Annotated in this window: 68 protein-coding genes and 1 tRNA gene (1 of these 69 only partly in view); 59 read left to right on the top strand and 10 right to left on the bottom strand. The window is 70.7% G+C overall.

Going from position 1 to position 54385, the window contains the following annotated elements; genetic code table 11:
* Positions 1-62: 62 nt before the first annotated feature.
* The 18 genes from IRQ30_RS12245 to IRQ30_RS12325 all read left to right on the top strand — a co-directional run bounded on the left by IRQ30_RS12245 (position 63) and on the right by IRQ30_RS12325 (position 12060).
* Positions 63-437, top strand: coding sequence for a hypothetical protein (locus IRQ30_RS12245; protein ID WP_193613122.1), 375 nt, complete (start codon positions 63-65; stop codon positions 435-437).
* Positions 434-733 carry a hypothetical protein gene (locus IRQ30_RS12250; protein ID WP_193613123.1) on the top strand — a complete coding sequence of 100 codons (300 nt, stop codon included), beginning with the start codon at positions 434-436 and terminating at the stop codon, positions 731-733. The genes IRQ30_RS12245 and IRQ30_RS12250 overlap by 4 nt, the downstream gene beginning before the upstream one ends.
* Before the next feature lie 127 nt (positions 734-860).
* Positions 861-1763, top strand: a complete 903-nt coding sequence (locus IRQ30_RS12255; RefSeq protein ID WP_193613124.1) for a hypothetical protein — start codon at positions 861-863, stop codon at positions 1761-1763.
* A gap of 1 nt (position 1764) precedes the next feature.
* Positions 1765-2928 carry a recombination directionality factor gene (locus IRQ30_RS12260; protein ID WP_193613125.1) on the top strand — a complete coding sequence of 388 codons (1164 nt, stop codon included), beginning with the start codon at positions 1765-1767 and terminating at the stop codon, positions 2926-2928.
* Complete coding sequence (locus IRQ30_RS12265; protein WP_193613126.1) at positions 2925-3356, top strand: hypothetical protein; 432 nt, start codon at positions 2925-2927, stop codon at positions 3354-3356. Before IRQ30_RS12260 ends, IRQ30_RS12265 begins: the two co-directional genes overlap by 4 nt.
* Positions 3353-4243 (top strand): 3'-5' exonuclease family protein, encoded by an 891-nt coding sequence (locus IRQ30_RS12270; RefSeq protein ID WP_193613127.1) that lies wholly within the window; start codon positions 3353-3355, stop codon positions 4241-4243. Before IRQ30_RS12265 ends, IRQ30_RS12270 begins: the two co-directional genes overlap by 4 nt.
* Positions 4240-4446, top strand: a complete 207-nt coding sequence (locus IRQ30_RS12275) for a hypothetical protein (RefSeq protein WP_193613128.1) — start codon at positions 4240-4242, stop codon at positions 4444-4446. Before IRQ30_RS12270 ends, IRQ30_RS12275 begins: the two co-directional genes overlap by 4 nt.
* Positions 4443-5069 carry a molecular chaperone DnaJ gene (locus tag IRQ30_RS12280; RefSeq protein WP_193613129.1) on the top strand — a complete coding sequence of 209 codons (627 nt, stop codon included), beginning with the start codon at positions 4443-4445 and terminating at the stop codon, positions 5067-5069. The genes IRQ30_RS12275 and IRQ30_RS12280 overlap by 4 nt, the downstream gene beginning before the upstream one ends.
* Positions 5066-5200, top strand: coding sequence for a hypothetical protein (locus IRQ30_RS23800; protein WP_264674600.1), 135 nt, complete (start codon positions 5066-5068; stop codon positions 5198-5200). The genes IRQ30_RS12280 and IRQ30_RS23800 overlap by 4 nt, the downstream gene beginning before the upstream one ends.
* Positions 5197-5517 carry a hypothetical protein gene (locus IRQ30_RS12285; protein WP_193613130.1) on the top strand — a complete coding sequence of 107 codons (321 nt, stop codon included), beginning with the start codon at positions 5197-5199 and terminating at the stop codon, positions 5515-5517. The genes IRQ30_RS23800 and IRQ30_RS12285 overlap by 4 nt, the downstream gene beginning before the upstream one ends.
* 502 nt (positions 5518-6019) lie before the next feature.
* Entirely contained in the window at positions 6020-6583 is a 564-nt protein-coding gene (locus IRQ30_RS12290) for a crossover junction endodeoxyribonuclease RuvC (protein ID WP_193613131.1), read from the top strand.
* Complete coding sequence (locus IRQ30_RS12295) at positions 6583-6837, top strand: WhiB family transcriptional regulator (RefSeq protein WP_193613132.1); 255 nt, start codon at positions 6583-6585, stop codon at positions 6835-6837. Before IRQ30_RS12290 ends, IRQ30_RS12295 begins: the two co-directional genes overlap by 1 nt.
* Complete coding sequence (locus tag IRQ30_RS12300) at positions 6834-7865, top strand: DUF6551 family protein (protein ID WP_193613133.1); 1032 nt, start codon at positions 6834-6836, stop codon at positions 7863-7865. Before IRQ30_RS12295 ends, IRQ30_RS12300 begins: the two co-directional genes overlap by 4 nt.
* Positions 7862-8497 (top strand): helix-turn-helix domain-containing protein, encoded by a 636-nt coding sequence (locus IRQ30_RS12305; RefSeq protein ID WP_193613134.1) that lies wholly within the window; start codon positions 7862-7864, stop codon positions 8495-8497. The genes IRQ30_RS12300 and IRQ30_RS12305 overlap by 4 nt, the downstream gene beginning before the upstream one ends.
* Positions 8494-8865 carry a MerR family transcriptional regulator gene (locus tag IRQ30_RS12310; RefSeq protein WP_193613135.1) on the top strand — a complete coding sequence of 124 codons (372 nt, stop codon included), beginning with the start codon at positions 8494-8496 and terminating at the stop codon, positions 8863-8865. Before IRQ30_RS12305 ends, IRQ30_RS12310 begins: the two co-directional genes overlap by 4 nt.
* Positions 8862-9479 (top strand): hypothetical protein, encoded by a 618-nt coding sequence (locus IRQ30_RS12315; protein WP_193613136.1) that lies wholly within the window; start codon positions 8862-8864, stop codon positions 9477-9479. The genes IRQ30_RS12310 and IRQ30_RS12315 overlap by 4 nt, the downstream gene beginning before the upstream one ends.
* A gap of 181 nt (positions 9480-9660) precedes the next feature.
* Entirely contained in the window at positions 9661-11253 is a 1593-nt protein-coding gene (locus IRQ30_RS12320) for a DnaB-like helicase N-terminal domain-containing protein (protein WP_264674601.1), read from the top strand.
* Positions 11254-11457: 204 nt separating this feature from the next.
* Entirely contained in the window at positions 11458-12060 is a 603-nt protein-coding gene (locus IRQ30_RS12325) for a hypothetical protein (RefSeq protein ID WP_193613138.1), read from the top strand.
* 14 nt (positions 12061-12074) lie between these two features.
* Here the strand turns inward: IRQ30_RS12325 and IRQ30_RS12330 are convergent, their stop codons facing one another.
* Positions 12075-12431 (bottom strand): hypothetical protein, encoded by a 357-nt coding sequence (locus tag IRQ30_RS12330; protein WP_193613139.1) that lies wholly within the window; start codon positions 12429-12431, stop codon positions 12075-12077.
* A gap of 157 nt (positions 12432-12588) precedes the next feature.
* Here IRQ30_RS12330 and IRQ30_RS12335 point away from each other — a divergent pair, with 157 nt between their 5' ends.
* Together IRQ30_RS12335 and IRQ30_RS12340 are read left to right on the top strand one after the other, a co-directional pair.
* Complete coding sequence (locus tag IRQ30_RS12335) at positions 12589-12738, top strand: hypothetical protein (RefSeq protein ID WP_193613140.1); 150 nt, start codon at positions 12589-12591, stop codon at positions 12736-12738.
* 14 nt (positions 12739-12752) lie between these two features.
* Positions 12753-13019 carry a hypothetical protein gene (locus IRQ30_RS12340; protein WP_193613141.1) on the top strand — a complete coding sequence of 89 codons (267 nt, stop codon included), beginning with the start codon at positions 12753-12755 and terminating at the stop codon, positions 13017-13019.
* Between the two features lie 12 nt (positions 13020-13031).
* Here IRQ30_RS12340 and IRQ30_RS23805 read toward each other — a convergent pair whose 3' ends face one another.
* The gene (locus IRQ30_RS23805) at positions 13032-13154 is read right to left on the bottom strand and encodes a hypothetical protein (RefSeq protein WP_264674602.1); all 123 of its coding nucleotides are present in this window, start codon (positions 13152-13154) and stop codon (positions 13032-13034) included.
* A gap of 55 nt (positions 13155-13209) precedes the next feature.
* Between IRQ30_RS23805 and IRQ30_RS12345 the strand changes: the two genes are divergently transcribed.
* The 4 genes from IRQ30_RS12345 to IRQ30_RS12360 are packed head-to-tail and all read left to right on the top strand — an operon-like array spanning position 13210 to position 14889.
* On the top strand, positions 13210-13692 hold the full coding sequence (locus tag IRQ30_RS12345) for an ASCH domain-containing protein (RefSeq protein WP_193613142.1): 483 nt from the start codon (positions 13210-13212) through the stop codon (positions 13690-13692).
* Positions 13692-13937, top strand: coding sequence for a hypothetical protein (locus tag IRQ30_RS12350; protein WP_193613143.1), 246 nt, complete (start codon positions 13692-13694; stop codon positions 13935-13937). The genes IRQ30_RS12345 and IRQ30_RS12350 overlap by 1 nt, the downstream gene beginning before the upstream one ends.
* Positions 13934-14500: a hypothetical protein gene (locus IRQ30_RS12355; protein WP_193613144.1), complete on the top strand. Its 567-nt coding sequence runs from the start codon at positions 13934-13936 to the stop codon at positions 14498-14500. The genes IRQ30_RS12350 and IRQ30_RS12355 overlap by 4 nt, the downstream gene beginning before the upstream one ends.
* Positions 14497-14889, top strand: a complete 393-nt coding sequence (locus IRQ30_RS12360; protein WP_193613145.1) for a hypothetical protein — start codon at positions 14497-14499, stop codon at positions 14887-14889. Before IRQ30_RS12355 ends, IRQ30_RS12360 begins: the two co-directional genes overlap by 4 nt.
* Positions 14890-15160: 271 nt before the next feature.
* On the opposite strand, the gene IRQ30_RS12365 is transcribed toward IRQ30_RS12360, so the two are convergent.
* Positions 15161-15571 carry a hypothetical protein gene (locus IRQ30_RS12365; RefSeq protein ID WP_193613146.1) on the bottom strand — a complete coding sequence of 137 codons (411 nt, stop codon included), beginning with the start codon at positions 15569-15571 and terminating at the stop codon, positions 15161-15163.
* 45 nt (positions 15572-15616) lie between these two features.
* Between IRQ30_RS12365 and IRQ30_RS12370 the strand changes: the two genes are divergently transcribed.
* The 23 genes from IRQ30_RS12370 (at position 15617) to IRQ30_RS12480 (ending at position 39356) form a co-directional block, all read left to right on the top strand.
* On the top strand, positions 15617-16924 hold the full coding sequence (locus IRQ30_RS12370; protein ID WP_193613147.1) for a hypothetical protein: 1308 nt from the start codon (positions 15617-15619) through the stop codon (positions 16922-16924).
* Positions 16925-16928: 4 nt separating this feature from the next.
* Positions 16929-17591, top strand: a complete 663-nt coding sequence (locus IRQ30_RS12375) for a hypothetical protein (protein WP_193613148.1) — start codon at positions 16929-16931, stop codon at positions 17589-17591.
* Positions 17592-17782: 191 nt separating this feature from the next.
* On the top strand, positions 17783-18220 hold the full coding sequence (locus IRQ30_RS12380) for a hypothetical protein (protein WP_193613149.1): 438 nt from the start codon (positions 17783-17785) through the stop codon (positions 18218-18220).
* 372 nt (positions 18221-18592) lie between these two features.
* On the top strand, positions 18593-20125 hold the full coding sequence (terL, locus tag IRQ30_RS12385; protein ID WP_193613150.1) for a phage terminase large subunit: 1533 nt from the start codon (positions 18593-18595) through the stop codon (positions 20123-20125).
* A gap of 44 nt (positions 20126-20169) precedes the next feature.
* Positions 20170-21768 carry a hypothetical protein gene (locus tag IRQ30_RS12390; protein ID WP_193613151.1) on the top strand — a complete coding sequence of 533 codons (1599 nt, stop codon included), beginning with the start codon at positions 20170-20172 and terminating at the stop codon, positions 21766-21768.
* Between the two features lie 2 nt (positions 21769-21770).
* Entirely contained in the window at positions 21771-22835 is a 1065-nt protein-coding gene (locus tag IRQ30_RS12395; RefSeq protein ID WP_193613152.1) for a phage minor head protein, read from the top strand.
* 525 nt (positions 22836-23360) lie between these two features.
* The gene (locus IRQ30_RS12400) at positions 23361-24659 is read left to right on the top strand and encodes a hypothetical protein (protein WP_193613153.1); all 1299 of its coding nucleotides are present in this window, start codon (positions 23361-23363) and stop codon (positions 24657-24659) included.
* Positions 24660-24661: 2 nt separating this feature from the next.
* Complete coding sequence (locus tag IRQ30_RS12405) at positions 24662-25069, top strand: DUF2190 family protein (protein WP_193613154.1); 408 nt, start codon at positions 24662-24664, stop codon at positions 25067-25069.
* Between the two features lie 11 nt (positions 25070-25080).
* The gene (locus tag IRQ30_RS12410) at positions 25081-26211 is read left to right on the top strand and encodes a phage major capsid protein (protein ID WP_193613155.1); all 1131 of its coding nucleotides are present in this window, start codon (positions 25081-25083) and stop codon (positions 26209-26211) included.
* 10 nt (positions 26212-26221) lie between these two features.
* Positions 26222-26584: a hypothetical protein gene (locus tag IRQ30_RS12415; RefSeq protein ID WP_193613156.1), complete on the top strand. Its 363-nt coding sequence runs from the start codon at positions 26222-26224 to the stop codon at positions 26582-26584.
* A gap of 70 nt (positions 26585-26654) precedes the next feature.
* Entirely contained in the window at positions 26655-27026 is a 372-nt protein-coding gene (locus IRQ30_RS12420) for a hypothetical protein (RefSeq protein WP_193613157.1), read from the top strand.
* Positions 27026-27469, top strand: a complete 444-nt coding sequence (locus tag IRQ30_RS12425; protein ID WP_193613158.1) for a DUF6093 family protein — start codon at positions 27026-27028, stop codon at positions 27467-27469. Before IRQ30_RS12420 ends, IRQ30_RS12425 begins: the two co-directional genes overlap by 1 nt.
* Before the next feature lie 40 nt (positions 27470-27509).
* Positions 27510-27863, top strand: a complete 354-nt coding sequence (locus IRQ30_RS12430) for an HK97-gp10 family putative phage morphogenesis protein (RefSeq protein ID WP_193613159.1) — start codon at positions 27510-27512, stop codon at positions 27861-27863.
* Entirely contained in the window at positions 27860-28315 is a 456-nt protein-coding gene (locus tag IRQ30_RS12435; RefSeq protein ID WP_193613160.1) for a hypothetical protein, read from the top strand. The genes IRQ30_RS12430 and IRQ30_RS12435 overlap by 4 nt, the downstream gene beginning before the upstream one ends.
* A gap of 25 nt (positions 28316-28340) precedes the next feature.
* A complete protein-coding gene (locus IRQ30_RS12440) occupies positions 28341-28661 on the top strand; it encodes a hypothetical protein (RefSeq protein ID WP_193613161.1) in 321 nt (106 codons plus the stop codon).
* Between the two features lie 3 nt (positions 28662-28664).
* Positions 28665-29171: a phage tail tube protein gene (locus IRQ30_RS12445; protein WP_193613162.1), complete on the top strand. Its 507-nt coding sequence runs from the start codon at positions 28665-28667 to the stop codon at positions 29169-29171.
* 108 nt (positions 29172-29279) lie between these two features.
* Positions 29280-29915 carry a hypothetical protein gene (locus IRQ30_RS12450; RefSeq protein WP_193613163.1) on the top strand — a complete coding sequence of 212 codons (636 nt, stop codon included), beginning with the start codon at positions 29280-29282 and terminating at the stop codon, positions 29913-29915.
* Positions 29916-30052: 137 nt separating this feature from the next.
* Positions 30053-30358: a hypothetical protein gene (locus IRQ30_RS12455; protein ID WP_193613164.1), complete on the top strand. Its 306-nt coding sequence runs from the start codon at positions 30053-30055 to the stop codon at positions 30356-30358.
* A complete protein-coding gene (locus tag IRQ30_RS12460) occupies positions 30355-33741 on the top strand; it encodes a hypothetical protein (RefSeq protein WP_193613165.1) in 3387 nt (1128 codons plus the stop codon). Before IRQ30_RS12455 ends, IRQ30_RS12460 begins: the two co-directional genes overlap by 4 nt.
* On the top strand, positions 33741-35186 hold the full coding sequence (locus tag IRQ30_RS12465; protein ID WP_193613166.1) for a hypothetical protein: 1446 nt from the start codon (positions 33741-33743) through the stop codon (positions 35184-35186). Before IRQ30_RS12460 ends, IRQ30_RS12465 begins: the two co-directional genes overlap by 1 nt.
* The gene (locus tag IRQ30_RS12470) at positions 35186-36760 is read left to right on the top strand and encodes a hypothetical protein (RefSeq protein ID WP_193613167.1); all 1575 of its coding nucleotides are present in this window, start codon (positions 35186-35188) and stop codon (positions 36758-36760) included. Before IRQ30_RS12465 ends, IRQ30_RS12470 begins: the two co-directional genes overlap by 1 nt.
* A 2-nt stretch (positions 36761-36762) precedes the next feature.
* Positions 36763-37068, top strand: a complete 306-nt coding sequence (locus IRQ30_RS12475) for a hypothetical protein (RefSeq protein ID WP_193613168.1) — start codon at positions 36763-36765, stop codon at positions 37066-37068.
* A gap of 2 nt (positions 37069-37070) precedes the next feature.
* Positions 37071-39356, top strand: a complete 2286-nt coding sequence (locus IRQ30_RS12480; RefSeq protein WP_193613169.1) for an SGNH/GDSL hydrolase family protein — start codon at positions 37071-37073, stop codon at positions 39354-39356.
* Between the two features lies 1 nt (position 39357).
* On the opposite strand, the gene IRQ30_RS12485 is transcribed toward IRQ30_RS12480, so the two are convergent.
* Positions 39358-40113, bottom strand: coding sequence for an SGNH/GDSL hydrolase family protein (locus IRQ30_RS12485; RefSeq protein ID WP_193613170.1), 756 nt, complete (start codon positions 40111-40113; stop codon positions 39358-39360).
* A gap of 1030 nt (positions 40114-41143) precedes the next feature.
* Between IRQ30_RS12485 and IRQ30_RS12490 the strand changes: the two genes are divergently transcribed.
* The 10 genes from IRQ30_RS12490 to IRQ30_RS12530 all read left to right on the top strand — a co-directional run bounded on the left by IRQ30_RS12490 (position 41144) and on the right by IRQ30_RS12530 (position 46013).
* Complete coding sequence (locus tag IRQ30_RS12490; protein ID WP_193613171.1) at positions 41144-41560, top strand: hypothetical protein; 417 nt, start codon at positions 41144-41146, stop codon at positions 41558-41560.
* Complete coding sequence (locus tag IRQ30_RS12495; RefSeq protein ID WP_193613172.1) at positions 41557-42051, top strand: hypothetical protein; 495 nt, start codon at positions 41557-41559, stop codon at positions 42049-42051. The genes IRQ30_RS12490 and IRQ30_RS12495 overlap by 4 nt, the downstream gene beginning before the upstream one ends.
* Before the next feature lie 68 nt (positions 42052-42119).
* Positions 42120-42734, top strand: coding sequence for a peptidoglycan recognition protein family protein (locus IRQ30_RS12500; protein ID WP_193613173.1), 615 nt, complete (start codon positions 42120-42122; stop codon positions 42732-42734).
* Positions 42735-42856: 122 nt separating this feature from the next.
* A complete protein-coding gene (locus tag IRQ30_RS12505; RefSeq protein WP_193613174.1) occupies positions 42857-43564 on the top strand; it encodes a hypothetical protein in 708 nt (235 codons plus the stop codon).
* Positions 43561-43965, top strand: coding sequence for a hypothetical protein (locus tag IRQ30_RS12510; RefSeq protein ID WP_193613175.1), 405 nt, complete (start codon positions 43561-43563; stop codon positions 43963-43965). The genes IRQ30_RS12505 and IRQ30_RS12510 overlap by 4 nt, the downstream gene beginning before the upstream one ends.
* Before the next feature lie 2 nt (positions 43966-43967).
* Positions 43968-44099, top strand: a complete 132-nt coding sequence (locus IRQ30_RS23810; RefSeq protein ID WP_264674603.1) for a hypothetical protein — start codon at positions 43968-43970, stop codon at positions 44097-44099.
* A gap of 399 nt (positions 44100-44498) precedes the next feature.
* Complete coding sequence (locus IRQ30_RS12515) at positions 44499-44657, top strand: hypothetical protein (protein ID WP_193613176.1); 159 nt, start codon at positions 44499-44501, stop codon at positions 44655-44657.
* Positions 44654-44899, top strand: a complete 246-nt coding sequence (locus tag IRQ30_RS12520; RefSeq protein WP_193613177.1) for an SH3 domain-containing protein — start codon at positions 44654-44656, stop codon at positions 44897-44899. Before IRQ30_RS12515 ends, IRQ30_RS12520 begins: the two co-directional genes overlap by 4 nt.
* A 66-nt stretch (positions 44900-44965) precedes the next feature.
* On the top strand, positions 44966-45667 hold the full coding sequence (locus tag IRQ30_RS12525) for a thermonuclease family protein (protein ID WP_193613178.1): 702 nt from the start codon (positions 44966-44968) through the stop codon (positions 45665-45667).
* An 88-nt stretch (positions 45668-45755) separates the two neighbouring features.
* The gene (locus IRQ30_RS12530) at positions 45756-46013 is read left to right on the top strand and encodes a DUF3263 domain-containing protein (RefSeq protein ID WP_193613179.1); all 258 of its coding nucleotides are present in this window, start codon (positions 45756-45758) and stop codon (positions 46011-46013) included.
* Here the strand turns inward: IRQ30_RS12530 and IRQ30_RS12535 are convergent.
* From IRQ30_RS12535 to IRQ30_RS12555, 5 genes are all read right to left on the bottom strand, one after another.
* A complete protein-coding gene (locus tag IRQ30_RS12535) occupies positions 46010-46915 on the bottom strand; it encodes a tyrosine-type recombinase/integrase (protein ID WP_193613180.1) in 906 nt (301 codons plus the stop codon). The two genes, IRQ30_RS12530 and IRQ30_RS12535, sit on opposite strands and share 4 nt — an antisense overlap.
* Positions 46916-47005: 90 nt before the next feature.
* Positions 47006-47080 (bottom strand) — tRNA-Val (locus IRQ30_RS12540).
* Between the two features lie 165 nt (positions 47081-47245).
* Entirely contained in the window at positions 47246-47710 is a 465-nt protein-coding gene (locus tag IRQ30_RS12545) for a peroxiredoxin (protein ID WP_193609889.1), read from the bottom strand.
* Complete coding sequence (locus IRQ30_RS12550; protein ID WP_193613181.1) at positions 47707-49326, bottom strand: AMP-binding protein; 1620 nt, start codon at positions 49324-49326, stop codon at positions 47707-47709. The genes IRQ30_RS12545 and IRQ30_RS12550 overlap by 4 nt, the downstream gene beginning before the upstream one ends.
* Positions 49327-49398: 72 nt before the next feature.
* Positions 49399-49839, bottom strand: coding sequence for a DUF3052 domain-containing protein (locus tag IRQ30_RS12555; RefSeq protein WP_134742453.1), 441 nt, complete (start codon positions 49837-49839; stop codon positions 49399-49401).
* A 278-nt stretch (positions 49840-50117) separates the two neighbouring features.
* Between IRQ30_RS12555 and aceE the strand changes: the two genes are divergently transcribed.
* Positions 50118-52841: a pyruvate dehydrogenase (acetyl-transferring), homodimeric type gene (aceE, locus tag IRQ30_RS12560; protein ID WP_338089682.1), complete on the top strand. Its 2724-nt coding sequence runs from the start codon at positions 50118-50120 to the stop codon at positions 52839-52841.
* Between the two features lie 220 nt (positions 52842-53061).
* Here aceE and IRQ30_RS12565 read toward each other — a convergent pair whose 3' ends face one another.
* Positions 53062-54024, bottom strand: coding sequence for an alpha/beta fold hydrolase (locus tag IRQ30_RS12565; protein WP_193613182.1), 963 nt, complete (start codon positions 54022-54024; stop codon positions 53062-53064).
* A gap of 176 nt (positions 54025-54200) precedes the next feature.
* Here IRQ30_RS12565 and IRQ30_RS12570 point away from each other — a divergent pair, with 176 nt between their 5' ends.
* Positions 54201-54385: the start of a PucR family transcriptional regulator gene (locus tag IRQ30_RS12570; RefSeq protein ID WP_338089683.1), read on the top strand. 1033 nt of this gene lie beyond the right edge of the window; only the first 185 of its 1218 coding nucleotides appear in the window; the start codon lies at positions 54201-54203; its stop codon lies beyond the right edge, outside the window.

Consider the following 54385-nt stretch of genomic DNA (forward strand, 5'->3'; position numbering starts at 1 on the left):
TGCCGCGGGGCCCGGCTCATCGCCTGGCAGCGACCGGACCCCACGAACGAAAGAAGGATCCCATGAGCACCACCGCCACACCGAGCAACGTCGAGCGACAGGCGCCGACGGCGCTCCTCGCCGTCGTCCAGCACATCCACGACCACGACCTCGGCGTCCCGCTCTCCATCGCACCGCCCTCGACCGCCTCCCCCTTCTTCACGATCGGGATCGTCGCCGACTCCATCGACGCCTGGGTGGGGTCCGGGCTCGCCGTGGACGTCGACGCCATCGAGAGCCGCCCCATCGGCGGCCGGATCAGCGGCCGCCTCTGGGAGCGCATCACCACCCCCGGGCGGCTCCTGCCCTACGGCATCCGCGTGAACCTCATGTACTCGAGGCCCCTCGTCGAGGCCCCCCGCCACCTGGCCGCTGTCGCCGATGGGGGTGCCGCATGAGCGCCTCGCCGGTCCCCGAGCGGGACGACTGGATGGATGTCGCCGAGGCCGTGAACGTCACCCCGATGCGCGCCGAGTCGATCCGGGTCGACTACTCCGACGCCGAGTTCGCGCACGTCATGGCGAACTTCACGCGCCTCGAGGCACTGGCCAACGAGCCGATCCCCTACGAGCTGACCAACGAGGCCCTCGGGTACTGCGGTCACTGCGGGGGCAGCGGTCTGGCTGAGCACCGTTCGGCGCTGACCGGCGCGCCGGCGCTCATCACGTGCCCGGTCTGCAAGGGCGAGTCGTGATGGCCGGGTGGGCCGGCGCGGCCGTGGTCGTGTCCTCGGACCCGTGGCTCGGCGCGCCGACGGATGCCGACCGGGCGCTCGTCGAGGCCGTCGGGCACCTTGTCGACGACACCGTGGCAGGTGCGGCATGACCGCCCCGAAGCACGCCCGCGACGTCAAGGGCAAGGGCCGCTACTACGGCTCCTGCGGGGACGACTGCCCCTTCGGTGACGACCTCTTCATCTCCGTCACCAACGCCCAAGGCGTCGTCGCCAAGCCCGCGCTCGTCCCGGCCGCCGTCAAGGTCACCGCAGAGACCGCCTGGAACCAGCTGCCCGCCATGGTCGCCATGTCCCGCCAGACCCCGACCGGCCCCAACGGGTGCGAGAAGAAGCGCGTCGCCGAACGCTGCGGCTCCTGCCGGTTCTGCCTCACCGCCGCCATCAAACGCGAGCACCAGAACCAGTGGGACACCGCCGCCGACTTCGGCTCCCTCGTCCACTCCTACGCGTTCTCCCACGTCGTCGGCGAGCCCCGCCCCTACGACCCCGACGTCGAGCCCTTCGTCCAGCAGTACATCCAGTTCCTGTCCCTGTGGGGCGTCGACCTCGACCGCCACGTCGAGGCCGCCGAGACCACCGTCCTGAACCGGCCGAAGAAGTACGCCGGCACCGGGGACATCTGGCTGCACCTCCCCACCGGCCCCGCCGGGCGGCGACAGCTGTGGCTCGTCGACATCAAGACCTCCCTCAAGGCCCCGGTCAACCGGGTCTACGCCGACCAGGAGCTGCAGCTCGCCGGGCTCCGCTTCGCGCCCACCGCGCTCCTGGCCGACGACACCGAGATCGCGGTCCCGAAGTTCGCCGGCGCCGCGCTGCTCAACCTCCGCGCCGGCGCCCACCAGCTCATCCCGTTGCCCGCCGACAAGGCCGCCTACAAGGCGTTCCTCGGCGCGGTCGACCTCCAGCTCCACTTCCACGCCCAGGACACCAAGGCCTGGGTCGCCCTCGACGCGCCGGCACTGCCGGCACCTGCCCGGAAGGCCTCCTGACATGCCCATCTCACCCATCGTGCTGCAGCGCCGGCACGCCGAGCTCGGACGGATCCGCCTCGGCGCCAAGCAGGGCGGCAACGGCCGCCCCATGAAGCTCGAGTGCTTCCGCTTCACCAGCCCCTCCGAGGGCTACGTCAAGGACCTCGCGCAGCTCTACGGTGGCGCGGCCCGCCCCTGGGACAACAACGGCAAGGCCGAGTTCGAGGTCTTCACCGAGGCCCGCTCGATCGACGTCATCGCCGTCAAGGGCGGCCTCTCGCAGTGGCTCGAGACCTGGTCCGGCGGCGGCTGCACCCACCGCTGCGACGGCGAGGTCAACACCCTGACCAACGAGGCCTGCAACCCCAACGACCCGGCCCACAAGAACGCGAAGCCCACCACCCGGCTCTCGCTGATGCTGCCCGAGCTCGACGCGATGGGCGTGTGGCGCATGGAGTCCCACGGCTGGAACGCGGCCGCGGAGATCCCGGCCGTCGCCGAGCTCGCGCAGTACGTCGGGGACCTCGTGCCCGCGGTGCTGCACCTCGTCGAGCGCCGCTCGGTCCGCGACGGCAAGACCTCGCGGTTCGTGGTCCCGGTCCTGGACCTGCGCATCGGGGTCGCGCGGCTGCGCGAGCTGGTCGCGGAGAAGTCGGGCACCGCGCCCGAGCTCGCCACGGCCGGCCCGCAGCGCCCGGCCCTCGCCGCTGGGCCGTCCGCGCCGTCCGCTCCTGCCGAGCCGGACGCCTACGCGCCGTTCTTCGCCCGGGTCGCGGACGCCCTGCAGCGCACCGACCTGATCGGGATCTGGGACGACGCGAAGGCGCAGCAGCTCGTCGGCCCGCAGGCCCAGGCCACCGAGCGGGCCGCGGAGTTCGTGGCCGCGTGGAAGGCCCGCGCGCACGACCTGCCCGAGACCGCCCCCGCGGCAGCCTCCACGGTCGACGAGCCGGACGCGGACGGTGTCGTCGACGCCGAGATCGTGCCCGACCCGCCGGCCGCCGCCGGTGACGCCGACGCGGTGTGGCAGCAGGTCCTCGCGGCGTGCGGTGAGCGCGGCATGTCGATGCCCGACGTCGAGGACGACTTCGCGCAGCGCATGGGCGGGCTGTCGTCCGCCGAGGCGTCCGCCGAGGAGCTCGCCACGTACCTGCAACTCGTCCAGGCCGAGGTGGCGGCATGAGCACACGCCTCCGCCACGTCGCGGAGTTCTCCTACCCCGGCGCGCTCTTCCCCGAGAGCGTCACCCGCGAGGTCGACCAGCCGACGCTGGACGCCGCCCTCGCCGTCGCGCCGACCGAGACGGACGGCTTCTTCCGCAAGGACGGCTGGTACGCCGTCAAGATCACCGCCTTCCACGAGAAGCGGTACGTCGCCGACGACGGCGCGGAGACCTGGGTGCGCACCGCCCGGCCGGTGAAGGTCCGCTCCTGGGTCGTCGGCGAGAAGATCCACGCCGACGACATCGAGCCCACCGACCGCAACCGCATCCTGATCGCCAACATCCGCGGCAACAGCACCGACGGGTACGGCGTGCGCACACGGATCGGCAACTGGCAGATGGCCTCGGACTACGACGAGGTCCTCCCGGCGTCGGCGGTGACGCGATGAGCACCCCGAAGTGGCACGACGGCACGATTGTCGCCTTCGACACCGAGACGACATCGGTCGAGCCAACCACGGCCCGCATCGTCACAGCCGCGGTTGTCTACCTCACCCCCGGCGAGCGCCCCCGCCCGATCCGCTACCTCATCGACCCCCAGGTCGAGATCCCCACCGAGGCGGCCGCAGTGCACGGGTGGACCAACGACCGGCTCGAGCAGACCATCGGCCGGCCCGGGTTCGCCCAGCGCACCCTCAACGGCGTCGTCTCGACCATCGCGGCCGAGGCCGCAGTGTTCGAGATCGCCGCCCACCTCGCCGCGACCATCGGCCGCGACCAGGCCGTGGTCGTGCACAACGCGCCGTACGACCTCACCCTCCTCGAGCACGAGTGCGGCCGCCACGACATCGCCCCCCTGTCGGCCCGCCCTCGCGGGCTGGCCGGCGTGGTCGACCCGATGGTCATCGAGAAGCAGTACGACCCCTTCCGCAAGATCTGCCTCAAGGCGCCCGGGTGCCGGCGCGATGAGGGTCACCACGAGTGCGGGGGTTGCCGTGGCGGGAAGGTCCGGTGCGGCGGCTGCGGTGCGACCGACAAGAAGCTCGAGTCGCTCTGCACCCACTACGGGGTTCGGCACGGCGGCGCGCACGACGCGGCCGCCGACGCGATCGCCTCGGCGCGGCTGCTCCGCAAGCTGCTGACCGCGTGGCCGCAGATGGCGTCGTGGCGGCTCCCGACCCTGCACGAGCACCAGGTGACCTGGCGGCGCGAGCAGATGGACGGGCTGCGGTCGTTCTTCGACAAGGCCGGCACCGCCCACGACGGGTGCTGCGGAGTGTGGCCCGTCCACACGTCGGCGTGCGCCGGCGCTCACCGGGTCGAGGTGGCGGCATGACGACCCCCAAGCCGCCGCGGTGCGACCGGCCCTACGCCCACGGCCCGCACACCTTCGTGTCCGACCCGGCCTCCGACGTCGACGTCGCCTGCGTCGGCCGCCGCGGCCCCCGGCACCTGTCCCTGCTCCTCGCCGAGCGTCCCCAGCTCGACGGCGTCGGCGTCGCGCCGGCGCTCTACCAACTCGAGGTGATGTCCGCATGAGGTACACCGTCCGCCCGCTCTCTGACCGCACCTGGCTCGGGACCATGGGCAAGGAGGCCACCCGCTTCGGCGCGAAGTGGGGCTCCACCCTCGAGCTGCTCGACCGCGAGGTCGGCGCGCTGCAAGGCCGCGACGTCGTCCTCGAGATCGACGTCGCCGAGACCGACCTCAAGCTCAACGGCGAGCTCCGCGCCAACGCCCGCCTGACGAGCTCGGCCGTCGTGCTCGCCTTCGAGTCCAAGCACGGCCCGATGCAGTACCGCTGCGACCGCTTCTACACGAACTGGGCTCACCAGGGACCTGAGTGGCAGCACAACGTCCGCGCGATCGCGCTCACGCTCGAGGCCCTCCGCGCGGTCGACCGCTACGGCGCCACCGAGACCGGCCAGCAGTACGCCGGCTTCAAGGCGCTCCCGGCCGGCCACGCCATGCCCGCCAGCCACATGACCCGTGACGAGGCGCTGCTGACATTGCACCGGCACTCGAACGCCTACGACACGGACCCCATTGAAGTGCACCACAAGCGAGCCCGCGCCGCTGTGCACCCAGACCGGCTCGGCGGCGACCGCACCCTCTGGGACCAGGTCGAGCAAGCCGCAGGAGTGCTGGGGGTGCGGTCATGACCGCCGCCCTGGTCGTCATCGTCGTGGTCGCCTTCGTCCTGGCCGCCGTGTGCGTGCTCGTCGAGGCGAACCGTGAGCTGCAGGTCGACGTCGACCTGGTCCTCGGCGAGCCCGGGGGTGGTGCGCGATGACCGCCGCCGACGCGGCCCAGCGCCTGGCCGACCTCACCGACCCGCACGCCGGCTGCATCCCGCGCTTCTGCCGTGCGGGCAACAACTCGGGCGTCGCGAGGTGCGACGACCCTGCGGACAGAACAGCTACTCCGCCCGCCGAGCGTGCGCTGACCGACGCCGAGCGTGAGTCGCTCGCGAAGGACATCCAGCGTCGATTCCACCGCGGCGGGATCCAGACCAACGAGACCGGGCTCACGGCCACGATCCGCTGCGCCCTCGATGCCTTCGACTCCCTCCTCGCTGCCCATGACACCGAGGCAGGTGAGCAGCCGTGATGGCCGACCTCGCGCGCCCGCTCGAGGTGCTCGCCGCCCTGGTCATCGCATTCGGCGTCCTCGACGGCGGCACCGACACCTTCGCCAACGCCCTGGCGGTGCTCCGATGACCAACCTCCGCGAGCTCCTCGCCCCCATCCCCCGCCCGCCGGCGCCGTCTCGACTGGCGCGCCTCACCCACCGCATCCGCTGCAACGACCGCATCCGCGTCCGCGGGTCCGTGCGCGCCTGCTCGGTCTGCGGCCAACTCAGGACCGTCCGATGAACCCCGGGCTGCTCTACCTCGTCTGCGCCGCCGTCTGGGTCCTCGCCGTGGTCGCGCTCGGCTGCGCGCTGGCCCGCATCCGGCAGGGACGAGGCGACCGATGAGCCAGTGCCCCTCCGCCACTGGCCCGGGCCCCTGCATGAACCCAGCCCCGCACACCCCGCCCAAGAACTGCGTCCACCACTCCACCTCCGGCGTCCCCGACCGCCACGACCGACCAGGAAGAGGCGACTCAGAGTGAAGATCATCGGCCTCGACCTCTCCCTGACCTCCACCGGCGTCGCCGTCGTCGACGACCACGTCGAGGTCGGCCGCCGCGTCACCGTCCAACGGATCCGGTCCAACGGCAAGAAAGACGCCACCATCGCGGACCGCACCGACCGTCTCCGGCGCCTCGCCGCGAAGATCCTCATCCCCGCGCGCGACGCCGACCTCGTCGTCATCGAGGGCCCCGCCTACCACCAGTCCAACCCCGGGATGCACGACCGCTCCGGACTCTGGTGGCTCGTCACCGAGCGCCTCCACGCCTACGACTGGCCCGTCGCCGAGGTGTCGCCGTCGGTGGTGAAGAAGTACGCCACCGGCAAGGGCAACGCCGGCAAGGACCAGGTCCTCGCCGCCGTCGTACGCCGCTACCCCGACGTCGAGGTCGGCGGCAACGACGAAGCCGATGCCCTGATCCTTGCCGCCCTCGGCGCCCGCTTCCTCGGGCAGCCGATCGACGACATGCCCGCCCTGCAGAGCGCAGTCGTCGCGTCCGTGCGCTGGCCGGCGCACCTCACTGAGGAGGCGCCGTTCTGATGCTCATCGAACTCGACCCAGCCGGCATCCCCGACGTTCCTGGCGCCGCCTGCCGCGACATCGAGACGCCGGAGATCTTCTTCGCCTTCGAGGAGCACTGCATCGAGCAGGCCCGCGAGGTCTGCCGCCGCTGCCCCGGGATCCGCGCCTGCCTCGCCTGGGCGCTCGCGCACAAGGAGCACGGCGTCTGGGCCGCCACGACCGAGGAGCAGCGCACCGAGCTGCTCGACCGCCATCGAAAGGAAGCCTCATGACCACCGACACGATCGACGTCGACGCCGCCCTGGACGACATCCTCGACCACGAGCTTCCAGACGCTGCGACCGCCGGCGAGAAGCCCGACCCCTACATCGCGGCCCTGCCCGTCGACCAGCTCTTCGCCGACCACACCTACCAGCGCGAGCTCGACGAGCACCGCGTCCAGAAGATGGCCGCCAACTACAAGATCGCGCTCGTCGGGATCGTCGAGGTCTCCCAGCGCGGTGAGGACTCCTTCGCCATCCTCGACGGGCAGCACCGCTGGGCCACCGTCCGCGACGTCCACTTCCTCAACCCCCGCACCCAGCACCTCGCCTGCCGCGTCCACGTCGGCCTCACCATCGCCGAAGAGGCCGCGCTCTACCACCAGCTCAACACCACCCGCCGCCAGCTGACCGGCTGGGACCGGTGGCTCGCCCGCCGCGGTGCCGGCGACCCCCTAGTCGCACAGATCGAGGACCTCGCCGCCCAGCACGGCTTCACCGTCGGGATGCGCGAGGCCCCCGGAGTACTCCGCGCGACCAAGGCCGCCGAGAACGTCGTCACCCTCGGCGCGACCGCGCTCCTCGACCAGGTCCTCGGCGTCGTACGAGCCGCCTACGGCGACGACCAGTCCGGCCTCGACGCCGCGATCGTCTACGGCCTCGGCCACGTCCTGCACGCCTACTCCCGCGACGAGCTCGACACCGCCCGCCTCATCGAGGTCCTCTCCGGGATCGTGCCCCGCCAGCTCACCGCCCGCGCGGCCGCGGTCCGCGAGATCCACAAGGGCACCAACGACCGCCTCACCGCCCACGTCATCGTCGAGCGCTACAACGGCTCGAAGGGACCGAAGCTGCAGCCGTTCCTCGAGCGCGTGAAGCCGACCACCAAGAGCAAGCCCGACGCCTCGGCACGCCGCAACCTCGCCATCCGCGAGTGGGCGGTGCGTCAAGGCCTCATGAACGAAGGCGCGAGCGGTCGGATCCGCAAGACGGTCCGCGAGGCCTACGAGGCTGCGCACCCGGAGACGACCGCCTCATGATCCTCAACCACGCCCACGGCGTCGTCACCACCAAATGCAAGCACCCCGAGTGCGTTAAGTCCTGGTCTCGCTACCTCAAGCGGTGGCGCTACGACCGCTCCCACGGACTCCTCCGCCTCACCGACCCCACCACCGTGCGCCTCCACATCGCGACCCTCCAGGGCGCCGGCTGGTCGATGCGGGCGATCGCGGCCGAGGCAGGGACCTCCCCCACCACGATCAGCCGCTACATGTCCAACAGCGCCGCCAAGGTCAGCAAGCTCATCGTGGAGCGGGTCATGTCCGTCGACCCCTCCCTGGTCCCCTCGAAGGCCTCGACGCAGACCACCGAGCCGTTCGTCCCCCGCACCGGCACCGTCCGCCGCATCCAGGCCCTCATGGCCATGGGCTACAGCCACACCGATCTTGCCGCCCGCGGCATCGACTCCCGCAACCTCCTCAACCAGCAAGGCCGCTGGGTAACCCGCACCACCCACGACCAGGTCGCCCAGAAGTACCGCCAACTCTGCCGCCGCCCCGGCCCGACCGAGAGGTCCATCCGTGAGGCAGCCAAGCGCGGCTACCTCGGCCCAGCCGCCTGGGACGACATCGACCGCGACCCGGAACCCGACACCACCGAGGAGGCCGCGTGATCCACGACCCCGAGACCCAGTACGACGCCGACCCCGACTGGGTCCGCGTCGGCGAAGCAGCCGACCGCGCCGGCGCCAGCCACCGCCAGCTGGACCACTGGATCACCCACGGCTACCTCACCTGCCACAGAACCGGCCACGGCCAGGGCTACCCCCGCTACTTCACCCTCGCCGAGGCCGAGGTCCTCAAGTACATGACCCTCCTCGTCCGACACGGCGTGCTCCCCAAGAACGCCGGCGACCTCGCCCACCAGTTGCAGGCCACAGGCCGAGCCCGCCTGGGCCTGTTCGTCATCACCACCGCCCACTTCGCCGAACACCCCGACCTCCAGCAGCACACCACCACCTCGACAGGAGCAACCGCATGACCGAGAAGAACGACTACAACGCCAAGGTCCGAGGCAAGGGCCTCGAGAACACCGGCGTCACCGAGGACCTCGCCCGCGAGATGTTCAACACCCTCGGCCGCTCCACCATGGCCATCGTCCGCCTCACCCACAAGCGCCAGATCAACGACGACGACACCGGCCGCACCGTCGAGCTCACCATCGACCTCCTCGAGCCATCGACCTCCGCCGAGCTCGACGAGCACCTCCGCGAGCTCACCCGCACCCTCCACCAGAACCGCGCCCTCAAGGCCGACGACCAGCAGCTCCAGATCGACACCCCCGGCGACCTCGAGCCCACCGTCGAGGGCGTCATCGCCGCCGGCCGGGCCCACATCGCCCAGACCGACGACCCGCTCCCCGAGGGCGACGACGACGAGCCGCTCGGTGACCCGCCCGTCGAGGGCGCCACCTACGACCACGACCTCAAGGTCTGGATCGACACCGACGGCAACACCGTCCCCTCCGAGCCGGCCGAGCCCACCGACGACCTCACCGGCGACGAGCCCCCGTGGGAGTACTCCCAGCCCGAAGGCACCGGCACCGCCGACGCCGACCGGCCCGTCAACGACCCCTTCGCCGTCACCACCACCTGAGCCACGCCCGGGGAGTCAACGTCACGGCCCGCAGCCGAGCACCCACTGCGACGCCGAGCGAAGGCCGCCCCCACCGGAACGCCCGCTTCTTTCGACGGGCGAGCGGACCTGCTCCCCGGGCGCGCACCACCCCTGACCCACGCGACCGCTTCCCCACAGAGGACCGAGGGACACCAACCCGTTGACCCACACGGACGATCGACCAGTCAGGCTCGTTGCTCCCGACGAGCCTCCCTTCGACCCTGACTACGACCGACCCCGCGAGCACCGCCAGCCGCCCCAGGACATGGGCGCCGAGCAGGCCGTCCTCGGCGCGCTGATCCTCGAGCCCAACCTCGCCGCCGACCTCGCCACCCACCTCGACGGCCCCGACTTCTACCGGCCCGCCCACGAGACCATTTGGAACGCGATCCACCACGTCGCCACCGCCACCACCGGCGACATCAAGGTCGACGCCGTCACCCTCGCCTCCCACCTCGCGCGCACCGGCGAACTCGAGCGCATCGGCGGAGCCCCCTACCTCCACACCCTCATGGAGGCCTGCCAACTCCCCGAGAACGCCCCGGCCTACGCGAAGATCATCCGCGACAACGCCCGGCTCCGCACCGCGATCGACACCGGCTCCCGCCTCGTCCAGCTCGGCCAGAAGGGCACCGTCGACGAGGTCGACACCTACCTCGCCGAAGCGCTCCAGGTCCTCGACGACACCGTCACCCGCTGGGGCCCCCGCGACACCGTCTCCACCTCCGGATTCCGAGACCTCTCCTGGATCCTCACCGGCCAGGCTCCCGAGATCCCCCCGCCCCGGTGGCTCCAGCACGAAGCCGGCCACGCCCTCTTCTACGCCGGCAAGGTCAACGGCGTCTTCGGAGACCCCGAGACCGCCAAGACCTGGCTCGCCCAGTGCGCCATCGTCGAAGCCCTCAACGACGGCGGCACCGCCGCCATGATCGACGTCGACCACAACGGCGAGAACCACACCGCCGCCCGACTCCTCCTCCTCGGCGCCCACCCCAACGCCCTCGCCGACCCCACCCGCTTCCGCTACTACGACCCCCAAGAAGGCGCCGAGCTCCGCCACGCCATCGCCGACATCACCACCCACAAGTCCGACGTCGTCCTCATCGACTCCCTCGGCGAGATCTTCCCCATGCTCGGCCTCAACACCAACGACGGCGACGAGATCACCGGCGGCCTCCGCCTCATCTCCCAGCCCGCCGACACCGGCTCCTGCGTCATCTTCATCGACCACCTCCCCAAGGCCACCGAAGCTCGCGCCACCGGCTTCGCGATCGGCTCCATCGCCAAGAAGCGCGCCATCCGCGGGTCCTACATCCGCGCCGAAGAAGCCGTGAAGCCCGCCCCCGGCCAGATCGGCAAGATCAACCTCTTCATCGAGAAGGACACCGCCGGCGAGCTCCGCCGCGCCACCCCCGGCGGCAAGTACCTCGGCAAGTTCATCCTCGACTCCACCCAGCCCCACGTCACAAGCTGGAAGGTCGCCCGCGACACCGCCGTCACCACCGACGGCCGGTTCCGGCCCACCCGCCTCATGGAGCGCATCTCCCGCCACGTCGAAGACAACGACCAGTGCACCGGCCGCGACATCCGTGAGGCCGTCGGAGGCAAGCCCGAGAACGTCGTGAAGGCGCTCAAGGTCCTCATCGAAGAGGGCTTCGTCAGCGTCCACAAGGGAGCCCGCAACGCGCTCCTCCACCACTCCATCTCCCTGTACCGAGAGGCCGAGGATGACAACGCCCAGCCCGACGACTAACCCCCACCTGAGTGGTTCCCTCAGTGGTTCCCTGAGTGGTTCCCTACAGGCCCCCAGGGCCCAAGCGAGTCGAGTGGTTCCCCGGGTCCCCTCTCCTTCGGAGGGGAACCACTCGGCGAGCCCTCCGCCGACTGGCACCCCGAGTGGTTCCAGAACCCGGGAACCACTCCTCGCCGACGTGCTCGACCGCAAGGACGTGGCGGCATGAGCATCGACCCCACGGACGCCTCCTCGACGCCCCGGTGCACGGCGACCGCGAAGGGCACGGGGCAGCGCTGCAAGCGCCGTCCGATCCCGGGCGGGACGGTGTGCGTGAAGCACGGCGGCGGGGCGCCGGCGGTGCGTGCTGCTGCTGAGCGTCGTCAGCTGGAGGCGGCTGCGGGCGCGGTGCTGGCGGGCATGGTGTGGAACCCGGCCGCTGCCCCGGTCACGGACAACGTGTTGGAGATGCAGCGGCTGGCTGGGTCGATGCGTCAGGCCGTCGACGTGCTCGGTGGTCGGCTGGAGGACGGGGATCCGTGCGAGGAGTGCGGCCGCGGTGCCGGCGCTGACCTGGACTCGGTGACGGGGACGGCGTGGTTGCGGGTGCTGCGTGAGCTGCGTCAGCTGCTGGCGGACATGCAGCGGCTCGGGATCGCGGAGCGTGCGGTCGAGCTGGAGGCGGACCGTGTGCGGCTGATCGCGGTGGCGCTGGGGCGGGTGTTCGACGTGCTCGGCCTGGATGTGGAGCAGCGGGGTGTGGGGACGCGGGTGCTGCTTGAGGAGCTGCGGGCGGCTGCGGTGGCTGGGGAGGTGGCCGAGTCGTGAAAGCAGTCGCCTACTCAGCAGAAGGTTTCGGCCCAACCGAGGGTGACGACTTCGGCTGCAAGATCCATCAGGCCACCGCACCCGACGACGATGACCGAGGCCTTGGCCCACATCCCAGTGCGATTCTCGATCTTGGCGTCCACGTCCTTGTGCTCCCCTCGCTCGAGGATTCGATGCTGCTGCCAGTCGCGGATCGTGAGGAATGCGAGAAGGGCGCCGACAGCGAGCAACGTCGACCCAGCCACGTCAAGCAGCTGCACCCAGAAGTCGTCGGCGGCGGATTGTCTGATGCACATGGCCGGCACGGTAGTGCGGACTCGTCTCGCACCGCCGCCAATCCCGGCGATCCGCGCGAGTTCCTCGTCCAGCACATCTCGTGTCGACCGTTCTCCCCGTCAACACCGGCGAGGCCCTCGTGAACTGTCGCCCCGACTGCGTCTGCCAGTGCCACCAGCACGGCTGCGGCTGCCACGAGCGCCCCAAGCCCTACGTCCCCGCACGACCCACCTCGACACCCACGGAGACCCGATGACCGACACCACCCCCAAGCCCAAGCCCGACGAGACCCCCGAGCCGACGACCGACTCATGGAACGTGTCCGACTCCGCCAACGAGCTCGGCGTCGACGCCTTCGAGGCTGTCGAGGACGAGCGCAACGGCGTGAGGTTCGGCCGGTGAGGAGCCGAGGCACCATGGCTGGCCGTTGCCCGGCACCGGCCCGCACCGAGTGGGGCACGCTGCGGTGCGTCGTCACCGTCGACGGGTGCAACGACCGCGGTCACGCGCGGTGGAGGCGCGTCGCCTGGCTCATGGCGCTGGTGTGGCGGCTGCGCCCGTGGTGGCCGAACGCGAAGGGCCGGGCCGCGGACCGTGCCGGTCGTGGCCCCGCCGACCGCGCGGGCCGCGCCCGGGCGCTCAGCACCGAGCTCTACCGCACCGACCGCGGGCGCGCGGCATGACGGCGCTGGTGGTCAGCCTTCGTCCGCGTCGAGAGCCTGCTCTTCGGCCCACCACTCGGCGTCGCGTTCCTCCAGGACGTCCTGGAGGTCGCGCCACGACTCGTAGTCGTCGTGCTCGGGTGCGGGCTGGCTCACCCCTCCATGGTGCGACCGGTCCCGCGCAGCCGCAACACCCTTCGGGGCGTGCGGCGTGAAGGCGCTGACGGTGCAGCAGCCGTGGGCGTGGGCGATCGTGCACGGCGGGAAGGACGTCGAGAACCGGACCCAGGCGTGGACCTACCGCGGTGCGCTCGCCATCCACGCCGGCGCCCGGCTCAGCGAGCGCGGGCTCAGGGCCGTGCCGGACATCGCGGCCGCCGAGCAGCTCGTCGACCCCGACATGATCCGCGCCGAGATGCGCGACCAGCTCGTCACGGGGACGATCATCGGCGTCGTCGACCTGGTCGACGTGCACTACTCCGCCGGCTCGAGCCCGGACGCGATCGACTGCTGCGACTCCTGGTGGGCGGAGGCGTCGTACGACGAGCACGGTGGCCGCACCCGGCGCGACGTCGTGCACCTGGTCCTCGAGCACCCCCGCCCCGTGCCGGAGCCGATCGCGTGCAAAGGGCGCCTCGGTCTGTGGACGCCGCCGGTCGAGGTGCTGGAGCAGCTGCAGGCGGTGACCCGCTGATGGCGACGTCGCTGGGCCGCACCGTCGAGCACGCCGACGGCAGCCGCTCGGTCGCGCTCGACATCACCTTCGACGTCTCGGGCTTCGTCGACGCGATGAACCGGCTGGCCAAGGCCATGCAGCACTGGACCGTCACCGTGGACGGCCGGCTCCGCCGTGTCGACGCCCACCACCCGCGGCCGCTGGGCATCGACGGCCGCGCCTACCGCCGGCGGACGCTGGCCCGACGCAGGAGGAACCGATGACTCCCGAGCAGGCCATCCTCAGCGCCTACCGCCCACACGACCGCCGCACCGAGAACCGTCTCCTCGGCCCCGACGGGCTCACCCGGATGGAGATCCTCCAGGCGTTCTACGGCGTCGAGGGCGGCCGGGAGTTCCTGGTGAACTTCCTCGCCGAGCACGCCACCCCAGGCGAGAGCGCGCCGCTCGAGTGCATCGATCGGACCAAGTGCATGGCCGACGAGCACGCCCTGTGCTGCCCTTCGGTGAAGCGCCGTACGGAGGCTGAGGAGTCCTCGGTCCCGCGCGGTGCCGAGAACTGCGCCAGTCGCCTGGACTGTCCTTCGGCGTCACACCTTCGTGACTGCCCGTGGTGGACCGACCCACACCACGAGGTGCCAGTCGAGGTGGGAACCGAGCACGAATCCAACGCCTCGGAGGCACAGGTCTGGGAGCGGCGGGTGCCCGGCACCGACGTCGCCGAGGTCCGTGTCCACCTGGCCGTCGACGACCAGGGCCGCGTCGAGCTGCACGAGGCCGTAGTCGCGCAGCTCCTGGCCGACGCCGGCTGGGAGCGTGCATCGTGAGCGCCCCGCGGCGGGACCCGTCCCGCCCGCTGCGCGACGTCGCCGTGGCGTTGGCCGGTGCGGGGAGGGTCCTCGAGCAAGCGATCGCGAGGGCGCTGTGGGATCTCGACCTGTCCCTCCAACGCGCGCGGCTGCGCCAGCTCCACGCTGCGCGGGCCGCGGCCGTCCTGCAGATCACCCTGCACGCGGACACCGGGCCGTACGTCGACGCCATGACCGGGATCGCTCGCTCGGTAGAAAAGCTCCGGTGGCAGGTGACCATCCGCCGCGAGCAGGCGCTCGCCCGGCAGTTCCTCGACGACCTGGTCGACGAGGCGTGGGCGTCGTACGGCTGGGCGCGCCCGCGCGTGGGCTGCGGCGACCCCGACTGCGAGGAGGCGCACCCGTGATCGCAGCGACCTCAGCGAGTGGCTCGCTTCGCTCGGCGCGCCTCTTCCTCAGCGTCCTTCACCCGCTTGTCCATGTTGCTGTGCCACGTGCGGTGGCGGCCGGTGTAGCTCGGATCGATCAGGGCCCCGCAGGTCATGCAGGCGCGAGCGTCACTCATGAGATTCCTTCCGTCGTCGGGAGTCCTGACGGTAGGGACCACCACCGACACCGCCCCCATCGCCGTCCGCTCAGCCAGCCAGGAGCACGCGTGAACGACACCCGCCGACCAGATCAGGCGATGGCCCGCGCTCGTCTCTCTTCCAGCACAATGCTGGTGACGCCGAGCACGATGCCGATCGCGCCAGCGCCAATGCTCGCGACCGGGAACGAGACGTCGTTGGCGACAACGACCGCGGCGTACGTCGCAATCAGCCCTAGCGCGATGGCATTGGCGACCCGATCCGAGCGCTTGTGCCGAGAGATGACGGTGGCAGGCGCGTACTCACCCAGTAGCCCGTTGACTCTGACCCGCAGACGGTCCTTGTGCACTCCGTCTGGCAACTTCTCGATCAGTTCGAGCTCCTCGCGGATCTCCCGGCGGAGGCGGCGACGCTTTCCGCCCTGCTGCACGAGGAAGAGCGTCACACCCACTGTCAGCGTGACAAGACCTGTAGCCACTGCTTTCAGGATGTCGTCGCCCATAGCAACGGACCGTAGTCGCCGCGCCCGATACCCGCTGGAGAACGCATGACCGACACCCGCCGCCCGCCCGCCTGCCACCACGACCGCACCCTCGACGCCCGCGTCACCCGCGAGCACCGCGACGACTGCACCGACCCCGAAACCCACAACGGCTGCGTCCCCTGCACCGCACCCCACTGCGTCCTCTGCGGACGCAACCACACCAACAACGACCACCCCCTCACCTGCCCCGACTGCATCAGCCGCGTCCGCACCGACCTCGACGACATCCGCTGGTCCTGCCGCCACCTCCGCTGGCAAGCCACCCGCGCCGGCCGCGACGGCCGCCTCGTCGCCGCCGCCCCCATCCCCGGCGGCGACGCCATGGTCATGCTCGCCCGCGCCGGCGCCGACGCCGAAGACCTCGTCTGGTCCCGACACCTCGACGACGACCACCACGCCCAGGACGTCGTCCCCCCGCTGCTGCCCCTCCTCGGCTGGGACCACCAGTGGCGCCGCTACTTCGGGCACCAGCCCCCGGCCAAGCCGTCGGTCACCGGCATCACCCACTACCTCGCCGACCACCTCACCCAGATGGCCCAGACCAGCACCGGCCCCGACTGGCCAGGCTTCGCCCGCGACATCGCAGCCCTCCGCCGCCAGCTCGAGGCGGTCCTTCACGACGAGCGCGACCCCGAGCGCGGGGTGTCGTGCTTCGAGTGCGGCGACCGCCTCGTCCGGAAGTTCAGCGCGCCGAAGCCCTGCCGCCATGTCGCCCAGGCCCGCCGTGCCGGGGTCACCGTCACCCAGTGGGTCTACACCCTCTCGACCTACCCCGAGCTCGACGACGACCACACCCAGTGCACCGACCAGGGCGGCATCGCCGACCCCTCGGTCGGCCAGTCGTGGGAGTGCATCGGGTGCCGTAAGCACTACACGCCCGGTGAGTACGCCAACGCCGTACGCTCCGACCTCCTGCGGGCCGGCCCGGATGGTGACGGGTGGACGCACGTCGCGATGGCGGCCGAGGCTGCGTCGACGCAGACGGGGATCGTGTTCCCGGCCAACACGGTGCGGCGGTGGATGGACCGCGGGAAGGTCGCGTCGCTGTGCCGGTGGGTGGCCGGTGCGTCGTGGGGTCAGCGGTTGGTGTTCTGGCCCGACGTTGCCGAGGAGGCGGCCGCCGCGGTGGAGCGGGCGTACGTCGCCGAGCAGAAGCGCGCCGAGCGGGCGCGGCAGAAGCAGCAGCTCGCGGCCGCGGTCGCGTCCGGGCTCGACGTCGACGAGGCGGGCCGGCGGCTCGGGATCCACCCGGCGCGAGTCGAGGTGTTCGTCGAAGAGTGGGCCGCCGAGCAGCGCCAGACGGCATCATGACCCCGTGACCAACGACAACGAGATCCCTCTCGGCCGGAGTTTCTTCATCGAGGTCATCTTCGCTGGGCTGGTGGTCTTCTCGATTGCCGTCACCATCGGGCTCGTGACCGGTGCCGAGACCGGATCGGTCGCAGACTGGGTCGCGGCGATCGGGACCCTCGCGGCCTTCATCGCGGCGATCATCGCTGCCCGCTACGCCGCCAACGTTGTGCAGATCGAGCGTCGACGAGATCGGCTCCGGGACGAAGCTCTTGAGAGCGCGCAGGCCGAGATGGTCGCCGTTTGGGGGGAGATCCAACAGGACTTTGCCGAGAGCGAGCGTCACTGGCTTGCGGGCGTGTCGAGCGCCAGGATGGTCATCTGGAACACGTCGCAGCTGCCGATCTACAACGTCGACATCTCCTCCACTGTCAGGTTGAAAGTGAAGGGCCAGCCAGAGCGGTCAGAGTCGATGCACGCGACTCCGCGGGTCATCGCACCAGGGGACAACTTCCATCTCAAGATCGTCGACCCGTTCGTCCCGATGTCGCGGGTCGGTTTCAAACTCGAACCGCACACGCCGTACACGGTCGAGTTCGAGATCACGGCGCTGTTTGACGACAACGCCGCACGTCGTTGGCGCCGCAAGGCCGAGGAGCCACTGGAGCGATACACGCCGCCTAGTTGACACCGGTTCTCAAATCGTGTGTCATGTCCTCAAGACCTCGCGACCCCAAAACCTGGCGGAGCGGGGTCTTCGTGCGTCCAGAGGGATGCACTGAAGACCCCCGGGGGCGACCACTGAGCCCCTGACGAGTTCGCAGCGCATGACTTCGCGAAAGACCTGCGGGCCCCGCGCTACTGCCCCATCATGTGACGGTGATCAGCCTCACCAGCATCGCCACCATCTCGACGATCCTCGGGGGCGCTGCCACCACGTACGCCGGTGTCCGCCGTGTGACGCAGAAGAACGAGCGACTCCGTGAGCGCATTATCCGAGACGTCGAACTCCTCAGCACGCTCCCGCCCGCGGCCGCGAGTAGGTCAGGCCTCGAGTCTCACATCGATGACTCCGTGCGGGCGCTCGTCACCCTCCAGGACACGCGAGCCGGCGCCAAAACTGACCCGTTCATCTTGATCTGGGCTGCGATCTTTCTCGGTCTCGGGGTCGGAGCCGGGTTCCTAGCAGTTCAGACCGAACTGCCCCTTGTCGTTGAGGTCGGCCTCTGGGGGTTCGCCGGGTTCGCTGGACTCATGTCGCTGGCCGCAACTGCTACAGCGCGAAAGTCGGAGAAGGACGACGACTCGAAGGACTAGGTGGGACAGGACGCGGCTGCCACCCAGCAGCGCCCGCGTCAGTGGCACCTCCAAGCCCAAGACCTCGCGACGCCAACGGCGGAATCCGCGGTGTCTTAGTCTGTCCGCGTTGGGTACGGGAAGAACCGCTCGCCGCCGACCCTGGGGCCGCTCCCTGGCGCTGAGACAGTCGAGTTCGGGATCTCAACGGTCCGCTCTGCGTGTCCCTCCCTCGCATGCCGTTCGCAGTAGCCGGTTCCCCTCACCAGCACGACGGCCGGTGAGGTGCTGGTGTTGTTGTCGACAAGGCACGTCAAGCACGCGCCGAGCTGTGCGTTTTCGGTCATGACCTGAGCGTGGCACCCGCCACCGACAGTCCGCCGGGAGGTAGTCATGGTCGCTTCCCCACGGTCCTGGGTCGACGACCTCGAGCGCGAGCTCACCGGCATCGTCACCGCTGACCCCGCCGCCGAGGAAGGGCGCTGGGCCACGCCCGGCACGCTGGCCGCCGAGCTCAACCCCAAGACCGTCCAGACCCCCGCGCTCGACAAGATCGACGCCGCGCTCGCCGAGCTGCTCGACACCCCCGACGGCCGGCTGATCATCACCATCGGCCCCCAGGAGGGCAAGAGCACCCGGGTCGCCAAGGACTTCCCCACCTGGGTCCTCAAGCACCGCCCCTGGACGAGGATCGTCACCGGCTCCTACGGCCAGACCCTCGCGAACCGCAACGGCCTCGCGATCCGCCGCACCATCACCTCCAACCCCCAGCTCGGGATGCGCATCGCCGCCGACAACGGCTCCGCCTCCGACTGGCAGCTCGCCGGGCAAGAGGGCGGCGTGGTGTCCGTCGGCATCGGCGCCGGCCTCACCGGCCGCCCGGCGGACCTGATGGTCATCGACGACCCGATCAAGGACCGCAAGGAAGCCGACTCCGAGAAGTTCCGCCAGAACGTCTGGGACTGGTGGACCGACGTCGCCTCGACGCGACTCGCGCCCGGTGCCCCGGTCGTGCTGATCCTGACCAGGTGGCACGAGGACGACCTCGCCGGCAGGCTCCTCGCCGCCGAGGACGGGCACCTGTGGAAGGTCCTGAACATCCCGGCCCAGGCCGACCACGACCCCGACAAGGGCGAGACTGACCCGCTCGGTCGGAAGCCCGGCGAATTCCTCGAGTCCGCCCGCCGCCGCACCCGCGAGCAGTGGGAAGCGATCAAGACCCGCGTCGGGTCCCGCACCTGGAACTCGCTCTACCAAGGCCGCCCCTCAGCCGTCGAGGGCAACATCGTGCTCCGCGACTGGTGGAAGTACTACCCGCGGCCGCTGTGGATCGTGCGCGACGACGGCGTGCGGGTCATCACCGAGTACGACGAGATGCTCGCGTCCTGGGACATGACGTTCAAGGACAAGGAGACCTCGGACTACGTCGTCGGCCAGGTGTGGATGCGCCGCGGCGCGCGCGCCTACCTCCTCGACCAGGTCCGCGGCCGCTGGGCGTTCGCGCAGACCCGCCGCGAGGTGAAGGCCTTCGCCGCGAGGTGGCCGCAGGCGGTCATGAAGCTCATCGAGGACAAGGCCAACGGGTCCGCGATCATCTCCTCGCTCGGACAGACCGTGCCCGGGATCATCCCCGAGGAGCCGTCCGGGTCGAAGTCCGCGCGGCTCGAGGCGGTGTCGCCGTTCATCGAGGCCGGCAACGTGTGGCTGCCCGACCCGACCATCGAGGGATGCGCGTGGGTGGGCGACCTGGTCGAGGAGTACGCCGGGTTCCCCCACGCCACCCACGACGACATGGTCGACACCGGCTCGCAGGCGCTGAACCGGCTCCTGCTGCAGCCGCTGCTCGCCGGCGGCGGTGAGGTCTTCGACGAAGAGGACTTCGACGACGAGCTGGCCGACTACACGATCGCGCCGTACGCCTCCTGACCAGCAGCGGTTCACGATTCTCGACCAGGAATGAGGCGGTGACCATGACGCTCGAGCTCACCGAGTCCCAGCCCGACGTCGGCCACCTCCTCGTCGAGCTCGGCGCCGAGCGCGAGATGAACGACCTCCTCGTCGAGGCGCTCTCCGACCTCGAGCTCGCCGCCGAGGACAAGGGCTGGCGCGTCGCATCCATGGAGCTCGACCGCGAGTTCTCCCGCGAGGGCCTCGACTCCGTCATCCGCAACTGCTCGGTCATGGCGATCGCGTCCCCGCTGATCAAGCGCGGCCTGCAGCTGCGCACCGGATACGTCTGGGGCCAGGGCGTCACCGTCGCCGCCAGGGCCGGCGAGGGCGCCGACCAGAACGTCAACGCCGTGGTCCAGGCGTTCTGGGACGACGACTCGAACAAGAAGGCCCTGACCAGCCCCGAGGCGCAGGAGCGGCTCGAGCGGAAGCTCGGCACCCAGGGGCAGGTCATCTTCACGTTCTTCCCCGACCCCCTGACCGGGCGTGTGCAGGTGCGCACCACCCCGCTCAGCGAGGTCCGCGACAGCGTCTCCAACCCCGACGACCGCGACGACGTGTGGTTCTACTTCCGCACCTACGAGGTCTTCATCATCGAGGCCGGCTACGCCATGGGCAGCACGCGACGCCGCAAGGAGACGCGCCGCGTCCTGCACCCGGCGATCGGTCACTGGCCGACGTCGCGGCCGCGCTCCATCGACGGGATCCCCGTGTTGTGGGACCAGCCGATGCTCCACGTGAAGGTCAACGAGCCCGACCACGGCAAGTGGGGCATCCCCGACGCGTACGCCGCGCTGCCCTGGGCCCGCGCCTACGAGGGGTTCCTCACCGACTGGGCCCGCCTGGTGAAGGCGCTGTCGAAGTTCGCCTGGCGCCTGTCCGGGGACAAGTCGTCGAAGGCACGCCGGGCCGCGGAGACCATGCGAGCGGCACTCCCCCGCCCCTCGACCCACGGCCTACCCGACCCCTCCGGTGAGGGCGGCGTCGGCCAGGTCGCCGCGTCGGGCCCAGGCACCAGCCTCGAGGCGATCCCGAAGTCCGGCGCCACCATCGACTCCGGGTCCGGCCGGCCCCTGGCCGCGATGGTCGCCGCCGGACTCGGCGTCTCCGTCGTCGACCTCCTCGCCGACCCCGGCGTCACCGGCGCCCGGGCCGTGGCCGAAACCCTCGACAAGCCCGTCATCCTCGAGATGAACGGCCGCCGCGGCCTCTGGGGGTCGGTGCTGCAGCAGATCCTCAGCTACGTCATCGACCAGTCGGTCAAGGCGCCCCGCGGCCCGCTCAAGGGCAGCACCGTGCGGGACACCCGCACCGGCAAGGAGACCATCACCCTCACCGGTGACGTCGAGCGCACAGTCACGGTCGAGTGGCCCGCCCTCAACGAGCTCGACCCCGTGAAGCTCGTCCACGCCATCGTCGAGGCCGACAGCACCGGCAAGCTGCCTCCGCTGGAGACCGCCCGCCAGCTGATGAACGCCCTCGGCGTCAAGGACGTCGACGAGCTCCTCGACGACATGACCGACGACGACGGCAACTGGATCGACCCCGAGATGACCGCCGGGCAGGTCGCCGTCGACGCCTTCAACCGCGGCGACGACCCCGCGGCCGCCACTCGCTGACGATGGCCGTCACCCGCCTCACGTTGCGCCTGGCGCAGCAGCTGCGGGTCGTGATCGACGGGATCCTCGACCGCACGGTCCGCGAGCTCGTCGAGGCGTGGGCCCGGGCGTGGCAGGTCATCGACGCCGAGTGGGTCGCCGCGATGGACGAGCTCGTCGAGATGTCGACCGACGGGCAGTGGCCCACCGCGGCGCAGGTGTTCCGCGCCACCGCCGCCCAGGCCGCGCTCGCGTCGGCCACCAGGGAGATCCTCGACCTGTCGGAGTTCACCGGCGTCACCGTCGTCGCGGCCGCGCGCGAGGTCACCGAAGAGGTCGCGGTCTGGCAGTCCCGGCTCATCGCGTCCCAGCTCCCCCGCACCGCCGCGGTCGGCGCGATGCTGCGCCCGATGCCCGACCAGGTGCTCGCTGCGATCGTGGAGCGCACCACCGAGCAGATCGAGTCCCGCCGCCAGCCGCTGTCGGTCGACGCCGCCGAGGCGATGAAGCAGGCCTTGGTCCGCGGCATCGTGGTCGGTGAGAACCCGCGGGTCACCGCGCGGCGGATGGTCGACCGGGCCGAGCACCGCTTCAACGGTGGCCTGACCAGGGCGATGTCGATCGCGCGGACCGAGGTCATGGACGCCCACCGGTCAGCGACCGCGGCCTACCAGCTGGAGCAGACCGACGTCCTGCGCGGCTGGGCCTGGCACGCGAAGCTCGACACCCGTACCTGCCCCTCGTGCTGGGCCAAGCACGGCACGGAGCACGAGCTCACCGAGACCGGCCCCGACGACCACCCGCAGGGCCGGTGCGCGCGGACGCCGCTGACGAAGTCGTGGGCCGAGCTCGGCATCGACCTCGACGAGCCCGACTCGCTGCTTCCCGACGCCCGGGCGAGCTTCGACGCTCTCCCCCGCGGCGACAAGCTGCGGGTCCTCGGCCCGGTGCGGCTGAAGGCGCTCGAGGACGGCGCGATCGGCTGGGAGGACCTGTCGGTGCTCCGTACGTCGGACGGGTGGCGCGACTCATGGGTCCCGGTGCCGGTGCAGGACGCGCGCCGAAGCCTGGTCAGCGTCGCGCGCTAGACCGTTCCGGGGAACGGCTGCTCGGGGGGCCGGTACATCACGGCCCGGCAGTCCGGACGGGCGCAAACGTACTCGGTGGGCGCGCCGTGGCCGGGGATCAGCGCGACGCCGGCCAGCTGCCAGGCGTGCTCACAGTCGGCGCCACCGGTCACTGTTCCTCGTCAGCAGAAGCACTCGGGATGCGCGCCAGCACCTCATCTAGGCGCTCGTGGAACTCGCGGTGACGCTTGACCGGGCCTCCGACAGCAGGTAGGAGAGCCCCACACTCGGGACAGGTGAGCCCCTTGGACGTCTCGTCGTTACGAGCCCAGTCCTGCGACGAAGTCAGCTGCACGCTGAAGTCCTTGTCGACCATCTGTCCTCACCCCACCGACGCGCCGGTGTCGACGTTCCACTGATGAGCGCAGTCCTGACACGTCTTCACCCGGAGTTCGGTCGAAGACGTCTCGGCCGAACCACAGTTCGGGCACGTCGCGAATTTCTCTGCCATCCGCCGAACGCTACCCGTGACCGGGAGGTCTGACCATGCCCAAGCTCCTTCAGGAGACCGGCCGCATCAGCGAGGCGGCCGCCGCCGAGGCGAAGTCCACCGGACGCATGCTGATCCAGCACATCTCGCCCGGCTGGGGCTCCTCCGGCTACTACTCCTCCGAGTGCCTCGAGCAGGCCGTCGCCGACGAGATCATCCCGGCCGGCACCCACATGTACGCCGACCACCCCACCGAGGAAGAGGCCCGGACGCGCCCGGTCCGCTCGATCAAGGACCTGATGTCCGTCACGACCGAGCCGGCACGCCTCGCCACCCAGGAGGACGTCGAGCGCGGCGCCGACCTCGGGGCCCTGGTCAGCGAGGTCGACATCGTGCCGTCCTACCGGCCGCTCATCGAGCACCTCAAGGACGCGATCGGGGTCTCCATCCGCGGCGACGGCGAGCTCGTGGAGGGCACCGCCGAGGGTCGCAACGGGAAGATCGTCGAGTCCCTGGCGCACGTGAAGTCGGTGGACTGGGTCACCCGCGCCGGCCGCGGCGGGAAGGTCCTCTCGCTCGTCGAGTCGGCGCGCGCCAACCGGCGCGCCATCGGGCACGGCCTGTCCGAAGCCACCGTGAACGACACCCGCGAGGCGCTGCAGACCGCGCTCCGCGACGCGTACGGCGCCGCGCCGGTCGACCGGTCGGTGTGGGTGTACGTCCGCGACTTCGACGACAGCACCGTCTGGTTCGAGGTCGAGGGGTCCGGCGCCAGTGACCCCGGCATCTACGGCCAGACCTACACCGACAGCGACGGCGTCATCGCGCTCACCGGACAGCGGGTCGAGGTCCGCGTCCGCACCACCTACGTCCCGGCCACCCGGCCGGACAGCACCACCCCCACCACCGAGTCCCACAAGGAGCACCTCATGGGAATCAAGCAGATCGAGGAGTCGGAGCTCACCCGACTCACCGAGGCAGCCGGCCGGGTGGACGCTCTCATCACCGAGAGCGCCACCAAAGACGCCCGCATCAAGGAGCTCGAGGAGGCGGACGCCGCGCGCGGCCGCACCACGCGCGCCACCGCGATCGTCGAGGCGCGGGCCAAGGAGGCCGGCGTCACCTTCACCCCCCGCGAGGTGAAGGGCTTCCTCGCCGACATCACCCTCACCGAGGCCGGTGAGCTCGACGAGGCCGCGTTCACGACCCTCGTCGACGAGGACGCCGCGGCCCGCAAGGCCGACGGCGGCGCCGGCCAGGTCCGGGGTCACGGCAGCAGCGTCACGGAGGGCGGCAGCACCGTCACCCTCGCCGACATCGACGAGGCCCTGGGCCTCGAGAAGACCGGAGCCTGATCATGTCCAAGAACTGCGTCTTCGCCGGGGAGAGCCCGGCCCTGTCGCTGCCCGTCCCGGCGAACACCCGCTCGGGTGACCCCGTGAAGGTCGGCGGCATCATCGGCGTCTGCGAGACCGACCGCACCGAGGTCGTCTCCGGCAAGCAGTACGGCGGTGTCGGCAACCCCGACGGGTACGCCTCCGTCGCCCCTGACGGCACCTACTCGCTGCTGGTGCCCGAGGTCGTCGCTGCCGCCGGAACGGCGATCTACATCACCGCCGGCAACGCGCTGACCACCGTCGCCGGTGGCAACACGCTGTTCGGCCACACCGTCCCCGTCATCCAGCGGGGCGTCGCCACGGGCGCCACCAAGGCCGTCGACTCCGGAACCCCGGGTCGCGTCAACGTCCGACTCGTCCGGATCTGAGGAGACCCACGATGACCAAGACCCTTCTCGAGATCGCCGAGTCGATCTCGACCGAGACCAAGGGCACCTCGCCCGCGGCTCACCGCCGTCGCCTGGCCAACAACCCGGCGATCATGCAGGAGGCGCTCGGCATGGCGCGCCTCATCACCCACGTCCGCGAGGGCTCGAAGCGCGCCGCGCTGGAGCTCAACGAGGCGCTGACCACCTCGGACCTGGCGCAGTTCGCGTCCGGGATGCTCATCGACCGCGAGATGCTACAGAACTACGACGCGCTGCCCACGCAGTGGCCGAAGTTCCTGACCCCGACCACGCTCAAGGACTTCAAGCCGAAGTACATGAGCCAGCTCGAGCTCGGCGCGCAGGTCTTCAAGGACGTCCCCGAGCGGACGGCCTACCCGATGGCCGAGGGGCCCACCCTCGGGGAGTACCCCATCCAGGGCAAGAAGACCGGCCTCCTGTGGGGCTTCTCCTTCGAAGCCCAGGTCAACGACGACCTGGACCAGCTCCTGCTGGTCCCCCAGCAGATGCCGCAGATGGCCGTCGACACCGAGGACGACCGCGGGCTGCGGCTCCTGATCAACCTCGAGACCGGCGCGCTGAACACCGCGTTCTTCAACGTCGGCAACGCCAACATCGGCACGCTCGCGCTGACCGCGACGAACCTCGAGAACGTGCTCACCGCGCTGCGCACCAAGCGGGACCCGAAGACCGGGGCGATCATCCCCGCGGGCACGCTGCAGCTGGTCGTCGGCTACGCGCTGCAGACCACGGCCGAGCGGATCCTGAACGTCGACCGGATCCAGATCTCGAACGGCGCCGGCGGCTTCACCTACGCGCCCAACCCGCTCAAGGGCAAGTTCGAGCTCGTCGTCAACGAGAAGCAGGTCGGCTCCTCGTGGATCGTGATGCCCAAGCCGGGCACCGCGCGCCGCGCGCCGTTCTGGTTCGCCCGCGTCCGGGGCTACGAGAAGCCCGACTTCCGCTACAAGGCCGACCAGGGTCGCGCGATCGGCGGCGGGGACCTCGTCCTCACCGACGGGTCGTTCGACGACGACACGATCTGGTACCGCGGCCGCCACATCATGGGCGTCGCCCACGGTGACCCGACCCTGACCTACGGGTCCGACAACAGCGGCGTCTGAGGAGGACGAGATGGCTGACAACGAGCAGACCAACGAGAACGCCGGGCAGTTCCTCCTCAAGGAGAAGGACTTCGTCAAGGTGGTCGACGCCGAGGGCAACGACCTGCCCCCCGTGCCGAAGCACTGGGGCGCGGACCAGCTCCCCGCCGGCGCGGAGAAGAAGGGCCGGGCGTCCAGCTCGGGCAGGAGCGGCCAGTCCGGCTCGCAGTCGGGCGCCGACGCCGAGCCCGCGGGCAACGCGTCGCGCGAGGACTGGGCGACGTACGCCGAGAAGGTCAAGGGCGCCAAGCCCGAGGACCTCCTCGACGCCGACGGCAAGGACCTCGGCCGCGACGAGCTCCGCGAGAAGTTCGGGACCCCCTCCGGGTCCTGACTCACCACCGGTGGGCGGGCTGGCGATCCCGGCCCGCCCACCGGACCAGCACCACCGAGAGGAGCACGCCGTGACCATCGACTTCACGAGCAAGGCCGGCCAGGTGCGGCTCCTTCTCAACGACATCGACGAGGGCGACTTCGTCTTCGAGGACGAGGAGATCGCGGCGTTCCTCCTCATCGAGGGCGACCACGTGAAGCTCGCGGCCGCGCAGGCGATCGACACGAACGCCTCCAACGAGGCGCTGGCCTCGAAGGTCCTGAAGGACCACCAGCTCTCCACCGACGGCGCGAAGCTCGCCGACGCCCTGCGCAAGCACGCCGCGGCTCTCCGCGAGCAGCACCAGGCCGCGGTCGACGACGCGGACGAGGGCTACTTCGACGTCATCGACATCCTGGGCGCCGACTGCCGGCCCGAGCGCACGCAGTACCCCTACTGCTGATGCCCCGCCCACGTCGTCACATGGGCCGTCCCGGCACCCGCGTCATCCCCGCCGACTGGCAGGCCACGCACGCCGCCGTCGTCGCGAAGACGCTCACCTCGAGCGTGCTCATCGCCGAGCCCGGCGACGGCGAGCCGGTGTTCAACCCCGACACCCACCAGTCCGAGACCCCGCTCGGCGCGACGTCGTACGACGGGCCCGCGACGATCATGCTCGTCAGCGACTCCGACCAGGCCCCCGAGGTCGCCGGCGAGGACGTCCCGACACGGCGCTACGAGGTCAAGCTGACTCACGCGGCCGCCGGCGTGAAGCCCGGCCACATCCTGCAGGTCACCGCGTGCCAGGACCCCGACCTCGGTCCCGGCGTCCGCCTGATCGTCGACACCGTCGAGCGCGGCACCCAGCGCTTCTCCCGCGTCCTGTACGCAACCCTCACCCACTGACCGCCCCGACCGGGCGCCCGCACCCGTTGGGAGGCCCGTCGTGTCCTTCGTGACCCTGGACCTCACCGAGGTCGACGCCCTCGCCCGCGACCTGCGCACGGGAGCCGACGACATCGAGCCGAAGGCCGAGCTCGTCGTCGCGAAGGGCGGCCACGACGTCGTCGCTGACGCGCAGGTCCTCGCCCCCTACGAGTTCGGGGTGCTGACCGCGTCGATCGGCGTCGACGTCGACGGCCTGTCCTTCGTCGCCGGCCCCACGGTGGAGTACGGCCTCTACCAGGAGCTCGGCACGAGCGAGATGCCCCCGCAGCCGTACATGGCGCCAGCGTTCGACCGGAACCTCGTCCGCATCGAGTCCGCGCTCGGCCAGCTCGGCGCGCAGGTGCTCCGGTGAGCGGCCCGTCGCGCCGCGAGCTCGCCCGGAAGGTTTACGACCGGCTCCGCGGGTCCTGGCTCACCGTCTACTTCGGCGAGATCCACGGCACCGTCCCCACGCTCATCACCGGCGGCAAGCCCGACCCGTCGGGGCGGGTCCGCTCCTACGCCGTGGTCTACCCCGGCGCCGGCACCCCGAACGGCGACGTCGACCTCGGGGACTCCTCGGCCGACCTCGACTGGTCGGTGCAGGTCACCGTCGCAGCCGGCTTCACCGACGACGTCCTCGACGCAGCCGACTTCGTCCACGACCGGCTCCACCGGTGGCGCCCCACCGGGCTCACGGGCGTGCACGCCGACGGCCTCATCCCCCCGCCGGGCTTCGACCCCGGCCCCGTCCGCGTCGACCGCGACCTCAAGCCCCACCGGTTCTGGCTCCCCCTGCAGTACCGCCTCACCGCCACCACCTAACCCGCCCTGCGTCCGAGGAGGACCCATGCCGCCCGTCGACCTCGTCGAGATCGTCAACCCCGCCAACGGCCGCAAGGGCATCGTCTCCGCGACGTCCCGCGCCGCGACCGCCTACAAGCGCCCCCCGTCCGCGCGCACCGGCGACGCCGAGCCCGTGCAGCCCGCGGCCGCCGTCGACCCCCGCCTCGGCGAGCCCCTCGAGCTGCCGGCCAAGAACGCCAGCACGGAGGCGTGGGTCGAGTACGCCACCCACCCCGCCACCCCGAACGGCCTGTCCTCCGACGAGGCCGCCCAGATGGGCCGCGACGACCTCGCGGCCCGCTTCCACAAGGTCCAGGAGGACTGACCCATGAAGATGCTGAACCAGGACAACCGCCTGCTGCTGTGGGTCCCCGACGGCGGGATCCTCGACTTCACCGAGCCCACCCTCGCCGAGCTCACCGACGAGGGGGTCCTCGACATCAGCTGCCTGGTGACGAAGAACAACTTCGCCCTCGGCGCGACCGGTGACGAGGTCATCGACGACCCGCCCCTGTGCGCCCCCGGCTCCTCGCCGGCGCCCGGGACCACGACCTACGAGGCCGGAATGGACTTCTTCCGGTACACCACGACGATCGAGGACATCGCCTGGTCGACGTTCACCGGCAAGGGCATCCCCGGGTTCCTCGTCTACCGCATCGGGAAGCCCCACACGTCGCCGCTCATCGCCACCGACAAGGTCGGCGTCTACGGCGTCATCACCGGCACCCCGCGCAACCTCGCCCCGACCACGCAGTCGGCCTGGGAGAAGTTCCGCCAGGAGTTCATGGTCCAGTCCGAGCTCGTCGACGAGCGCGCCGTGGTCGCCGCGGCCTGACCCGGCCCCCGTACGGGGTGGCAGGCGCTGTCGAGGACGCCTGCCACCCCACCCCCTGCAGCACCCCTCCTCGACGCTCCTCGACCCTCGACAGCAAGGACCCCTGCCATGAGCGACCAGCCCCTCGGCTCCCCCACGCCCGACACCGCCCCGGTGATCCGGGAGCCCTCGATCGTCGACACCATCCTCGACCTCGACAAGTTCCTCTCCAGCGACGTGCGCCTGGCCGAGAAGACCGCCCGGTTCTGCACCCGCCCCGACCTCGAGGCGAAGCTCGACGAGCTCGAGCACCAGCTCGCGCTCCTGGTCGACGAGGCGGGCCGCCCGCTGCCTGGCACCGACGACTCGCTGGCTGGTGCCGACGGCGCCGGCGAGGCCCTCGCGGTCGCGCAGGAGATCTACGCCGTGCGCCAGGAGATGGCCGCGGCGTTCCGGTCGGTCCGGATGCGGCAGCTGCCCGACGACGAGTGGCAGGCGTTCAAGGTCGAGCACAAGGAGGCCATGGACTCCACCGAGCAGGGCCCGGCGCGGGTCCGGATGCTCGACGAGCTCCTCCTGAAGTCGGCGGTAGCGCCGAAAATCAGCGCCTCCCAGCTCGCGCAGCTGCGGCACCAGGTCGGTGCCCCGCAGGTCGACGAGCTCATCGAGAAGGCGTGGGCGGTGAACACCCAGTCGGGGGTGTCGGTCCCAAAATCGCCGCGCTCCTCGGCCGCCCTGAGGCGGCTGCTGCCCGGAGCGAGCTAGCCCTCTGCCAGCGGCTCGGCATCCCGCCGTCACAGCTGCGGGGCCGGCCGCTGGTCACGACGTACCAGTACGACGAGCTGGGCCGGGTGGCCCGCACGGTCACCGCGTCAGCCTGGACCGCTGAGGACCGGGCGCTGATGCTCGCTTACGAGGACCACCTCGCGACGCTCTGCCCAGGCTGCGGGCACCCGAAGGCCACAGCGTGGCACTTCGACAACGAGGGCGAGTTCGAGGTCGTCGAGCAGTACACCTGCCACCCCTGCACGGCCATGAAGGGCCAGGACGACGGCCCGACGCAGCCGGTGCTGTTCGCGTCGGTGCGCGACACCCGGAACTACGCCGAGCACCCCCTGCCGGGCCACTACACCGACTTCGGGTCCAGCGACTACGCGCCGGGCCCGGTGGCCGCGGCTCCGCCCCCACGCGATGAGGAGACTCTGTGACCACCACGGTGCGCTCCGTCGACGTTCGTCTCAACGCCCACGTCGACAGCTACATCGCGAAGATGAAGCTCGCCGGGCAGGCGACGGATCAGGCGTTCAGCCGGTCGCAGGTGGGGCTGAAGAGCACCAACGAGCAGCTCGCGAAGAACGAGGAGCGCCTCAGCCAGACCACGAAGAAGACGCGTGAGTACTCGCTCGAGACTGCGATCGCCGACGAGCGCACCGCGCGGCTGCGGAAGTCGCTGCGCGATCAGGCTCGCGCGTCGCTCGACGCCGCTGACGGGCTCACGGCCACCCACGTGGCCACGCGACAGGTGGGCGACTCCTCGGTCCGCGCTGGCGCGCAGATCGACCGCTTCTCCGGCCGTCTCAAGCTCGTTGCGCAGGCCGGCGCGGTCTTCGGGCCCGGGCTGATCCCTCTCGGCGCCGCTGGGCTGCCCGCGCTGGTCGGGATGACCGCCCAGGTCGGGGCCCTGGTCTCCGCGCTCGGCGTCGGGGTCCTGGCGTTCAACGGCATGGGCGACGCCCTGAAGTCGGTGAACGACTACCAGCTCGAGCCGACCGCCGAGAACCTCCAGGCGATGCGGATCGAGATGGAGAAGCTCGGCCCCGACGGCGCGCACTTCGTTCGATTCGTCGACGACCTCAGCAGCGAGCTCTCCACGCTGAAGATGGCCGCCCGCGGCGGGCTCCTCCCCGGCGTCGAGGAGGGCATCACCGCGCTGATGCCGATGCTCCCCCGCGTCCGGACCATCATCTCCGACATCGCCGGCGCCATGGGCGGCCTGGCCGCCGACGCCGGCGCGGACCTCGCCGACCCTGAGTGGCGCGACTTCTTCGACTACCTCGAGTCCGACGCCGGCCCGCTCCTGACGGACTTCGGGCTGACGCTCGGCAACTTCGCCCAGGGCTTCGCCAACGTCCTCGTCGGGTTTGGGCCGCTGACCTCGGACTTCTCCGACGGGCTGCGCGGCATGTCCGAGGCCTTCGCCGACTGGTCGGCGAACCTCGACAGCAACGACTCCTTCCAGAGCTTCCTCGACTACCTCGCCGACGCCGGCCCCATGGCCCTGGACTTCCTCGGCTCCCTGGTCGAGGCCCTCACCGCGCTGCTCCGCGCCGCAGCCCCCGTCGGCGACGTCGTGCTCCCGACCCTGACCGCGATGCTCGACGTGATCGGCGCCCTGGCCTCCACCGATATGGGCACCATGTTCTTCGCCGCCGCGGCCGGCTTGAGCGTCTACAGCCGCGCCGCAGGCCTCGTCGCGGCCGCCAACACCCGCATGGCGGCCTCCTCGCTCCTCAGCTGGCGCCAGACGAAGGCCCTCGGCGCCGGCATCGGCATCGCTGCCCTGTCCATGACCGACCTCGACGACAAGGCCGGCCTCTCCAACACCGCGATGCTGGCCCTCGCGGGGTCCATCGCAGGCCCGTGGGGTGCTGCAGCTGGTGCTGCCGTCGGCGTGACCATGGACCTCGCGGCCGCCAACGACGACCTCGCCTCCGCGGTCGAGGCCGCCAACGACGCGATGGCCGCCGGCGCCGACGACGCGCAGATCCGGCAGCAGATGGAGGCGGTCCGCAAGGAGATCTCCGCGACCGAGGACGTCCTCGGCGGCGACGGGTTCTTCTCCATGAACAAGCCGAAGCAGATGCTCACCGGCCTCAACGAGGTCCTCGGGATCTTCGGACCCACCACCGAGGACGCCGCCTCCGCCCTCTTCGTGCTCGAGGGCCAGCTCGGCACGACCGACGCCGTCACCGAGCAGCTGGCCGCCGCCGTGGGCATGACTGCCGACCAGTTCCGTGTCGCGACCGGCAACGCCCAGGCGTTCACCGGGGCGCTGGCCTCGATGGCCGGCTGGCTCGACAAGCGCGCCGCGTTCCGCGAGTACCGCGAGGAGCTTAAGAGCTTCGGCAACGCGCTAAAGGACGGCTTCCAGCCGAAGAATGCCGAGGGCCTCGACCGGGTCGCGTCGAGCATCATCAAGGTCGCCTCGCAGATCAAGAACGTCGACAAGCGCGCCGACTTCATGGCCGGCGCCCGCGAGAGCCTCCTGCAGTTCGCCGAGACCGGCCCGAAGGCAGAGCGCGCCGTGGGCAAGGTCATCGCCGAGTTCGTCCGGCTCGGCCTCATGGACCCCGTGGTCGACGTCGACGCCGACACCAAGAGCGCCGACGGCAAGCTCAACCGCACCGGCCGCAACGCGCGCGACCTCCAGGGCCTGCGCGTCAGCCCCCGCGTCGATGCCGACACCCGGGCCGCGAACAACAAGCTGTCCTCGTCGATGCGCCTGGCGCGCGAGCTCGCCGGCCTGCCCGTCCGACCCAAGATCGACGTGAACAACGGCCAGGCCAACAGCGCGATCGCCGACACCGCACGGCGACTGGCCGGCGTCCGCGACAAGACCGTCACGATCACCGTCCGCCAGCAGCGCGTCATCGACAACATCATGGGAGACGACGGCCCCCGCGCCGACCGGCCCCGCAAGCCCAGCGCGGACGGTGGTTCAGTGCCCAAGACGGGCATGCCCTACGCCGACCGTCACCCCTACCTCCTCGCCGACGGCGAGGAAGTCATCAGCAATCGCTATGGCCAGGCCGACAAGAACCGCGCCGCACTCAAGGCTGCGAACGCCGGCGCCCGTCTCACCGTGATCGGCGGCCTCGCTGACGGAGGCACCGCCCGTAGCGGCCCTCCCCGCCGACGTCCGCGCCTCGACTTCGACATCGGCGACGACGTCTCCGAGCTCCGCGCCGCGCTGCGCGACCTCCGCGGGGACCTGAAGAAGTCGGGCCGCGACTGGACCGCCTCGATGGACCGCCAGGCCGCGCGCCTGGTGAAGCTCACTCGCGGCTACGAGCGCCACACCCAGGACCTCAAGAACATGCGCGAGGCGTCCAAGTCGTTCCGCGACGAGGTCGGCGGCACCTTCCGCAACGACGTCTTCGGCAACGGCCTCGAGGGGCTCCGCGTCGGGCTCGAGGCCGACGCCAACGACGCCGACGCCATGGAGCGCGCGCTGCGCGCCGCCGCCAGCAAGGGCCTCGACGGGGCCCTGGCCGACGCGCTGGCCGCGTCCGGGGATCTCAACACCGCCCAGCAGCTCGCCGGGCTCTCCCGGTCCGAGATCGCCCGCTACGAGCGGCTCTTCAGGGAGCGCGACACCCAGACCGGGCAGCTCGGCGCGTACGCCGCGCAGCAGAAGTACGGCGAGGGCATCCGCGAGCACACCCGCTGGCTGGCCCGCAACGAGGGCGCCATCAGGGACCTCACCCGGGTCCTCAGCGGCCTCCCCCGCAACGTCGAGCTCGGGCTGCGACGCGGCTCCGGCGACCGGGACCTCCAAACCAGGCTGCGCGTACGAGCGGGGGTTCGCTGATGACGACCTACCCCGTCCTGCGGTTCGTCGCCGCGCCGTCCCCGGACGCTGCGGTGCGCCTCGACCTCCACGCGTACACCGCCTACACCGGGGTGCGGATCTGGCCGGTCAAGAACGGTTGGAGCATCGGCACCCCCGCCATGGAGGGCGAGCCCGACGGCGTGGGCGTGGAGTACGGGCCCCGCACCCTGGGCTTCGACCTGCGTGTCGAGGGCTCCAAGGTCCACGCCCTCGCCAAGCACTCGCAGATCGCGCGCGAGATCCTCCGCGACGGCAACTGGCTCCTGTTCCAGCTCTCCGCGTCCACCGAGCCGGTGTGGTTCCACACCTACCGCACCGAGCCGGGCGAGCTGTCGTTCGAGCACGTCACCTCGCGGGGCGACGCGGACCGGTGGGGCATCGGGATGAAGCTCACCGCCGAGCCGTTCGCGCTCGGGAAGCGTGTCGTCATGCCGCCGGTGACGATCACCAACGACCCGACCGCCGGTCCGCACCGCATGTCGTGCCTGCTGCCGGAGATCCTCGGCGACGCCCCGTCACCGGTGCGGATCCAGGCCGACTTCACCACGACCCTGGATCAGCACGACATCGAGTGGACGATCGCGCCGGTCCCCGACGACTACGAGCCGCTCGTGTGGCCTATCGGCGTGGGAGACACCTTCACCGCCGGCACCGACACCGGCCCCGGCACCCCGGGCGCCGCGTTCGCCGGGGAGTCGTACCGGCCCGTCACCTTCGACACCGACGAGGACCTCGTCACCCGCCTCTACGGCCCCGCCCCGGGACCGGTCCCGCCCGGCCGGTACCGGATCCACCTCCGCGTCGGCCGCACCCACCAGGACTCGACCTACGAGCTGCGCCTGGGCCGCCACAACGGCGTCTTCGGTGACGACGCCAGCGGCGCCGACACGGTCACCCTGCACCCCTCCACCACCGGCGCCGGCGGCGCCACCGACGCGACCTGGGTGGAGCTGGGCACCATGTCGTTCCCGGCGAACCTCACCGAGATCGACCTCGTCGGGTTCAACTTCACCCCCAGCATCGCGCTGCAGATCGGCCGCACCGCCGGCACCGGCGACCTCAACCTCGACTGCATGGTCCTGGTCCCCGTCGACATCCAGGGCACCGAGGGCGTCGCCACGACCCTGACCTCTGAGTTCGCCGGCTTCGGCCCCCAGGCCGCCGACTCCTACTCCGTGTGGGACGGCGACGTCGAGGCCTACACCCGCATGAACGGCTTCGGGGTCATCGACTCCGGCCTGCAGCCCGTCAACCGCGGCGGGTTCCCCACCGTGCACCCCGGCGTGACCAACGCGCTGCACCTCATCACCCAGACCCGCACCACCCGAGGGTTCTTCGACACCACCAACGGCGACTCCAGGACCACCACCACCGACGTCACGCTGTCTTACCACCCCCGCCACCTCTGGATCGGGGACCGCTGATGCGCTCGAGCCTCGCCGTGCGGATCCGCGACGGCTACACCAGCCGCCACGTCACCCGCCACGTGAAGGACCTCCGCTTCAAGAAGACCGCCCCCGGCGGCCACCACTCCGCGTCGATGCGCGTCAGCCTCCCGCCCGACACCTTCCGCGACCTCAACGCCGCCGACAAGGTCTGGATCTACGACACCTCCACCGGCCGCACCGTGTTCGAGGGCTACGTCGAGTCCCCCGGCACGAAGAAGGGCCCCACCGGGGAGGCCTACGAGCTCGGCCTCGTCGGCGGCGTGCTCCTGGCCTCCGACCAGTCCCAGCCGATGGTCTACATCGACCGCGACCTCAGCCCCTGGTTCCAGTACACCGGCGGCGCACCGTCCTCCCAGGCTTCCTCCGGGAGCGACCCGGCCGACGACAACGTCGACGGCCTCCTGGTCCAGTTCCCCCCTGGGCAGCCCATCAGTGGCGGTGCCGTCGCGCAGATCGGCTACGGCGCCGTCGGTGGGTTCCCGATCGGCGCGATCGGGTGCGTCACCCGGTCCGGGAAGGTCGACACCGGGTACCAGAACCAGATCCCCACCGCGGTCCCCACCGCTCAGATCCCTCCCAACACCGGGATCTCCACCGTCGCGTCCGCGAAGGTCGCCCGCTTCGCCGGCGACTCCCCCGGCCTGCTGACCGGCCAGTCCCAGGTCGTGCTCCGCATCCGGCGCTCCGGCGGCTCGACCAACATCGCCGACGACAACACCTGGACGTTCTTCTCCGACGTCTCCGTCCTCGGCCGCCGCATGGACCGCTACGGCGACCTCCTCACCGGCGCCGCCGAGATGATCACCGTCGAGCACGTCCGCGCCGACTGGGTCGTCGAGGACCTCCTCGGCCGGCTCCTTACACGCTGCGACCCCGACGCGTCCGTCATCGAGGCCGCCACCTGGGCGATCGACCAGCTCGCCTACCGCGACGGCGTCAAGGCCTCCCAGGTCCTCGAGGACCTCGCGCTCTGGGAGCCCGACATGCTCTGGGAGATCCTCGAGTCCAACCGCAGCGGCCTGCACCGCTTCAACTACCGCGCCTGGCCCACGACCCCGCGCTACGAGATCTCCACCGCCGACGGCTTCGACCTCACCGGCGCCGAGATCGACCTGTGCAACCGCATCGCGGTGAACTGGGTCGACATCAAGGGCCAGCAGCAGGTCACCGTCGTCACCGCCTACGTCCCCGAGCTCGCTGAGTCTGGCCGGATCCGCGACGCCGAACCAGTCACCCTCCCCCCGGGGCAGGGGTCCGAGGCCAACGCGCTGCGCATCGGCCAGCAGGTCCTCGCCGCGAAGGCCGACCCGCCGACCGCCGCGACCGCGCGGGTCGCGCGCCCGATCCTGGACCACCTCACCGGCTCCCGCGTGAAGCCGTGGGAGATCGAGCCCGGCTACCTCACCCGCGTCCGGGAGACCGGCGAGGACCTCCGCCTCACCGAGGTCGACTTCGAGGACTCCTCGTGCACGGCGAGCCTCACCCTCGGCACGCCGGCACCGACCAACGAGCAGCGCATCGCGCGGCTCTCCACGATCCGGAGGACCTGAGCATGGACGTCATCGCACGCCCCGCACCCGGCAGCGAGGTCGACAGGCTGTCCTTCACCGACCTCACCAACGTCCGCGTCGTCGCCGTGGAGTGGATCCCGGACGGCTTCCTGCAGGTCACCTTCGCCGCCCCGATCACCGACGCCGAGGCGGCCGCCGTACGCCGCCGCCTGATCTCGGCCACCCCCGCCGAGGAAGAGCTCCGCGCTGCCTGCGAGGCCTACCTCGAGCACCCCACGACCCCGACCCTGGACCAGGTGCACCTGCAGCTGCTCCGGCTCACCCAGCTGATGACGAAGGTGGTCTGACCATGGCCGATGTGTTCGAGCTCTCCGGGTTCCTCGGGGACCTGACCGGCGACTTCGAGGGCTACGAGATCACCGGGGTGTTCCTCGAGTCGACCGAGCAGGCCCTGACCGACGTCGACACCGGCACCATCCACGTCGCCTCGGGCAAGCAGATGGTCGTCGACGCGGCGACCGGCGCGGCGTCGCTGACCGGGATCCCGTCCTCGGTGGACGCGTCGTGGCGCCCGGGTGGGCAGCAGTACAGGCTCGCGGTCTACTTCGTGCACCACCAGACGGGGCAGGAGCGGCGGTGGCGGTCGGGCTGGTTCCCGATCGACGGTGACAAGACGTTCGCGGACCTGCAGATGGGGACGCCGACCGTCGTCAACAGCGAGGTCTACGAGAGCGTCCTGACCGCGCGCGACGAGGCCGTTGAGGCCCGCGACCAGGCCGTCGAGATCTCCGGCATCGACGACGTCGACGGGGCGATCGACAATCTCCTGCCTGACAAGATCGAGGACCCGACGAGCGCGGTCGGGCTGGCCCTTTTGGCCACGATTGGTCAGCGGGTCACGCCCGCCCTGGGCTCCATGCAGCGCCTCATGGCCGGGATCCACGCTGGCGAGGAGGACCAGAACGTCCTCCACATCGGCACCTCCACGGGCAATGAGGCCGGCGAGTGGATCCGCCAGCTCTGGCTCGCGGTCGCCGCCCAGTGGCCCGCCGTGACCTTCGTCTACCGGCTCATCAACGACGGCGCCGGCACCTACGGCACCGAGACCCTGCAGACCGGCACCGGCCCGCGCACCGTCACGATCTACAACTGCTCGGTCGCCGGCGCGACCACCCGCTACTTCCAGGGCGCGAAGTTCGCCACGCACATCGCATCCCTCGCCGCCGTCGCCCCGGTCGCAGGGCTGATCTCGCTCACCCACAACGAGGGCTCTGTGCCCAACCTGTGGCTCGGCCAGCAGACCGCCTTCGTCGAGGAGGTGGCCCTGGCCTTGCCCGGGATGAGCATCAGCATCGTCCAGGAGAACCCGGTCACCGCGAACACGCTGCAGCAGCAGCGCGCTGCGGTCTACCGCGAGTACGCCGCCAGCCGAGGCTTCGGCTGGTTCGACATCTGCCAGGCGTTCCTCGACTCCGGCGTACCCCTCGCGAACCTGCTGCTCGACGGCATCCACCCCAACGCCACCGGCACCGCGCTCTGGGTGCAGACCATGCTGCCTGCGTTCCGCTACGTCCCCGAGGTGGCGCCCCGCACCCAGACCTCTCCGGCCCTCGAGGGTGCCTCGCCCGAGATCCTCGTCAACGGCGACTTCTCCGACTTCGGCGGCGCGCTCCCGACCGGGTGGCTCGCCAGCGGCACCGCCACGGCGGCGAAGAACACGACGAACTTCGAGTCGCCGAACGGCTACTCGGTCGACGTCACCTCGGCCGCAGCCGGGGACAACCTCTACAAGAACCTGCCGGCCAAGCTGGTCCTCGGCCGGTGGGTCACCCTCACGGTGCGCCAGCGTGTCGCGGCAGGACAGGACGTCACCGCAGGTCGCATCGCCCTGGCTGATTCCCTGGGTACGACCACCAGCCAGGCCGAGTCCTACGGCCGCGACGGCTTCCGCTACGTCGTCGTCTCTCGCTTCATCGCGGCCAACGCCACCGTGCCGAAGGTGATCCTGTACGGCGCGTCGGCCGGCGGTGGAGGCGTCACGGCCTACGACTTCGCCTCTATCCGGATCGGGAAGCTGCCTGGCCGAGGAGGCACGGGGGCTCGCGGACTGCAGGGGCCCGCTGGAGTCGTCGCCGGCCAGATCGACTTCATGTCGAGCGTGGGCGGTCTCGGCCCCTTCCTGTACGCCTCCAGCCTCTCTACCGGCATGGCGATCGCCAACGACGCCGTCCTGGTTGAGTTCCGCCCGTCACGCGACGTGTCGGTCAACGAGCTCGTCTGGTTCACCGGTGCCACCTCGGCCGGGAACTACGACATCGGGATCTATGACGCCAGCGGCAACCGCCTGTGGGCGAAGGGGTCGGCGGCGTGGCCAGCGGCGAACAGCCGCGTCGCCGAGACCATCAGTTCACCCATCGCCCTCACGGCCGGCACGAAGTACTACCTGGCGATCGCCAGCGACGGCACCACGGGCCTCTTCCGAGGAGTCCCGGAGACGTTCACCAACCACATCCGGAACGTCACGGGCGGCTTCTTGTCGCTGCGTGTGGGCTCGGCCTTCCCGCTGCCCTCGTCACTGGCACCGGGCAGTACCCGTGGCGGCAAGTACCCCGCGATCAGCGTCCACGGCACCTGAGTCAGCCCAGGGCGCGAACGACGACCTTCGTCCACAGCTCGCCGCCGCGGGGGTTGGGGTGGGTCTTGTCGATGAGAAGCTGCCCGACCGGGACCCCGGCCTTCACGAACGCCGAGTGCACGTCGATGATCGAGAAGCCCAGCCACGCGGCCACGCCGGAGCGTAGGGCGTAGACCGTGCCCTCCTGGCGGTCGGCCTGGTCCGTGGTCGAGGGGTTCTGCAGCATCAACGTCGAGGTGATCGGCCCGCCCCACTGCTGCTTAACGGCCTCGTTGGTGGTGTAGAGCGCGAGGTCGATGTCCTCGTCCGAGTTGTTGTGCCCGTAGTTGTAGATGATGAGGTCGGGCTTCTCGGGCTGTGCCTTGCGGATCTTGTCGGCCGGGTAGTCGGCTGCCCGGCCGGGGGCGCTCATGTTCCAGATGGTGAGCTTCGGGCCGGTCGTCGACATCTGCTCGACGGGCTCCCACTTCAGCGCTACGTCGTTCCAGGCGCGGTAGGCGACGGCCCGTGTGCGGGCGAGGTGCTTCGCCCACTGGTAGACCCACTCGTAGGTGTCGTTGCCGGTGGAGTCGCCAAGCACGCTGATGGTCGCTGGCTTCTTCGAGGCGACGACCGCGCGTGCCTTGCTGAGGTCTGGCGCGACCGGCTCGGGCTCGTCGGAGGAGAACGAACGAGGCTCGCTCGTGTCGATGACCGGCTCGGGGCGGTCGAGCAGCGCGACAGAGACCGACCCGACCGCGATGACGGCGAGGACCACGAGCCCGATGAGCTGCGCCGCATTGCGACCGCGATCCGCAGCGGGCGGCCGCCGGCGACTCCTACCTCGTTTCACCCGGGCGACCCTACGTGACCGGCGGCGTGACCGCTGGCCTCCGGCCTCACTCCGCACGACTAGCACTAGCCGTAGGACGCCCACGGGCCCGGCCGAGACTCGCTAGTTGGCAAGGCTTCGCGGACGCCGATGCCGATGCCGAAAGGCGACCCTTAGTCGCCGTCTCGCTTCTCGACCAGACGCGCGGCCAAGGGCCGCAAACCTGCTTCGGTAACTCTGCCGATCGCGCGCAGTACTCCTTGCTGCCAGACCAACCCCTCGATCCTGGGGTCGGGATGTACCAGTAGGGCGAGGAGCTGCGCCTCAAGTTCTCCAGGCACGTCTCGATGTACTGCGCCGAGCGAGTGAGCGACTGCCAGCACGTATTCGCGGACAGTCACCGTTCGCCCGTCGAAAACACCGACCTGGTGCTTCAACCAACCATCGCGAGTGAGCTTGATCGGCTCATCACTGTTTCCGCACGGCACCCGAGGGTCGAGGCAGTCCCCGTGATTCAGGAGCCTTACTCCCGGAGAGGCTCTCTGCATCTGAGAGTGGTGCATGGGTCGGGCGAAGAAGTGAATGGCAAGTCGCTCGCGCCGGTTGGCGAGGTCGAACAACGGTCTCTTGTCGATGAGCAGGGCACGGATCAGACCTGCTGCGCCGAGAGTCTCGAACCAGTCCGCCTGCTCAAGGTCGCAGCGAGCTCTCAGGTCGTCGAGACTCCGCACAAACAAGCGTCGAGTGTGATGGTCCCAACGGGCCTGCGACCCGTCGTCAAGCTGCGATGCAGGGCGTTCCTGCCGTCCTCGTTTACTCATGGCGCAGCGTAGGGCTCAACCACCTGTGTGCGCAGCCCAGCAGGCCGTTACGACCGCGGAAATCAACCTCACGACCGCCCGACGGGCGGCCCCGACCCACGCCAGGAGCCGCTGTGAACATGGTGCTGCCCGTTCCCACCGTTGAACCAGACGTCATGACCAAGCGCGCCCGCGGCTACCTCACCGTCACCGCGCTGCGGCACGTCGCCGTCGGCATCGTGTGCCTCGCGCTCCCGAACGACTTCAAGGGCGACAGCTACCAGATCATCATCGAGGTGCTCCCCATCGGGCTGTGGGGGCTCCTCTTCCTCGCGGGAGGCGCGCACCTGGGCTACGCCGCGGTGAAGGGCGACGAGCGGCAGGCCCGCATCGGGCTGTCGCTCTCGGCCGTGTCGACGAGCCTCTGGGCCGCCGGCTTCTTCATGGCGTACTTCGTCGGCGGGATCGTCACCCTGATCGGCGGGATCCTCTGGACCGCGCTCACGCTCAAGGACCTGGTCGTGTGCGCCCAGCCCATGCGTAGCCCGTTCGAGCGGATCACGAGGGAGTACGTCGGACCCCAGGCCCGGTGATCATCATGATCATCGCCCAGGCGATCGACGGCACCGTCGCCACCTACATCACAGCCTGCGTCGGCGCCGCCGTCGGGCTCGGCGGCCTCTGGCTCAATCGGATCTCCCAGCGCGAGCAGAACCGCCAACAGCGCGCCGCGAACAAGGTCGCTGAGGACCGTGCCGACCTGGACGAGACCGCCCAGGCGCTCGCTGCCACCGTCCGCCGAGCCGAGCTCGCTGAGGCCGGTGAGGACCGCAAGCAGAAGCGCATCGACCAGCTCGAGGACGAGATCGAGGAGGAGCGCTCCCTGCGCCGCGTGCTGTTCTCGGCGCAGGAGGCGCGCTGTCGCGAGGTCCAGGCGCAACTGACCGACGCGCTGATCACCCTTCGAGGCGTGGTGACCGACGAGATCGCCGCCGCGGCCGCGACCACGGCGCTGATGCTCTCCACTCCGCACCCCCACCAGCTGCCGCCCCCGGGCGACGGCGACAAGCCGGACCTGCCCTGACCCTCCGCCTCCGCACCGCCCGACTCATCACGGGCGGCGATCACCCCTGCCCGAAGGAGTACCTCGACATGGCCACCATCACCCAGCGCGTCGTCCGCAACGCCCGCCGCCGCGGCCTCACCGTCCTCACCCGCCCCCAGTGGGGCTCGCGGTACGGCTCCGTCTACGTGTGGCGCCGGCTCTTCAAGCGGGCCCACCAGCCGGCCGACACGGTCGTGCAGCACATCACGGTGACCTTCGACTCCGGCAAGCTCGTGGGCGACTTCAAGACCGACATGCGCACCATCGAGCGCATCGGCTACGAGCGGTTCAAGTCCGGCTTCTCGTACAACTTCGCCGTCGACATGCGCGACGGAACCATCGGCGTCGGCCAGCCCCTCGATGCCAAGGGCACCCACACCGTGAACGACAAGAACGTCCGCGGTTTCTCCCGGGACCAGAACCTCAGGGCCCGCGCGATCGCCGTGATCGGGATGCCTGGCGACCAGCTGAGTAAGGACGCGGAGGCCGCGATCGTGCAGCTGCTCGCCGCGATGGTTGACGAGGGCGCGGTGACACCCGGCTTCGACTACGAGCCGCACTCGAAGTTCGCGTACAAGGACTGCCCCTGTGGCCCGACCCGGGACCGGATGCCCGCCATCCGCGCAGCGGTGAACAAGGCCGTCCGGCGCCCGAAGCGATGAGCGTTACGGCGGCGCGCGCTGGGACGGGCCTGCTTCCGGCTGCCCGGGAGCTCCACCTCCTCCCGTCCCGCTGGGACCGGCCCGGACGGTGGTTGCTGTCGGCGGTGGTCCGCTCGAAGCGCATGGGCGCCGTCTCCTGCGCCATCACCGAGGCCGCCGACGGCAACCGTCCGCACACCCTTGTCAGGGGATGCCGCCTCATGGGCTGGGGCGTGCTCCAGGACCGGTCCCCGTGGTGGATGGGCGAGTGCGCGATCGCCTACGACCTCGAACTCGACGTCGCCTGGTGGAAGGCCATGGAGGTCGGCCCCGACCTCGGCCCGGGCCTCCCATCCGTGGCGATCCTCGCGGTGTTCGATGACCCCGCGACGGGCCTGCGCTACCTGACCGGCACCTCGCATCTGCCGTCCGCCGTCGAGGGCGACATGGCCCGCAAGCGCCACACCCAGCGCGTCGGCGCCTACCAGCGCGCCGCCCTGAACTACCGCCGTGAGGTGCGCAAGGCCCGACGCAAGCACCGCCCCGACGTGTCCGCTGTCGGCGCCGACTGGAACCTCAACGGCCTCCACCTCTGGGCCAGGGTCTACATCCGCTCGCTACTGCCCGGCCACCGGCTGCTCTGGTCCCGCAAGGGCGGCACCCATGGTCCCCGACAGATCGACCTCTTCCTGGTCTGGCTGAGCAAGAAGGCCAGACGGGTCCTGCGGCGCCCCGTCCGGTCCCGAATCCTGCCCAAGCACCGCCACTCCGACCACCGCGGCGTCGCCCTCCAGCTGCGCCTTCGGCGTCGGCGCCGTCGCATCCTCACCACCACCAAGGAGAAGCCATGACCGACCCCGACTACAGCACCTCGAGCACCAACGTCCCTCAGCCAGCTGCCGAGGTCGTGCCGGTCACGGCCAACCCCGACGACGGGTCCACCCGCACCGCCGTCGTGGTCTCCCCCACCCAGGTCCGCCGCCCCTGGCGGTCGACTGCCCGGACGTTCCTCCAGGCGCTCATCCCGACCGTGCTCGCGCTCGGCGTGATTGTCCCGGAGGTCGTGAAGATCATCCTCGACGAGACCGGCGACGCCATGCCCCCGCGGCTCCGCCTGATCCTGCTCGGCATCTCGGCCGGTGTCGCCGGCGTCGCGGCCGCCCTGGCGCGGATCATGGCGATCCCGGCCGTGGAGGTCCTGCTGCGCCGGTTCAAGCTGACGCAGTTCCTCGCGGCCGCGCCCAAGCAGTAGCCGTGCACCGGCCGCGACCCGGCTTCGTGCTGGGCTTCGGTCTCGGGTCCCTCACTGTGCTCGCCGTCGACCTCTGGACGCACCTCCAGCTCGGCGACGGTCTCCGCGGCTTCCTCCACCGCACGCCCCTCTGACCCGCTACCGACGGGAACACCGCCCCCACCCAGGCTCCGGCCCGGGTGGGGGCGGTCTCGTGCGTCTGGACCTGATGGCTGCCCGGCATCAGGCTGTGGGCTTATGGACGGCTTCCTCGTGCTCACCCACTTCGCCGCGGCCGCCGGCGGCATCCTCATCGGCATGTGGCTCCGCGAGCGCCATCCCCGGTGATGGCGGGCTGCCGCCGCCGGCATGGGGTCCGGCGGCGGCAGCGCGAGTCCGTGGCGGCCACGTCCCGGTCGCAGCGCCCTCGAGGACAACGGCGCGGTGCCACCACGACTTCCCCGCAAGGATCCATCCGCCCGGCGGCTGCCGTCATCCCCAGGTTGGGGGAAGCACGTGCAGGTGGCGTCGACGCCTCGTCCTACGCTCGGATCATGCAGCTGCACGCCTCCGCCCGCCCCGCCGACGACCAGACCGCCGAGCCCCACCGCTGGACCGTCACTGCCGACACCTACGACGACGCGCTCACCGAGGCGAAGGCCTCCGTTCCTGAGGGGTGGATCCTGCAGCACGTCCAGGTCGACCGCTCGTGACGTACCGCCGCTCCGACCCCTTCGACCCGCCCATGGTCGAGGTCCTGGAGGACGACCAGTGGTGGGACGGCCACGTCGAGGCCCAGGAGCAGCGCGAGGGCGTGTGGTGGGCGAAGGTCCGCTACCGCCGCGACGACGGCCAGCACGGCGCCTGGTTCCCCGCCGACCGGCTCCGTCCCGACGAGACCGACTGGTCCCGAGGCCGCGACAGCGCCGCCACTCCTTCGGGTGAAAATCCCTGATCGTCAGACAGTGACGACGACCACGCCTACGGTCACCGGATCAAGACCTCGACCTTGGGAGAGCACATGATCCGACGCACCACGGCCTACCTCGCCAGCCTCATCATCGCCCTGGCCGGCGCCCTCGCGCTCGTCTCCGCGCCGACCGCCCAGGCAGCCGACAAGGACTGCGGCGACTTCCCCAACCAGGCCGCCGCCCAGAACTTCTACATCAACAACGGCGGCCCCGACTCCGACCCACACGGCCTCGACTCCGAGGGCGACGGAGTCGCCTGCGAGTCCCTGCCCTGCCCCTGCTCCGACGACCAGGGCGGAGGAGGTGGCGGGAACGGCAACAACAACCCGCCCAAGGACCCCATCCTGAAGCAGAAGGCCCGCGTGCTGCGCGTCATCGACGGCGACACCGTCAAGGTCAAGCTCATCGGCGGCCCCAAGCGCGACGTCCGGATCCTCGGCATCGACACCCCCGAGGTCCACGGCGGTGTCGAGTGCGGCGGCCGGGTCGCCTCCAGGGCCGCGAAGAAGATGCTCCCCCGCGGCACCCGGGTCCTGCTGACCTCCGACCGCTCGCAGCGCCTGAAGGACCGCTACGGCCGGCTCCTGCGCTACATCGAGAAGGGCAAGACCGACATCGGCCGCAAGCAGCTGCGCCGCGGCAACGCCACCGTCTACGTCGTGGGCAAGCCCTTCAAGCGGGTCAAGACCTACCGCGCCACCCAGGCCTCGGCGAAGGTCAACAACGTCGGGATCTGGAAGAACTGCCGCTGATCCACTAGCCGCCTGTCCGGCCCCTTCCTGGCTCACGCCGGGGAGGGGCCGGACTGCTGTGTCGGCGGCGCCCCCTAGCCTCGCCCGCATGACGACCTGGGGGGCCGGACTAACTGTCCGCGAGCACATGACACTGCAGCTGGCGGGGCAGCGCTTCGCCTTCGAGGGCGTCCGCGTCACCAGGGCCCGCGACGAGCTCGGCTACTCCGAGACCCGCTTCTGGCAGGTCGTCGACGCCCTTCTCGAGCACCCCGGCGCGCTGGCCGCGCACCCGAGCCTCGTGCGCCGGCTGCAGCGCGTCCGTGACGCCCGCCGGGCCGCGCGCAGCGGCCGCGCCGCGTCCTAGAGGTTGTCCATCGGCGAGCGGCCCTTGTAGGCCTCCCTCGCCCGCTCCGCCCGTGTCGCCGCGGCGTACCGCGTGACCATCTGCCGCGACCGCCACCCCGCGAGCTCCATCAGGTCGCCCTCCGCCCCGCCCGCGCGCAGCCAGGCGTCAGCGAACCCGTGCCGGAACATGTGCGCGTGCAGCGCGGGGACCCCGGCCTGCGCGCCGCGGCGCTTCAGCATCTGGTGCACCCCGTTCGCCGTCATGGCGCGCCCGTCCTTGCCCGAGAGCCACAGCCACGGACCCTCGGCGTACGACTGCCGCCCCCGGACCCGGAGGTAGCGGTCGATCGCGCGCGCGGTCCGCGCCCCGAAGGGCAGCACCCGCTCCCGGTTGCCCTTCCCGGTGATGAGCAGCGTCCGGCCGCGCAGGTCGAGGTTCTCCAGCTTCGCGACCGCGATCTCGGAGAGCCGGGCGCCGGTGTCGGCGTAGAGCAGGATGATCGCTTGGTCGCGGCGGTCGACGAGGTAGGGCCCGTCGCAGGCCGCGATGACGGCCTTCAGCTGGTCGACGCTGAGGAACTCGACGACCTTCTCGGGCAGCGCGGGCGCCTTCACGACCGCCATCGGGTTGGCCGGGATCTCGCCTTCCTCGGCGGCCCAGGCGAAGAACGACCGCAGCCCGTTCCACCTGGTGCGCGACGTCGACGCGGACCGGGTCTCCTTGAGCTCGATGAGCCAGGTGCGGAGCAGCTCGGTGGTGATCCGGTCGGGGTCGGTGGGGTGGTCGCCGTCGATGAGCCACCGGACGAACAGGTGCAGGGAGTCGCGGTAGTTCCCCACGGTGCGGGGGCTCTTGGCCTCGGCCTCGAGGGTGAGGGTCCACGACTCGATGAGCGCGTGGAGCGCGGTCGGGTTCGGCATCTGCGGGGGGTCCTGACTATGTGGTCAACGAACGGTGTGCTTTCGCAAGCATGTTCGATGCCACCGACATAGCCGCTGGTCAGGAGGGTTTGGTGGGCGCAGAGGGGATCGAACCCCCGACCACCTCGTTGTAAGCGAGGGGCTCTACCGCTGAGCTATACGCCCGTGCTCGAAGCGGGAGCAGACTACGTGACGGCGGTCCGCCGTGCGAAAAGGTCCCGAAATGAGTTGAACCGCTGGCGTCTCGGGTCACCAGCGGTTCAACAGGAAAAATACTAGGGCTTTCCCCGGTGCTCCGTCACCCGTTCCGCGGAAATCGTCGAGAATTGTCTAGACGACCGCGGTGAGCTGCCGCAGGTGCTCCTCCAGGTCACGCCCCTGGGGCATCGCGTTGTGGGCGGCCCAGCGCACCACGCCGTCCTTGTCGATGACGTACGACGAGCGGTGGGCGGCGCCCGTGGTCTCGTCGAGCACGCCGTAGGCGCGGGCCACCTCGCCGTGCGGCCAGAAGTCGCTGAGCAGCGGGAAGTTCAGCCCGTCCTGGTCGGCGAAGGCCCGCAGCGCGAACATCGGGTCGCACGAGATCGCGAGCACCTCGGTGTCGAAGGTGAGGAAGTCGGCGAGCCGGTCGCGGATGCCGGCCATCTCGCCGGTGCAGACGCCCGAGAACGCGTAGGGGTAGAAGAAGATCGCGACCGCCTTGCTCCCCCGGTACGACGACAGCGTGACGTCCTGGCCGAACTGGTCGCGCAGCGTGAAGTCGGGCGCCTGCCCGCCGCACTCGATGCCGCTCATGAGTCCCTCTCGTCCTTCGCCAGCTCGCGCTTGAGCACCTTGCCCGTGGAGTTGCGGGGCAGCTCGTCGAGGAGCACCACCTCGCGGGGCACCTTGTAGCGGGCGAGGTTCTGCTTCACCCAGTCCTTGAGGTCGTCCTCGCCGACGGAGTCGTCGTCGACCACGACGAAGGCCTTGAGCCGCCTGCCGTACTCGTCGTCGTCGACCCCGACGGCGGCCGCCTCGACGACGTGGTCGTGACGGGCGAGGCAGTCCTCGACCTCCTTGGGGAAGACGTTCTCCCCACCGGAGACGATCATCTCGTCGTCGCGGCCCTCGACGTAGAGCCGGCCGTCCTCGCCGAAGCGTCCGACGTCTCCCGACGACATCAGCCCGTCGATCATGTCCTTGCCGCCACCGCCGGTGTAGCCCTCGAAGAGCAGGCTGTTGCCGACGAAGATCCGGCCCGACCGTCCCGCCGGGAGCTCCTGCCCGTCGTCGTCGACGACCTTCACGACCGTCGCGTGCGGCGGTCGGCCCGCCGACGACGGCGCCTCGCGGAGGTCCTCCGGCGTGGCGATCGAGGCCCACGCCACCTCGGTCGAGCCGTAGATGTTGTAGAGGTGGTCGCCGAAGCGGTCCATCCAGGCGAGGGCCAGGTCGCCGGGCAGCGCCGAGCCGGACGCGGCCACCACCTCGACCCTCGACAGGTCGTGGCCGGCCAGCGTCTCGCTCGGCAGCCCGAGGATCCGCTGCAGCATCACGGGGATGACGACGAGCGACTCGCAGCGCTCCGACTCCACGACGTCCAGGACGCCCTCGGGGTCGAACCTGCGGCGCAGCACCACGGTCGAGCCGAGCAGCATCGCCAGCGCGAGGTGGGCGAATCCCCAGGTGTGGAAGAGTGGCGCGGCGATGTGGGTGCGCCAGCCGGCGCGCAGCGGCATCCGCGACAGCAGGGAGACCGCGGCGTCGATGCCGGCCTCGCTGCGAGGTGCGCCCTTCGGCGTGCCCGTGGTGCCGGAGGTGAGGATCACGATGCGGCAGTGCCGGGACGGCGGGTCCAGGTCGTCGGGCGTCTCCGAGCAGATCAGCTCCTCGAGCGTGGGCGCGTCGACCTCGTCGGTGTCGGTCCAGGCGATCACGCGACGGCCGGAGTCGGCCTCGGCGAGCAGCTCGGTGAACTCCTCGTCGTGGATGACTACGGCCGGCTTCTCACGCTCGAGCACGTCGACGAGCTGGGGCCCGGCGAAGGCGGTGTTGAGGTAGAGCAGGTCGGCGCCCAGCTTGGCCACGGCGATGGTCGCGTCGACGAAGCCGCGGTGGTTGCGGCACATGAGGGCGACGGCGTCGCCCTCGCCGACGCCCTGGGCGCGCAGGGCGCGGGCCAGCGCGTTGGAGCGCTGGTGCAGCTCCCCGAACGTCAGCTCCCCCAGCTCGTCGACCAGACCGACCTGGTGCGGTGCCCGGACGGCGAGCGAGGCGAAGCCGCCCGCGGGTCCGGTCCCCCACGCGACGACGGTCCTCAGCAGACCGACGAGCACCCGCGGGGAGTAGGGCCGCACGATCCCGGAGCCCGCCAGCACCTGGGCGCTGACGCCGAGTGCGGACGCACGGAGAGCAAGCTTCTGGAGCACGGTGGGGTCCTAGCGGGAGACGACGGTCGCAGAGTACGACGGACCCGTGCGGCGCCACGCGCCAGGCTCGCCTCAGGCAGGGGTCTTGGGAGCGACGAGCCGCGTCGCGGCCCAGTCCTTGCTGACCGCGGCCGTGGTCGTCTGCGCGAGGCCGGCGACGGGCGCGGCCTCGGCGACCGTCGCGGCGTCGACCGCGTTGGGCCGGCCGATCTTGGGGGTGAGCAGCCAGATGGCGCCACCACCCACGAGGTCGGTGAGCGAGTCGACCAGGCCGTCGACCAAGTCGCCGTCCTCGCTGCGCCACCAGAGGATCACCGCGTCGACGACGTTGCCGTAGTCGGCATCCACCATGTCGGCGTCGAGGGCGTCCTCGATCGCGATCCGGAGGTCGTCGTCGGTGTCGTTGTCCCAGCCGAGCTCCTGGATGACCATGCCGGGCTTGAAGCCCAGGCGTTCGGCCGGTCCGGTGACAGAGCCTGTCTGGGTGGACCCGCCACCCGCGGTCGAGCTCACTGGTTCCTCCAGTCGTGGAAACGTCGGGGCCCGCCAGGCGGACCAAGTTGGGGAGTAGTCCACCGGAGTTGACGCAGGGGCGCAACCTCTGGCGGACGGCACGACCGTCTCATGGACACCCGCAGTCGCCCCAAAGGAGAGCGCGGGGCCGCTGCGAGGGGACGCCGGCCGGGACTACCCATGGGTAGATTTGGTTGCGCACCCCCACGTGGGACGATGGACGGGTGACCGAAGAAACACCCTCCACTTCAGGCACCCGCACCGGCACCACTCCCTCTGTGATCCACGAGGGACTGCCGACCCAGCTGCCGGACATCGACCCCGACGAGACCTCCGACTGGCTGGCGTCGTTCGACGACCTGGTCTCGGAGCGCGGCCGCGAGCGCGCCCGCTACGTCATGCTGCGACTCCTCGAGAGGGCCCGCGAGAGCAACGTCGGCGTCCCCGCGCTGCGCAGCACCGACTACATCAACACCATCCCGCCCGAGCGCGAGCCGTGGTTCCCCGGCGACCTCGAGGTGGAGCGGCGCATCCGCGCGTTCCTGCGCTGGAACGCCGCCGTCATGGTGTCGAGCGCCAACCGCAAGGGCCTGGAGGTCGGCGGCCACATCGCCACCTACCAGTCCTCCGCGAGCCTCTACGAGGTCGGCTTCAACCACTTCTTCCGCGGCAAGGACCACCCCGGCGGCGGCGACCAGATCTACATCCAGGGTCACGGCTCCCCGGGCGTCTACGCCCGCGCCTTCCTGGAGGGCCGCCTGAGCGAGGAGCAGCTCTACCGCTTCCGCCAGGAGGTCCAGCACGGCGCGGGCAAGGGCCTGCCGTCGTACCCCCACCCCCGCCTGATGCCGGAGTTCTGGGAGTTCCCCACGGTCTCCATGGGCCTGACCGGCATCAACTCGATCTACCAGGCGCGCTTCAACCGCTACCTCGCCAACCGCGGCGTCAAGGACACCAGCCAGCAGCACGTGTGGGCGTTCCTCGGTGACGGCGAGATGGCCGAGCCCGAGTCGCTGGGCGCCATCCGCGTCGCGGCGCGCGAGGAGCTCGACAACCTCACCTGGGTCATCAACTGCAACCTGCAGCAGCTCGACGGACCGGTCACCGGCAACGGCAAGATCATCCAGGAGCTCGAGGCCAACTTCCGCGGCGCCGGCTGGAACGTCATCAAGGTCGTCTGGGGCCAGGAGTGGGACCCGCTCCTGGCGCGCGACGTCGACGGGGTGCTCGTCAACAAGATGAACACCACGCCCGACGGCGCCTTCCAGACCTACTCGGTCGAGGACGGCGCCTACGTCCGGGAGAACTTCTTCGGAGGCGACCCGCGGCTGCGCAAGATGGTCGAGCACATGAGCGACCAGCAGATCCAGAAGCTGCCGCGCGGTGGCCACGACTACCGCAAGGTCTACGCCGCCTTCGACGCCGCCACCAAGCACGTCGGGCAGCCGACGGTGATCCTGGCCAAGACCATCAAGGGCTGGACGATCGACGCCCTCGAGGGCAAGAACGCCACGCACCAGATGAAGAAGCTGACGCCGGACGACCTCAAGAAGTTCCGCGACCGCCTCTACCTGCCGATCTCCGACCGCGACCTGGAGCGCTCCTACGAGGAGACCGGCGCCGCGCCGTTCTTCCACCCCGGCCAGGACTCCCCCGAGTTCGAGTACATGATGGAGCGCCGCAAGGCGCTCGGCGGGTCGGTCCCGAAGCGGGTGCTGCGCGCCAAGAACCTCACGCTCCCGGGCGACAAGGTCTACGCCGAGCTCAAGCAGGGCGGCGGCAAGCACTCGGTGGCGACCACGATGGCCGTCGTCCGTCTGCTCAAGGACTGGATGAAGGACCCGGAGATCGGCAAGCGCATCGTGCCGATCGCCCCGGACGAGTACCGCACCTTCGGCATGGACGCGATGTTCCCGTCCGCGAAGGTCTACAACCCCGGTGGCCAGCAGTACGAGTCGGTCGACCGCAACATGTTGCTTTCCTACAAGGAGTCGCAGCAGGGCCAGATGCTCCACGAGGGCATCTCCGAGGCCGGCGCCATGGCCTCGGCCACCGCGGCGGGATCGGCGTACTCCACGCACGGCGAGCACATGATCCCGTTCTACATCTTCTACTCGATGTTCGGGTTCCAGCGCACGGGCGACTCCATCTGGGCGATGGCCGACCAGCTCGCGCGCGGCTTCCTCATCGGCGCCACCGCGGGCCGCACCACGCTGACGGGCGAGGGCCTGCAGCACGCCGACGGCCACTCGCCGCTCCTCGCGGCGACGAACCCCGCGGTCGTCCACTACGACCCGGCGTTCGCCTACGAGGTCGCGCACATCATGAAGTCCGGCCTCGAGAGGATGTACGGCGAGCAGGCGGAGGACATCATCTTCTACCTCACCGTCTACAACGAGCCCGTGCACCAGCCCGCCGAGCCCGAGGGCGTCGACGCCGAAGGCATCCTGCGTGGCATCCACAAGGTCGCGGACGCCGAGGGCGACGGGCCGCGCGTGCAGCTGCTGGCCTCCGGCGTCGGCTTCCCGTGGATCGCCAAGGCGGCCGACCTGCTCCGCGAGGAGTGGGGCGTGCAGGCCGACACCTGGTCGGTGACCTCGTGGAACGAGCTGGCCCGCGACGCCGTCCAGGCCGAGGAGTGGAACCTCCTCAACCCCGGCGAGGAGGCACGCACGGCCTACGTCAGCGACAAGCTGGCCGACGTCAGCGGCCCCGTCGTGGCCGTGTCCGACTACATGTGCGCGGTGCCGCTGCAGATCGCGCGCTGGGTCCCCGGCGACTACCGCGTCCTGGGCGCCGACGGCTTCGGCTTCGCCGACACCCGCCCGGCCGCCCGTCGCTTCTTCCACATCGACGCGGAGTCCGTCGTCGTCCAGGCCCTCCAGGCCCTGGCCGACGCCGGCGAGATCGACCGCGACGTCGTGGTGAAGGCCTCCGAGAAGTACCGCATCGACGACCCGACCGCGGTCGCCGGCGTCAAGCAGGAGGGCGGCGACGCCTAGCTCGTCCCCGCCCCACCGCTGGCCCGTCAGGATCCGTCCTGCCGGGCCAGCGTCATTTGCGGCCCCGTCTCCGGTGGTCGAGCAGCGAGGAGCGCTAGCGACGAGCGCCCGTCGAGACCCCGTGAGCCGCACGCCCTCCGTGCTCAACCCCCGGACTCCCCGGTGGTTGAGGAAGGCGCGCTAGCGCCGGTCTCGAAACCCCGTGAGCCGACAAGCAGCCCTATGCGCTGGTGATGTCCGTGACGGTGGCGACGGGGCTGACCGGGCCCTGGGGACCGACCTGCCCGTTGCGGAGCAGACCGCGCCACTTGGCCCGACTGTAGGACGCCGGCTGGCTGCTGCGGATGAACTCGTGGAGCACCTTGGCGAAGCGCTCGGGGTGGTCCTTGTGCGGGAAGTGGCCGGCGTTGGGGATGACCTCGACGCGCGCCTTGGGCGCGAGCGCGGCGGCGTTGCTGGCGTGCCGGACCGGGATGACCTTGTCGTCGCGGCCCCACACGACGCACATCGGCATCGCGTCCGTGAGGTAGGCGCGGTCGGCCATGGTGACGATCTGGCCCTCCCAGTCGACGACCGCGCGCACGACGTGCCGGATGGCGGCACGGGCCGCGGGGTCCTTGAAGGAGTCGTAGATCTCGGCGACCTCGCGCAGGTCGCGGGTGAGCTTCCAGCCGGTGCCGTCGAGGGCGCGCATCCCGGCGAGCCCGACGTGCCGGACGCCCGGGAGCGTGAGCACGCCCATGAGCTGGTGGTAGCCCGGCGTGGTGATGGCCCGGATGAACGTCGACACCTCGGGGCCGAGGCCGCCGGAGGCGACGAGGACCATCCGCTCGGTGCGCTCGGGGAACTGGTAGGCGAACTGCATCGCGACGCCGCCGCCGAAGCTGTGCCCCACGACGGTGACCTTGTCGACGCCGAGCACGGTGAGCAGGTCGCGCATGCCGTTGGCGTAGCCGCCGAGGCTGTAGTCCGCGCGCGGCTTGTCGGACTGCCCGTGGCCCAGCAGGTCGGGCGCGATCACCGTGTAGCGCTTGGCCAGCGTCGAGATGACCGGCTCCCACGTGGTGTGGTCGCAGCCGAGCCCGTGGAGCAGCAGCAGCGCCGGCCCCTGCCCCACCTTCACGTAGGCGCGACGGTGCCCGTGGATCGAGACGAACTGCACCTCGTGCTGGGGTCCCCCCACCGGAGCCTCCTCGGTTCGGCGTTGTCCAGGATTCAACCAGAGGACGACCCCCGTCGGTAGGGCGGCTACCTCCAGAATCCCGCAATTTCCCGTGCAGGACGGGGGTTTCGCGCTTCTCCCCGCCGCGCTTCCCCCGGTGGGGTGAGAGCAGCTGGGCGACGGCCTAGGCTCCTTGCGTGCCCCCACGCTCCACCAGCAACCCCCGCGCGCGCGCCGCGACCGCGCTGCGCCGCTCGACGGGCGCCCTGAGCACCGCCGCCATGGCCCGCATGGAGGCCGACATGGCGTGGTTCCGCGAGCTGAGCGCGGAGGACCGGTCCTGGGTCGCGGCCATCATCCAGGCCGGCATCAAGGGCTTCGT

This window comes from Nocardioides lijunqiniae (genome assembly GCF_015024225.1).
GTDB lineage: Bacteria > Actinomycetota > Actinomycetes > Propionibacteriales > Nocardioidaceae > Nocardioides > Nocardioides lijunqiniae.

Excerpts from the sequence above, each read along its gene's own strand:
- IRQ30_RS12245 (WP_193613122.1), top strand. The coding sequence starts at position 63 with ATGAGCACCACCGCCACACCGAGCAACGTCGAGCGACAGGCGCCGACG.
- IRQ30_RS12250 (WP_193613123.1), top strand. The coding sequence starts at position 434 with ATGAGCGCCTCGCCGGTCCCCGAGCGGGACGACTGGATGGATGTCGCC.
- IRQ30_RS12255 (WP_193613124.1), top strand. The coding sequence starts at position 861 with ATGACCGCCCCGAAGCACGCCCGCGACGTCAAGGGCAAGGGCCGCTAC.
- IRQ30_RS12260 (WP_193613125.1), top strand. The coding sequence starts at position 1,765 with ATGCCCATCTCACCCATCGTGCTGCAGCGCCGGCACGCCGAGCTCGGA.
- IRQ30_RS12265 (WP_193613126.1), top strand. The coding sequence starts at position 2,925 with ATGAGCACACGCCTCCGCCACGTCGCGGAGTTCTCCTACCCCGGCGCG.
- IRQ30_RS12270 (WP_193613127.1), top strand. The coding sequence starts at position 3,353 with ATGAGCACCCCGAAGTGGCACGACGGCACGATTGTCGCCTTCGACACC.
- IRQ30_RS12275 (WP_193613128.1), top strand. The coding sequence starts at position 4,240 with ATGACGACCCCCAAGCCGCCGCGGTGCGACCGGCCCTACGCCCACGGC.
- IRQ30_RS12280 (WP_193613129.1), top strand. The coding sequence starts at position 4,443 with ATGAGGTACACCGTCCGCCCGCTCTCTGACCGCACCTGGCTCGGGACC.
- IRQ30_RS23800 (WP_264674600.1), top strand. The coding sequence starts at position 5,066 with ATGACCGCCGCCCTGGTCGTCATCGTCGTGGTCGCCTTCGTCCTGGCC.
- IRQ30_RS12285 (WP_193613130.1), top strand. The coding sequence starts at position 5,197 with ATGACCGCCGCCGACGCGGCCCAGCGCCTGGCCGACCTCACCGACCCG.
- IRQ30_RS12295 (WP_193613132.1), top strand. The coding sequence starts at position 6,583 with ATGCTCATCGAACTCGACCCAGCCGGCATCCCCGACGTTCCTGGCGCC.
- IRQ30_RS12300 (WP_193613133.1), top strand. The coding sequence starts at position 6,834 with ATGACCACCGACACGATCGACGTCGACGCCGCCCTGGACGACATCCTC.
- IRQ30_RS12305 (WP_193613134.1), top strand. The coding sequence starts at position 7,862 with ATGATCCTCAACCACGCCCACGGCGTCGTCACCACCAAATGCAAGCAC.
- IRQ30_RS12315 (WP_193613136.1), top strand. The coding sequence starts at position 8,862 with ATGACCGAGAAGAACGACTACAACGCCAAGGTCCGAGGCAAGGGCCTC.
- IRQ30_RS12325 (WP_193613138.1), top strand. The coding sequence starts at position 11,458 with ATGAGCATCGACCCCACGGACGCCTCCTCGACGCCCCGGTGCACGGCG.
- IRQ30_RS12335 (WP_193613140.1), top strand. The coding sequence starts at position 12,589 with ATGACCGACACCACCCCCAAGCCCAAGCCCGACGAGACCCCCGAGCCG.
- IRQ30_RS12340 (WP_193613141.1), top strand. The coding sequence starts at position 12,753 with ATGGCTGGCCGTTGCCCGGCACCGGCCCGCACCGAGTGGGGCACGCTG.
- IRQ30_RS12350 (WP_193613143.1), top strand. The coding sequence starts at position 13,692 with ATGGCGACGTCGCTGGGCCGCACCGTCGAGCACGCCGACGGCAGCCGC.
- IRQ30_RS12355 (WP_193613144.1), top strand. The coding sequence starts at position 13,934 with ATGACTCCCGAGCAGGCCATCCTCAGCGCCTACCGCCCACACGACCGC.
- IRQ30_RS12365 (WP_193613146.1), bottom strand. The coding sequence starts at position 15,571 with ATGGGCGACGACATCCTGAAAGCAGTGGCTACAGGTCTTGTCACGCTG.
- IRQ30_RS12370 (WP_193613147.1), top strand. The coding sequence starts at position 15,617 with ATGACCGACACCCGCCGCCCGCCCGCCTGCCACCACGACCGCACCCTC.
- terL (WP_193613150.1), top strand. The coding sequence starts at position 18,593 with ATGGTCGCTTCCCCACGGTCCTGGGTCGACGACCTCGAGCGCGAGCTC.
- IRQ30_RS12390 (WP_193613151.1), top strand. The coding sequence starts at position 20,170 with ATGACGCTCGAGCTCACCGAGTCCCAGCCCGACGTCGGCCACCTCCTC.
- IRQ30_RS12395 (WP_193613152.1), top strand. The coding sequence starts at position 21,771 with ATGGCCGTCACCCGCCTCACGTTGCGCCTGGCGCAGCAGCTGCGGGTC.
- IRQ30_RS12400 (WP_193613153.1), top strand. The coding sequence starts at position 23,361 with ATGCCCAAGCTCCTTCAGGAGACCGGCCGCATCAGCGAGGCGGCCGCC.
- IRQ30_RS12405 (WP_193613154.1), top strand. The coding sequence starts at position 24,662 with ATGTCCAAGAACTGCGTCTTCGCCGGGGAGAGCCCGGCCCTGTCGCTG.
- IRQ30_RS12410 (WP_193613155.1), top strand. The coding sequence starts at position 25,081 with ATGACCAAGACCCTTCTCGAGATCGCCGAGTCGATCTCGACCGAGACC.
- IRQ30_RS12415 (WP_193613156.1), top strand. The coding sequence starts at position 26,222 with ATGGCTGACAACGAGCAGACCAACGAGAACGCCGGGCAGTTCCTCCTC.
- IRQ30_RS12425 (WP_193613158.1), top strand. The coding sequence starts at position 27,026 with ATGCCCCGCCCACGTCGTCACATGGGCCGTCCCGGCACCCGCGTCATC.
- IRQ30_RS12440 (WP_193613161.1), top strand. The coding sequence starts at position 28,341 with ATGCCGCCCGTCGACCTCGTCGAGATCGTCAACCCCGCCAACGGCCGC.
- IRQ30_RS12445 (WP_193613162.1), top strand. The coding sequence starts at position 28,665 with ATGAAGATGCTGAACCAGGACAACCGCCTGCTGCTGTGGGTCCCCGAC.
- IRQ30_RS12450 (WP_193613163.1), top strand. The coding sequence starts at position 29,280 with ATGAGCGACCAGCCCCTCGGCTCCCCCACGCCCGACACCGCCCCGGTG.
- IRQ30_RS12455 (WP_193613164.1), top strand. The coding sequence starts at position 30,053 with ATGCTCGCTTACGAGGACCACCTCGCGACGCTCTGCCCAGGCTGCGGG.
- IRQ30_RS12465 (WP_193613166.1), top strand. The coding sequence starts at position 33,741 with ATGACGACCTACCCCGTCCTGCGGTTCGTCGCCGCGCCGTCCCCGGAC.
- IRQ30_RS12470 (WP_193613167.1), top strand. The coding sequence starts at position 35,186 with ATGCGCTCGAGCCTCGCCGTGCGGATCCGCGACGGCTACACCAGCCGC.
- IRQ30_RS12475 (WP_193613168.1), top strand. The coding sequence starts at position 36,763 with ATGGACGTCATCGCACGCCCCGCACCCGGCAGCGAGGTCGACAGGCTG.
- IRQ30_RS12480 (WP_193613169.1), top strand. The coding sequence starts at position 37,071 with ATGGCCGATGTGTTCGAGCTCTCCGGGTTCCTCGGGGACCTGACCGGC.
- IRQ30_RS12490 (WP_193613171.1), top strand. The coding sequence starts at position 41,144 with ATGACCAAGCGCGCCCGCGGCTACCTCACCGTCACCGCGCTGCGGCAC.
- IRQ30_RS12500 (WP_193613173.1), top strand. The coding sequence starts at position 42,120 with ATGGCCACCATCACCCAGCGCGTCGTCCGCAACGCCCGCCGCCGCGGC.
- IRQ30_RS12505 (WP_193613174.1), top strand. The coding sequence starts at position 42,857 with ATGGGCGCCGTCTCCTGCGCCATCACCGAGGCCGCCGACGGCAACCGT.
- IRQ30_RS12510 (WP_193613175.1), top strand. The coding sequence starts at position 43,561 with ATGACCGACCCCGACTACAGCACCTCGAGCACCAACGTCCCTCAGCCA.
- IRQ30_RS12515 (WP_193613176.1), top strand. The coding sequence starts at position 44,499 with ATGCAGCTGCACGCCTCCGCCCGCCCCGCCGACGACCAGACCGCCGAG.
- IRQ30_RS12525 (WP_193613178.1), top strand. The coding sequence starts at position 44,966 with ATGATCCGACGCACCACGGCCTACCTCGCCAGCCTCATCATCGCCCTG.
- IRQ30_RS12530 (WP_193613179.1), top strand. The coding sequence starts at position 45,756 with ATGACGACCTGGGGGGCCGGACTAACTGTCCGCGAGCACATGACACTG.
- IRQ30_RS12535 (WP_193613180.1), bottom strand. The coding sequence starts at position 46,915 with ATGCCGAACCCGACCGCGCTCCACGCGCTCATCGAGTCGTGGACCCTC.
- IRQ30_RS12545 (WP_193609889.1), bottom strand. The coding sequence starts at position 47,710 with ATGAGCGGCATCGAGTGCGGCGGGCAGGCGCCCGACTTCACGCTGCGC.